We start from the raw sequence: 57,531 nt of genomic DNA, 5'->3' as shown, positions 1-57,531 counted from the left end.
AGAAGAAAAAGCATAACAAGAGTGAAGATCATGGAGTTTATTAATCAATTAGCCCCGTTTGCAGTCAAACACGGCCAAGCAAGCGGGGTGTTACCGTCTCTGATTATCGCACAAGGGATATTGGAGAGCGCCCGCGGCACATCTGATCTTGCTGTTAACGCCAATAACCTGTTTGGGATTAAGCGTGGATCGGGTTGGGATGGCCCTGTTTATACGAAGCAATCACCCGAACACCTACCTAATGGTGAGATTATCTATCCCGTATCTGAATTTAGGAAATATGAATCATATGAGGGTGCTGTGATCGACCTATGCCACAAATACACGCATGGGACAGGGTGGGAGAGCTTTAATCGTTACGCCGTGGTCCTTAATCAATCGGACTATCGGAAGGCCACACAGGCGGTCAAGGATGCGGGATATGCAACAGACGTGAATTATCCCGCTAAACTAAACGACATAATCGAGAGGTATGGCCTAACGAAATATGATAAGGGGAGTGGAGGAATGAAGAAATCAATCATTGAACTGGATGCAGGGCACGGCGGCAAGGATCCAGGAACTGTCGGGAACGGATTACAAGAAAAAAACGTTGTTCTTGACCTTACTCTTAGGGTTGGCAAGCTATTAACCGCCATGGGCGCCGATGTTAGATATACGCGTACAACGGACGTATTTATCGACCTAAGTGAACGGGCGCGCATCGCAAATCAACACAACGCGGATCTGTTTGTAAGCTTGCATGGTAACTCTGGGACAAATGCACAAGGTGTGCCTGGATCGGGATTCGAGAGTTATATCCATGATTCAATTAAAGGTGGAAAAACCGTGTCTATTCAGGATGCTATCCACCAAAAGGTTGCAGCGGTTTTCTTAGCTGAAGGGTTGAGGGATAGAGGCCAGAAAAGACGAAACTTCGCGGTGCTGCGGGAAACAAAGATGCCTGCTGTCCTGTTGGAATATGGCTTTATTAATAATCCTGTTGATGCCGCATTCCTTAAAGACCAATCATTTCTAGATCGGCTTGCGCGAGCTACCGCCAACGGGATCGGTGAGGCGTTAGGATTGCAGCAGACCGAGGAGGATAAGGATGACATCACCGGACATTGGGCTGAGAAGGAGATCCGCAAGGTCATTGCCGATGGGAAGATGCGCGGTTATCCTGATGGCTCATTTAAGCCAGATGCACCATTAACTCGCGCAGAATTCGCAACACTAATCGCGAATGGGATTATTTAAGCACTCATTTGATATGGGTGCTTTTTTACCGATACTATTGATTGGATAATTATTCCATCGTATAATAGAACATGGCTAGTTTTATATTGGTAACCTCCACTTAATCCCCTTCGATCTCAATTGAGCGAAGGGGATTTTATTACTGTATGCATAATTTCAAAAAGGTGGAGGATAATATGAATACTCTCCCTGAGTCCAGAGTGGCTCACTTCCTCCTGACCAATGGAGCATAGCCCCACTGTCCTTTATCGGATGGTGGGGCTTTTTTATTTTTATTTACCCCCTTGAAACAGGAACTGATGTTCTGTTATTATAAATACAGGAACAAACGTTCTGGATGAAAGGGGTGTTGGAATGAAACTATCCTCTCGGCAACATATGATTTTGGATTTCATTAAAAGCGAAGTGAAGGAAAAGGGTTATCCACCCTCTGTTCGTGAGATCGGCCAAGCTGTCGGATTAGCGTCCAGCTCTACGGTTCACGGGCATTTATCTCGATTAGAAAAGAAGGGCCTACTTCGACGAGATCCGACAAAACCGAGGGCAATGGAGTTGCTTTGGAAAGATGCTTCTAATGAAAATATCTCATCAGTTCGTGTCCCGATACTTGGAAAGGTAACTGCTGGTGAACCTATTTTAGCCGTGGAAAACGTAGAAGACTATTTGGTTTTACCTGAAAGCATGGTTGGATCAGGCACCACATACATGCTGCGTATCCAAGGGAATAGCATGATTGAAGCTGGAATCCATGATGGAGACTATGTCATCGTGAGAAAACAGGCTATTGCGAACAATAGCGAGATCGTTGTCGCGATGAACGAAGAAGGCGAAGCCACAGTTAAAAGATTTTTTAAGGAAAAGAATCACTTTAGACTTCAACCAGAAAACTCATCCATGTCTCCGATCATCCTCAAAGAAGTTACAATCCTCGGGAAAGTTATCGGTGTATACCGATCAATGAAATGAACAGGGGTGGTTACTATGATCAAAGATCGAGGAAATATCAAATGGACAGCGATGATGCTGCCCGAGCACCGCGCGGCACTGCATGAGTTGGAGGTTAGTCAGGATGACGTTGACCCGCCATCTAAAAGCGAAGATGAACTAGGGGCGCTTGCGGAAAAGTTAGCCCAATCTATGCAAGATGAAGTCGTGGTGTCTATCAAGTATTGGCAAAACAAGAGGAATCATCAGGTTGTAGGGATCGTTAAAAGAATCGATTCAATTAATAAGGCGATTCTAGTTGACGCATCCATAGGCGATGCTTGGGATCGAAAGTGGATACCAGCCACTCATTTAGTAGATATTGAATTAAATTAAATGGAGGGATTTAACATGTCAAAACCATCAACTAAATCGAAACGACCAGTAAGAGATGAATTAGAATTAGAGGATCTTGCAAACACGATCACAGAGGCTCATCAATCTAAAGATGAGCTTGTACTTTCTGTTTGGCGAATGAGTGAAAAGATTCAGGGCCGAATAGTAAAATTAGATTCAAGTACTAAAAGGGTACATGTCCAAGGGTATGGTGATGTTAGGAAGATTCCTTTTATGGACATACTGAAAGCAGAAAGGCCAGAGTATTAACCTAATATAAAGGTGAACTCCAAGAGAGAGGCATAATGAATGCTTGACGGAAAAATGAAAAACGAACTCTCCAACATCGATCTATGCAATTGCAGGACAGAGATTAAAGGTCGATGGGTAATCGTGGATCCAGAGAAACAGGAGCGCGCTTATGTATGCCAGCGGTGTCAAAAGAGAGTGTATCCAAAGAATTAGCCTTCACCTAAATTGGTGGAGGCTTGTTTTCACTGATCCATTATTAGAAGTTCTAACCCTCCCCCATCTGCCATAGATTTAAACTATAAGACAATAAAAGTTTAAAACTTTAAAACCTTGGCGGGGATAACCCGTAAAATGGGGGTAATAAAATGGAAAATCAAGTAGGGGAGAAGGTATATCCGGTAAAAAAGAAGCGCGTTGATGCGAAGGTTCACGTCAATCCTCGTATCAGTCAGTCAAATCACGATAGATTGAAACGTATTGCAATTGCTTGTGATTTTACCAAAACAAGCATGGCAGCCGAATTTATTAATCTGTGCTTAAATAACCAAAATATAATTGAGTATTTCCTGCAAAAGTACAACAAGAACAAACACTTATCGTTTACCCCTACCTATATTAATGGAGAAATGGTTTATCGAGAGCATGGGGGGTGAATAGATTATTTTTGACCTAGGCTCTTACCGATCTTCCGATGAATTTTATAGCATTTCAAACATAAGCCCCAACTCTTATCTGTTGCTCCTGGTTTACCACATTCACGGCATTTGTACATACAATTCAGTCCCTTCAAAATACTTAGTAACCATTATTGGATGAGGGGAAGATTTTTATACTCGGTTGTTACTATATAATAGAATGTGAAGTTGGTTGATCATTTGGTGCTATAAATCGGGGTGTGACTTTTTGAAAAAGTAACAAAAAAGTAACGAGGATATAAAGGCGTGAGAATACTAGCGAAGAAAAATAGTATCTTCTATGTAGAATTAAGGTTAAACGATGCATTAAAAAAGGTGGGCGAAACCCTAAGAAACCATCTGGATTNAGGCGTGAGAATACTAGCGAAGAAAAATAGTATCTTCTATGTAGAATTAAGGTTAAACGATGCATTAAAAAAGGTGGGCGAAACCCTAAGAAACCATCTGGATTATGGGCGGCATGATGTAGTAACCGCCCCTGACCCTTGATGTATAAGGGTTTATGATTGATCAGGATGAAAATGTTCATGTTTTTGTTCATGCTTTAATCAAATTAGGTTTTCAGAGAGGTCTTTCATTAAGTTGCTAAACTTAGTGGAGGCCTCTTTTTCAATGTTCTTTGTTAAGTGAGCGTATATGTCCATGGTGGTATTAATGTCCGAATGACCTAACCTTTCTTGGATCTCCTTTATGTGTACGTTAGCTTCAATGAGTAACGATGTATGAGTGTGTCTGAATGAATGAGGGGTTACATGTTTCTGTATGGTGGTTCTGTCGAGGATCCGCTTCATCCTAGTTGCTATATGCTTAATGGTTTTTGGGTATCCATCATTCGTTGCAAAAATAAAGTCATCGTCATTATAAATTGGCTTGTTGGCTTTCTTTAATTCGTCTTGTTCCTCTTTGTGAATCCGTAACAGATCGGCAAGAACTGGGTCAATGGTAACTGTTCGTATTGAACCTTCTGTTTTTGGTGTAAGTAAAGTATATTCTTTCTTGTTGTTCGTTGGATTGTAGTAAGTTTTTATGATTCTCAATGTGAGTTCGACAAGGTCAACGTCAGTCCACTTTAGGGCGACCATTTCCCCTACCCTTATTCCAGTATAGGCAAGCACTGTAAAAGCCAACAGATCGCCTTCTAGGCCTTTATCTTTTGTCATAGTTAGAAATTCCTCTAGTTCTTCCTTCTCGAGAAACCTCTCATTGATGGAATGTTCCTTTTCAAGATCGGCAACAGTCCTTTTCCGTTTAGGTAGCTTAATATCTTTCGTCGGTACTTCTTTAATCAATTTATTTTCGCGTGCATACTCAAAAACCATGTTTGCGGAAGTGTGGATACTTGAAACATAGTTAGAACTGAATCTAGCGGCTAGCTCGTCAATTGTGTCCTGGTATTCCTTTTTTGTTATGGTCTGAATGGGTTTATGTCCAAACTCGTCTACAATGTGCTTTAAAGCGATTCGCCTAGCCCGAACGCTACTTTCTTTAACGTCAACGCTATAGTGTCTTTCCCACTCCTCATATATTGCCTCAAACGTAATTTTTGAAGGTTCGATAAATTCTTTATTATGAAATTTCCTTTCAAAGATAGCCGCGGCTAATTGCGCATCCTTCTTTGTTAGAAAGCCCGATTTACTAACTTGCTTGTCCCTTCCAGTGACAGGATCCTTTCCTGCATACGCACGATAGGCCCATTTTTTACCCCGTTTGTAGATGTATGCCATGGTATCACCTATTCAAAAAGTAATTTAAGCATGGATTTAATTTTTTCCTTATCATCGTTAGATAAGCGATCGCCTTTATAATAAAGATCAGTATCCATATGCAGCATATAAAATAGATCAAAGATATGGTTCGGTTGAAGTGCCAGAGTTTCAATCACACCATTTGAGTTAGGTATTTCCAAGTATTTAGGTAGTGTTGCAGTAATCTTAGCTTTGTTTTTTGACGGGCTATTAAACATGAGATCGAAGACATCACCGCCGTATAAATGGTAACTTGTATTCTCAAAAAACCACATATATAAATCATCAACACCAATTGACTTGCCAAGCCTTAAAAGTTTATTTTTTGAAGGTTCATTAACTTCTTTATTTTCAATCCTTTGTATTTCCTCCGTAGACAAGCCGCTTTCATAGCTTACTTCCTCAATGGTTTTGCCCGCCTTTTCCCTCAGTTCCTTTATATAGTCACCAAACCCTTTTCCTGCATTTTCTTTTCTATTTTTTAAGTAGCCAGCCTTTCTCATTAAATCAGAATAATCAACACCTAACCCATCAGATAGTTTTTTGATTGTGTCCGGAATTACCTTTCCAGCTTTTCCGTTCTCAATCATTGATATATAAGGTTGTGTTAAGTCCACTTTATCGCCCAGTTGATTCATTGTAAGTCTTTTATTTCGCCTCAATCTCCTTAATTCCTTACCAAATTCGTTTGGATTAAATCCCATGACTCGAGCCTCCCTAATTGTCTTGTATTGATAATATAACACAAAACACAAGAGAGTATAAATGATTTATAAAATTTATATTGACTTAATCTAAAGAAGTGGTAATATAAATATAAACCATTTATATATTTTATAATCCAGTTATGAGAGGGGAGGAATTTGGTTAACATCACATTGAAAAATAGAGAAAAAGTATTGTTGTTGATTGCGAAGGAGGGGGTCAATCTAAGTCAGTTCGCCAAGGAAATTGGAATATCAAATAGTTACTTGTCTGTTTTATTGAACGGTAGGCGCAACCCATCCATTAATACAGCTAGCAAGTTAGCTGAGAGGTTAGGTGTGGATATTGAATCCATTTTCTCGTTACGTGTTGACGAATCACTGAAGGAGGTGAATTAAATGCTGAATGTTCAGATCAATGAAAAGTACGTTAATGATCTGTTGGAAAAGGCGATCAATGAGCGATTGGAGAAATTGGCCAGAGAGAAATACTTTCTTACTTACAATGAATTGGCTGAATATCTCAATATCAGCAGGCCGATCATCGAGGATAGATTAATCAAAAACGGAATGAAATATTATCGGGTTGGATCGAAGTATCTTTTCAAGAAAAGTGAAATTGATGCCTTTCTTGATGATATGACAGAAAGCATGAGTGCAACGAACAATGATATTAAGTTTTTCACAAGGTTGAAAGGGAATGTTGAAGGAAGGTGATGCAATGAGCATGAAAATTGAAAACTGGAACGGCCATCCGATCCGTTTCATTGAGAGAGAATCTAACGAATGGTGGGCAATCGCTAAAGATGTAGGGGTTGCTCTAGGTTATAGGGACGCTCATAACTTGACTCGAAACCTAGATGCTGATGAAAAGGATACTCATATTGTGAGTACCTCCAGAGGAAAGCAAGGCATGACGGTTATTTCCGAATTTGGAATATATGAAGCTGTTCTAAAAAGTGAAAAGAAATCAAAAGAAGTAACGGACTTCAAGAAATGGGTAAAGGAAGTTATTAGGGAGTTACGCAGATCCGCAGGATTAGAGGGATTTCAGATTTTTCGAACGATGGACAAGGATTTCCAAAAAGAATCTATGAACAAGTTGCGCCACTCATTGCATGAGCCGACTAAGATCAGTTATGTAAAAGCAAATACTATCGCCAATAAGGCGGTTTCAACCAAGTATGGCTATAAAAAGATGGTCAAGAAAGGCGATATGACGCCGCCCATGCTTGTCGATCGACAGGCAATCCTAGCTGACACCGTAGATTTAATGGCCGCGGCAGATAAATTCAATCTTGACTTATCTGTCAGTAAAACGATTTATGCAAAGTACGCTAATTAAATTAAAAAGGAGAGAGGGAATAGTGAAAAACCTTAATGAAATAAACAGTGAATCAAACACCATTTCTTTCACATTAGAAACGATTGACGGCGGGATTCATTTCTTCAGTGAATTGATTCAAGATTTGGAACAACATCCAGAGGTGGCGGCTTTATTGGTCAAGAATGGCCTTATACAACGAAAATTAAGTGCGATTTACAGCATTTTAGATCATGAATTGTCTAGGATCAAAGGAGCGCAAGAGGTTATTTCAAAGTTATCGGAAACAGGAGGAACGCTGAATGAGTCTGAGTAGTCGCAAAGGTAGGCAAATAAAAATGGCGTAAGAATTCGCAGTTCTTACACCTAGAAACATCTTCATTAAACCATCGGGGATCCGTTTGCAGACGGGTTCCCTTCTCGAATATAAATCGAAAGGATATTTCAATTTGATTACTACAAGTTTATCACAAAACACAACGAAAAACAATCAAAGCACTGATGATGAACGAATGTTAAGAGCCGCTATCGGTTATGCGGAACTATTGAACTGGCATGTATTCCCTGTTCATAGCGTGATAAATGGCAAGTGTACTTGTAGAAATGTCAATTGTTCAAATGTAGGTAAGCACCCTGTCACACGTAATGGATTAAACGATGCCACAATCGATATTTCTATTATTAACGACTGGTGGACCAATTATACATAGGCGAACATTGGAATTCGGACAGGTAATATTTCTGGCTTTTTCGTTTTAGATGTTGATACGAAAGGAACGCCCAATGGGATCGAGTCCATAACTGAGCTAACAAGCATCTATGGAGCATTGCCCGATACTGTACAAGCTATCACTGGATCGGGAGGGTATCACTTCCTTTTCAAATACCAGGATGGGATCGGGAACAAGTCTAACTTTAAACCTGGACTGGATATTAGAGGGGATGGCGGTTACATAGTGGCTTCTCCATCTTTGCACAGTGTAGGCAAGCGCTATGAATGGGAGTTATCCAGTAGACCGATTGAAAATAAAATAGCGGAAGCCCCAAGCTGGTTGATGGATATGATTAGAGATCCAATTCACACAATGGGAGACACCCGACAACCAAGACCATCCTCACACTGGCATGATCTGATGCAGGGGATAAGGGAAGGCAATGGACGCAACCCTGCCGCCGCTTCAATAGCTGGTCATCTGTTTAGAAAGTACGTTGATCCTATTTTGATATATGAAATCATGGTCCTTTGGAATGAAAGGAACAGTCCTCCAATGGATATTAAGGAATTAAATAAAATTGTTGATAGTATTGCAAAAAAAGAGATTGGAAGGAGGGGAGGATGATGGAGGGGATACCAAGTAACGTCATTGAATTGGCGAAAAAGCAAAGCGAATTAAAAGGTGATGACTGGCGTTCCAAACTTGAATATGGAGAAACCAGAAATAAAGGACAGTACCTATTAAAAAACGGACGTAATGTTGAATTAATTTTATCTAATATATTTACAGACTCATTGGCTTTTGATTCTTTCACAAAAACGGAAGTTATAAAAACCGATTTGCCTTGGCGGAAAAGAATGTATCCTCATAAAAAATATGAACCATGGTTAGGATCGGATGACAACAGACTTCAACATTGGTTTGAGACAACCTGGAATATTAACACGACAGGTATCATCCAAAACGCATTTATAGAAACTACTAGGCGCAATTCTTTCCATCCTATTAAAGATTATCTTGAAAGCCAACAATGGGATGGTATCCATAGAATAGATAGGCTTTTTATAGATTACTTAGGCGCGGAAGATAGCCCTTATATGCGTTCTGTAACTCGTAAATGGTTAACAGCCGCGGTAACGAGGGTATATAAGCCCGGATGTAAGTTTGACTATATGCCTGTCATAGTAGGGCCACAGGGGGCAGGGAAGAGCACCATTATAGCTAAAATTGCGGGGGAATGGTTTTCAGATTCATTGCGGAACTTTGACAGTAAAGAAGCTGGTGAACACCTACAAAGCGCTTGGATTTTTGAGATTGGCGAATTAGCCGCAATGAAAAGGAATGAAGTCGAAGAAATTAAAGCCTTTATTTCGAAGACTGATGATGCTTATCGAATGGCTTATGAGCGTACAGTCTCCACATTTCCGCGTCAATGTGTATTCATCGGTACCACGAATACAAAGGATTTTTTGAGGGATCAAACTGGAAATAGAAGGTTTTGGCCGATTGAGGTGGATCCAAGTAAAAGAAAATTTACCCCATTTGTTGATTTAACAACGGAGATCATCGGGCAAATATGGGCAGAAGCTATGCGATATTACAAACAAGGTGAAACCCTCCATCTTGACCCCGATCTAGAGGAAGTAGCTAGGCAATCACAACAAGATCATATGGTTCAAGATCCTAGAATCGGAATGATCCAACAGTATCTTGAAACCCCATTACCTTCTAATTGGGATGATATGCAGATATGGGAGCGAAAAAGATATTTACAAAACCCCACAGGAGACTTACAACGTGAAAGGGTGTGTGCCGCGGAAATTTGGGCTGAATGTCTCGATAGGAACTATAAGGATATGGGAGTTTGGGATAGTCGAGAAATATATGACATTGTGCGAAATATAGGCGGCTGGAAAGAACGAAAACCGAACAGGACCACTTTTAAACACTATGGGAAACAGACCACTTTCGTGAGGACGGTATGAGGACAGAACCATGCTATTTGATTTTACTTTAGGACAGCATGCTCTCAGTGATAGGACTGTATGGACGGTAAAAAGGACAGTGTTTTATATCTTGCTGTCCGTGGATAACCCCAGTGTATGAAGGGTTATAAGCTCTTAGGACAGTAAGGACAGTATATATATCTAATAATATAAAAGTAGTAATAATAGGGGTATAGCAGCCTATATACGGGATATATAGGCAGAGTAGTGTTTTAGTGGCATTTAGTGTCCTTGCTGTCCTAGTGTCCATTCATGCAATGAAACTATGAAAACACCAATCAAGAAGTGTGGAGATTATGAAAACAATAAAATTCAAGAGATATCAAACCGAATTAGTGAATGGCTCAAAAGGAACGATTAGTATCCCTGATGGTGAGGATTTACGATCCATGATCCAAAACAGAGGGTTTCCAAAGGACGGTTGTTCTGAAACCCTCATTCGATCCAGTGCCATCGTGAAGTTTGAACACGTTGGATATGAAGAACGGCTAATTAATGAGGATGAGGAACTGTTGCCTGTAACCGCGTCACAGAATCAATAAAAGGAGTGGTGAATATGAACAAAGTTATAGATTTCATTCAACACAAGGAAAACAAACAGAAAGGTGAAGTTCCTGATCGTTATTATGAATTGTTAGAAAAAGCGATTCTCCATGGATTGGTTGGTTCGGAGCGAGAGGAATTTGTTGACCTTCAAAATGAGAGGGATAAACTGGCGAAGGAGTCCCTAGAAATGTCTTTATCCACTTTGAAAAGAGCGGAAAAAAAGTTTAGGGAGAATCAAAAACAAGTTGATGAATTACTTTCTTTAGTTAAGGAGCTAAGGCAATAAACTCAACCCGACAAATCAGACACCGTAAAAAAGAGTAGATCATTCTAATTTTGAGGTGGTCTTTTAAGGTGAGGGGGTATCAATTTGAACCCCCTTAAATTGAGGGGAACTGATGAACAACAGGCGTACAATTGCACACCCCTAAAACCGCTATATATCAACGTTTAAATCTTGTTTATGTCATGATGAAATCATATAATAAAAGTGGGAACAGGTGTTCTTTAAAGAGGAGGGGAGGGCATTAAAATATGGAGTGGAATGGCATGAATTAAGCAATATCTCACAGGCTGGGAAACTAGCGGATCGGCTCGAAGAATATCGCGAGGAATATATCCAAAGTCTGTATGATGACATTCGCCTTTTCTCCTATCCAATGGGTGATTATCTAACCGCAGAACGACAGGAAAGCCCTGATACAGCGTTTCAGGCAATGGAGATCATAAGCAAGAAGGAAGCCTATGATAAACGCATCGAGAAGTTGAAAAGGCAATACAGCCAATGGCAGGACGTTCTGAATCAATTTCATATGGATGATGCGGCAACATTACGTGGCTACTTTGAGGAAGGGGAACATTCGTTCCGCATAGAGCCTTTAATGCCAAAGGTAGCGGAGATATTGGACAAACAACATAAGGCGATGGAGAAGCAACTGGACAAACAGGCGGAAAGAAAGGCTTTTTTGGAGAGTATTCGTAAATCAATTCCGGTATATCGTTGAGGTTATAGATGCTAGTCAGACAATCCATGCATCCTACTAAATTGAGTGGGAAAGCATTTAAATTAAACAGGGGTGAGTAGATTGAAGTTAACAGAACGTATTCAATTAGAGAAGGAAAAGAGCGCGGAAGAATTGACGGAATTGTTAGAGGCAAACAAAGAGGACGAGTCTCTTTTGAAAGACTTGAAAAGTGAATATGAATTGGCGATCGTTGAATCAGACGAAAACAAAATCAATGAATTGGAATCGGAAATAAATAGTTGCACCCGTAGGATAACCAGACGGAGGGTTAGAATTAATCATTTCACTAGCGAAAGTGATCCTGTAATACAAAAGATGATTGTCGATGAATTAAAGAAATCTAGGCTTGTTGCGTATGAAGCAGAACAAAGGGCGGCGAAGCAAATTAAAACGATTAAAGAATCCCGCGCTAAACTTTTGAAGCAAATCAAAGAATTGAATAAGGACTATAAAATTTCGTCTAGATATAGAGGTTATATCAATTCGTGGGTTAAACAGTTAAATGAAGAATCGAGAAATGAATTAGGTATAGATAAGTTAGGCGTTTCGGTAGTTCCGCCTATTGCAAAAGAAATGCAGGATCTCACAATTGATAGAGTGCATATCTTTGGTAGGTTCGGTGAATAGGGTTGAAGAAACGGAAGTACATCTATGGTCTAGCTATGCCCTTCGATGACGCATATCATAAGTTCGATGGATCGGCTAACACGCTTATTTTCGAAAGAACAAATAAAGCTTCGGTAACATTGTGGACTGAAGTTGTCGCTACCATTGATCATGACTATGACAAGACGATCGGGAATTCAAATGACAATCTCAAATTAGTTATTCATGATCGTGGGCTGTTCTTTCGATTAGAACCCAATAGCCGTCAAGGTTATGAAGCATATGGAAAGGTGAGCAGGGGAGAGTTGGACCGATGCAGTGTGACGTATCTTAGATTGATGTCGAATGATGTGGAGCAACAAGAACGATCGAATGAACTTGCCAAGTCATTGGGATGGGATGAGAGTATCATTGTTAAAAAACATGATGATGTGCTGGTAGAAGAAATTTGTCTAACTAAGTATCCAGCGAATGAAAATACATTCTGTACGACGAATAGACAGGATCCGAGATTGAAGGGGGTTGTTTTCTAATGGAACTAAAAAAGAATGCACGAATACTTATGGATCAGTTAGATGTATCTATGAGGGAGATTGATCGGCTAAAGGATATCCCGACAGTAGAAGCGGGAAAGGAGTTTGATTATCATGTTTCCATTGTTAATCAGCTTCGGTATAGGGCGGAGGTATATAAGGCTAGCATGGAAAATCTCGAAGCCTTAAATAAAGAATTGGAAAGAGTATAGCCCCCCTATGGGTAAAGGTTGGAAGGGGAAATCTCCAAGACCGCCGCCCCCCTTCGTTTTCTACGCGGATGGATTTTATAATAACCCCCCCACCCCTTGACGGAAAGGAGTGAAAACAATATGAGCGGTAAAAACGTGACAGAAAAAGAAAAGCGCATCGACAAGGAAAAGAAAAGACTTAAATCGATCACATCCGAATTATCTAAAGAGAAGCAAGAGGTCGCAGATGGCCTAATCGATGAAATAGCTTTCATGCGTGCCACTCTCGAGAACCTGAAAGCGGAAATAAACGAGAATGGCGAAGTGGATATTATGCCGCAGGGTGAATATTCGATTAGGCGACAAAGTCCCGAGTTGCAAAGTTATAATACGATGATCCAAAGATACACAACGGCGTGTAAAACTTTATTTGATTTGCTTCCAGATGAAGTAGTTGTTGAAAGCAGTGATGACTTCGAAAATTTTTAAAACAACAACTTTTATATCCCATATTTTAAACAGGGGGGTCAATCGGGACCCTCTTTTTTTCTTCTTGATTCAAAAGGGCAAGTTTATTGTGTCTGTGCCAAGAAGGAGTTGTCGGACATCTTAAAGGCGTTGTTCCTTCGCGTGGATCGGCAAGCCATTACTACAACGAATGTATGAGGACCGTCCATATTTGGACTATCTAATAACAGGCAACTTACTCGGATCATGATGACAACGCAGATATGCTCACACCTATATATGGTGGTATTCAGTGGTGGCCAAGTTGTCCCTAGCTCACAAAAACAAGTATATGCAATAATTTGAAGCCACAGGACATCCGCAGAGCGATACTACAAGCGAGCGAGGGTAATATTAAGGGCACGGGACAAACCTTGCTATACACAGCCACAGGATGCGGAGGAATGAACATCGTTCGTGTTTTCCCTTGCCCCTATCCGATACGCCGACAACCGTTGTGCCTAACAGTGTTACAGTGTTCCCGACAAAGAGACTCTAGGGGAGAGGTCTTACTCAAGATGAAGGGGGAGAGGAGGGCAGAAATGCGAATGATTGAGCGACTAGAGTAAATTACATTCGTGTTGCAAATGAGATTCGTTAGATCATCCGAGCCGATATTACGGTTGGGCGATTCCCGAATTTACGGATTCGTCTAATTCAACCGCCCAAAAAATGGGTTGGTCAATTTGACCTTTCGCCAATTGTGGCGACCAATACGGTTTTTCCGTATCAGTGTAATTGGTTAATTGAACGAGTGTAAATATGCGGTGGTATTGGCTCAATTATGAGCACATACTAAATCAAATTGAGTTTGGTTCCAAGAATGCCTATACGCCTGTGCGAGATGGTGCTATAAGGGCGTGCGTTTTAGTACAGGGTGAACAACCCACAGAATAACGGTGGTTGAAAGGTGTCGCTAATTCGCAACCCCTTTTCCATCATGAAAGCAGAGTCAAATTTGCCCCTCCTTACAATCGCATACGGGATAACAGAAATGGGATCGAGTCCTATAGGCGATGAAATAGGACTCCTCATTTTGGGGGAGACCTCAGAACCAACTCGTAATAAAGGGACTCCACCTTTTGGAGGAGTCGGCTAATTTGCCGAGTCAATACTTTGGTTGCGGTAATATGCCGAACCCGAATTTGGGTGGGGGTGTACATTATGTCACGGGGTGTAATCAGATTGAGTACGCAAGTTGCTGACGCATCATATTTGAGCAGACATATAGCAACAGTTCAAATATCTAAAAGATGGAGAGGTCAACGCACATTTGCGTCCACCCCAAAATTGGGGCGCCTCTATACGCATAACCGAGGTCAGTCCAAATTTGAGCTAATCTAATTCGCGTTAGGTGAGAAGCGTTCATCAAAAAGGTGAATACCTTAAGCGGATCTAACATAAGGACCGCACGAAAGTGTGCTGTCAGCGAATTACGTGCACCTAGTGGAGGTGAGCCCAAATATGAGCCGACCTCAATCCAAATATGGATTCGGCAGGCGATTGAAGCATGTTAAGGAAAACGACCTTGTCCATGGTGAATGGGAACGGTGGTGTCATAAGGAGTTGGGTATAACGCCAGCTTATGCAAATAGACACATTAAGGTATTTGAGGAATTTGGTGAATCAAATCAATACACGAGTATCGGTTTGGGGCAGCTCTACCAAATAGCAACCATGCCCGAAGAAGAGCGGGACAAGCCGCATGTAGAGGTGAGCCGCATTATCGGCTGTCCTATTTCGCGTTATATGGGTAGTTGTCGATGATCGAGCGAGCAAACGCGTTTAAACGGCTCACACAACATGACAAAGGAGGAGAAAGGCAAGCAATAATTAAGAAACAATATTCTGGTTGAAGATGTTTTGCTATTGACTTGTAAAAACCGTGGAATTCTTCTTAATATGTAGGAAAAGTTAATATTTAGCTAAATATCTCCAGTAAATTGCACTTTTGTAGTTTGTTATAATAGTGGTAAATAAATTAGTTTTTGTTAGGAGATCTTTTCATTGAGCGATTTTTGGAAAGAATTGTTTGCTCGAATGCCGGATTGGCTATTAAACACCGCTGCTTTAGTTATTATAGCGGCTGTCATCATTATGCTATTTTGGTTTATTCTCGCAGCTAGGAAGTTTTCAGAAACAATGGGTAATGAAAACCGTGTAATCCAACTGCAAGATGACTTAATAATCGAAAGAAAACAAAGCCAAATAAATGAGGATATTTCATCCCAAGCCGTAACAACCTTGCAGAATATGAAGAATTATATTTCGGCGTTAAATGATATAAGATTTTCATTCACGTATGAAGACCCTAATATATATACTTATAAAGTCACCAGTCTAATCCAGCGGTTAATTGATGGTTTGGCTGCGGATGTGAAGCTAAGTCCTGGAGAGCGTCATCGGTGTGGGGTGTGGCTGGAGAATAACGGAATTCTTAAACTAAGATATGCTAGCTCTGGATTTCCAGAAAATTATATTGGAGTGCGGGAATTAAGCATCGAACACTCATTAGCTGGGAAGTCATTTCGACGAAAACAAACGGTTAAGTATACTGATGTTACGGAAGAGGAAGACTGGGAGAAAAACCCCGCTTCATCAAGTGATTATACCGCTTTAATTTGTATACCTATGGCTGGCTGGGGTGTTTTGACAATAGATGCTTTGAAACCAATGAGGGATGAGGTTTCAATAATAGGTGAATTGTATGGGGCACTGATTGAAAGTGCTGTTATTGAATTTTTAATAAATGATTCAATGGCAAATGAGGCTGCCGCCTCTAAAGAAGTTATTAGTGAAGAGGAGTGAAATACATGCTAACCTATGAACAAGCTCCCTTAAAACGTATAGCCGCTAGGCAAGCCCTAGAAAAAGGATTAATTACAAGAGCGAGGTATAATCAAATCTTGGATGAGTTAGACAGGATTGAAAGAGAGAATAAAAAATCTAATGACAAATGGATCCGAAAGGCAAAAGATAAAATTGAGGAATTAATGGTTTAGTTCATGTAGCAGAACTATATACCTACAAAAGACTGACGGTGAAGTGGATCCCAGTTGTGTAAAAGCAAAACTAAACCAAGATAAAAAATAATAGTGGTGTATAGCTTCGGCTTACACTTAAGGGGACTGGGTGCGTCTGGTCCTCTTTTAATTTTGTTTATATCTCAATTAAACTAGTCTTCAGAGGGCGGTTGAAATATCGGATGTCCTTTTTTTATTAAGCACGGATTTTTTTGACCGAACTCTAACGCATGACTGAATTTATTAGGAAGAAAGCGGCAGGAAAATATCCCCTTTTGTTGAAGTGATATAGATGGAAGCGAGGTGGAATATAAAATGAAGGAGTTTCAAGAGAAACTAAGAGAGTTATCTACACAACCTTATACACAGCTAGATGACATAATTAGCAAAATGGAAGCTATGCAAGAAAAATATTCGGAGGAATTAAAAGAAGCAAGGAAAGGTAACAGCACTAATAAAGTATATTACTTGGAAGGCCTGGTAGATGGAATTACTTTCATGACTCAGCCATTGAGAAAATACAATGATGGCATAAAAGAAGAATTAAATAAATAGAAACTGTTATCAAATAAAGCATTCTTTCCGGAGTGCTTTATTATTTGTTCATGTTTTGTTCATGTTTATGTTCAAAAACAGTCTTTTTTAATAGTTGATCAAATTCAAAAACATTGATGTATAGCGGTTTGTGTCATCTGTTTAACGTTGTTTTATGTGATGCTAAATGGGCGGCATGATGTAGTAACCGTCCTAAAACCTTATAGTATCAAGGTTAAATGGTCACGGGATCTCCCCGTGACCATTTTTTGACCATATTTATGAGGGTGAATTGCAAGAAAAGTCACAGAAAGGTAACATAATTTATTGTGAATGTCTATAATCAATGGTTTGAGGGTGCTTTCCTATAAGGTGGAAATCTTAGGACTCATCATAAACTTGGGCAGTAGGCATTACATCGTGACTCAATTTGTTCAGGAGGCTCCTTATCTGAGCCGCCTGTGTTGAGATCTACTTAACTTTAACTTTTCTAACCTTTTCAATAATTAGCCCGTGCGTTTGAATTCCTCTAATTAGCATAGGAATTGTGGTCCTACCTGTAATGATATGCCTATGTCCATTGGAAATCTGAGTCATTATACGGAAACGATGGAAATGATTTGGACCTTGCCCATTGATTGCTGGGCCAGTTGTTCCGGAATAAGCGTGTCTGTGATTATCAGTAGTATTAGTTATTCCTTGGAAGGTATGCCGATGGGTTCCTCTAGGAATTCGTATTAAAAGATCAGTAACGTTGCTAAATAGATGTCTATGGCCGTCTGCGATCAAGGTTAAACCTTGCATCCTGTGTTGTACTCGACTAAAAGTTTGGGACTTCCTTGCTTTTTCCCCCAATTTTATATACCACCTTTCAAATTGTTACTACACAGTAAATGCATTCGCGGAACCAATTGAAAGGGGCATATGTCCTATGTTAGTTTAATCAATTTTTAAGAGCGAGTGTAAAATGGTAATATGGTTAACTGCATTATAGGGTGTAGAGGTGGTAGTGAATGGATGAGAGGAGACGGTATGAGCATCAATGAGTTAATAAAAACCTACATGCGCCTGTACGAATGCGCGTATTGCTCATGTATCTTCGGCGTAAAGGATTGCGATGAGATGGATTAGGACGCCATTGTATGCCCGCGCCGTCAAGCTTGAAGGACAAGTCTTATGGGGGTTATGTAGCGACGGACGATGTAGATGTCGTTGGTCACTAAAATGATAAAAGGTTGGGAGAAGCAGGCCGTTGCGAATGGAGGTTAACAACGGCTGCTTCAGCCAAGAAGAAGTTGAAAGGTGACAATGAAAATCATTATCATCCTTATTGTAACAGAAGTCGGTTAAAAATAATAGGGCAAAACAAAAAACAAGGGCTGATTCGCCCTTGTTTAAGTTAGACTAAGTAAGTCGCCTTTTTATCAATTCCGTATCAAATGCGCGTATCGCTTCATCCCCTCTTTTTAGGGTATCGAGCAAAGCGTCTTTGTCTCCGTTATTTATAAACAATTCCCATGCAGCAGACAAGTCTTCATGAAATGGAAACTCTATTATTACGTAACTCCGTTCAATCATGTCAAGAATTAAATTCTTTTCTATCAACATGGAGTGTATCGCTAGATACGCTTTAAGATCAATTTCCTTTCCTCCCGTTATCCTTATATCTTCGGCGGTTGTTTTCAATTGCGAAATGAGTGGAGCGACTGTATCGATTAAATTTAGAGCGTAGGGATCGCGGAGTATCTCCGTGATGTGGGGCCTTAGCATTATGAACACCTCCTGAAGTTATAGTCGAATCGTATCACTTAGTTATAGATCATGGTGGTGACAGTGTTGTGACAAAAGTAATGGGGGGACAATGGTGGATGTGTGATTGTTTGAATGGTCACAAAAAAAGTAACGAGGACATGAAAACGAGAGAATGACCTATGTTATAATGCTAGAGTGAGTGTATGGTTTGACCAATTAAATATTTTTGCAAATAGGTGCCTTGTCGTTTGACGAGGTTAAAAGGGAAGTCGGTGTGAGTCCGACGCGGTCCCGCCACTGTAAATCGGGGATACCTCGCAATCCACTGTTTCTTTTGGAAATGGGAAGGAGAGGAAGTCGATTACCCATAAGCCAGGAAACCTGCCTAAGTTGCTTGCCAACGAAATCCTTCGCGGAAAAGGATCGGTATAAATGTAGATTATTATTTTTGTTGTGTATAAATCTAAATTTTGCTGCATGCCTTGTTCCCGTGATGGAAGCAAGGCTTTTTTCGTTGAAAGAATGTATTACATATGAAAGGGAGAGAGAAGGTAAATGAAAAAGTTTTTAGCAAGTTTGTTAATTACGGCAATAACGCTGACTGTCAGCGCTTGCGGACAAGGAGAGCAAGCGCCTCGTGACAACGTGTCTCAAAATGAATCACAACAGGAGGAAAATGGATCTGGAGTAGAAAAAGCTGGGCAGGCAACTGTATATCCGATTACGGTAAAAGATGCAACGGGAACAGAGCATACTTTTGAGAAGGCGCCAGAACGAATCGTGTCTACTTCGCCATCTGAAACGGAAGTGATGTTTGCCTTGGGTCTCGGCGATAAACTCGTTGGTGTATCAGACTTTGATAATTATCCAGAGGAAGCGTTGGAAAAACCAAAGGTTGGCGGAGTATCCAAGCCAAATGAGGAGGCGATTATTTCGGCAAATCCGGATCTTGTGATCGGTGGTATTTCGATGAAGGATGATGTGGCCAAAGGGCTACGTGATCTTGACATCCCGCTTTATAAAACAGAACCCAAAAAGGTCAGTGATGTGTTGGACAACATCATTCGCTTCGGGGTGATTACAGATACGCAAGAAAAAGCGGAAGAGCTTGTCGCGCAAATGAGTCAAGATATTCAGTTCGTGACGGACAAAGCCGAGGAACTTCAGGATGCTGATAAAAAGAAAGTATACATTGAATTTTCTCCAGGTTGGACGGTCGGTAGAGGGGAGTTTATGGATGAACTGATTACGATCGCCGGCGGCTTGAATATTGCGAGGAATCTCGAAGGTTGGAATGCGATTAATGAAGAGAAAATCATCCAGGATAACCCGGATGTCATTTTATTTACGTCCGGTCGCTTTGACGATCAGTCAGGCGCTACAATCGATGAGTTAATCCGCTCAAGAGGCGGATGGGAGAAGATCAGCGCTTTACAGGAAGATCGTTTAATCGCTGTGGATGGAGATGTTGTATCGCGTCCGGGGCCGCGCATCACAGAAGCGCTTAAAATAATAGCTGAAGCTATTTACCCTGAATTATATAAGCAATGAAACGACGATTAGCGCTTTGGGGAGGAGTGGGTATAGCGCTCCTCCTTATTTCAATCGTTGTCAGTGTTTCGCTTGGCGCGGCTAACCTTCCGCTTTCGGAAGTGTGGGGGGTGCTGTTGCGTCAGCTCCCCTATATCAAACGCTTCGTAGTCGCTGATTGGGCAGACTCAACCGAACAAATTATTTTAAAAGTTCGTCTGCCGCGGGTGATTCTTGCGCTTCTTGTTGGCGCCTGTCTATCACTGGCGGGCGCTGGTTTTCAAGGGGTGCTTAGAAATCCTTTGGCCGATCCTTATACATTAGGCGTCTCATCAGGGGCGGCGGTCGGAGCTGCTTTTATTATTTTATTTGGTTTACATACGACTTTGTTCGGGACTTGGACGATTCCGATCGTTGCTTTCATAACAGGGTTAATTAGCCTCTTGATCGTGCTTCGATTAGCCAACGTTCATGGAACTTTTCGGCTGGAGACGATTATTTTATCTGGCGTGGTCGTATCCGCTTTCCTTGGCTCGCTTGTTTCTTTGATGGTATCGATGTCAGATCAAGTCGTCAATGAGATTATCTTCTGGCTGATGGGGAGTTTGGCGTTTCGTGGCTGGTCTTTTATTTTCGTTCTTTCGCCATATTTAGGAGTGGGCTTTGTCGTGTTAGTTTATTATAGCAGGGCGCTAAATTTATTTGCCCTTGGTGAAAGGCAAGCTGCCCACTTGGGTGTGAATATTGAGCGGACTCGGTTCGTCGTGTTGATTGTGTCCACATTGATTACAGCAGCGGCTGTGTCGATTGTCGGTACGATTGGCTTTGTCGGGCTTGTCGCGCCGCATTTAGTTAGACTGATGGTTGGACCTGATTACCGCATGCTTATTCCGTTGTCTGGGATTTTTGGGGCCATTTATGTGTTATGGGCCGACACACTGGCTCGTAATGTGTTGAGTCCGACTGAAATTCCACTTGGCGTCGTGACCTCATTTCTAGGCGCGCCCTTTTTTGCGTACTTACTTCGGAGAAATAAACAGGTGACGAAGGGGGGGAGTGGATCATGATTCAAGCAGAAAATGTAAGTATGGCTTATGGCGACCAACAGGTCCTTGATCAAATTAGCTTTTCCGCGCGGCAGGGCGAGTGTCTTGGGATCATCGGTCCTAATGGAAGTGGGAAATCGACCTTGCTCAAGCTACTTTCCGGTGTTCAGGCGCAGACGACAGGGAGGATTACGCTAAATGGAAAACCAGTGGAGCATTATACTCGCAAGCAATTAGCTAAGTTGCTTTCAGTGCTCCAGCAAGAAGCGTTGTCGCCTGTTGGTTTTACGGTTCGAGAAGTCGTTCAAATGGGCAGATACCCTTTTCAAAACTGGCTCGGTCAGGAAAGAGAGGACTGTGAATCGCTCATTGATTCGATCCTACAAAAAATGGGGTTAACCGAGTTGAGCGATCGCCATCTTGAGCAATTAAGCGGCGGAGAACGCCAGCGTGTTGCCCTTGGAAAAACAATGGCGCAACAGCCGAAGTTGCTCATGCTTGACGAACCGACGACCTATCTGGACATTGGTCATCAGATTCACTTGATGGATCGGATTCGTGAGTGGCAACAACAAGAACAAATGACGGTGATCGCAGTGTTGCATGATCTTAATCTTGCGGCTATGTATTGTGATCGGTTGCTCTTGCTGCATAAGGGTCAAGTGATTAAGATCGCCACGCCTGAGCAAGTTATTCGAGCGCCGTTAATTGAACAGGTGTATGGCACAATCCCTGTTGTAATCGATCATCCTGTTTATCATGTGCCGCAAATTATTTTACAAGGAAATGGGATTGGTCAGGATTCAGGTCATCCCCAGAGCAGGAAGGAGGTTGTCCAACGATGAAGAGTGAACCGAGTGAAGCGGCAACAATTATGTTTCAGGGGACTGCGTCGGATGTTGGAAAAAGTTTGTTGGTCGCAGCCCTTTGTCGCGTATTAACGCGGGATGGATTGAGGGTTGCTCCATTTAAGTCGCAAAATATGTCGTCCAATTCTTATTTGACGCGGGACCACAAGGAGATCGGACCTGCTCAAGGGATGCAGGCGGAGGCATGTGGAATTTCGGCAACAACCGATATGAATCCGATCCTTTTAAAACCGTCGATGGATATGAGCTCCCAGGTGATTGTTCATGGGAAACCATTTAAGGAATTAAGCGCGCGAGCATATAGAGAAGAGTATCTTCCTAAAGCGGAAACGATTGTAAAGGATGCCTTGGGGCGGCTGCGAACCGCGTATGATGTTGTTGTTATTGAAGGCGCGGGAAGTCCGACGGAAATTAATCTAAAGGACAGAGATATTGTGAATATGCGACTTGCCCATTGGGCGGACGCCCCTGTTATTTTAGTCGCGGATATTGATCGCGGCGGCGTGTTTGCCTCGATTGTGGGTACGTTGGAATTGGTGGAACCGCGCGAACGTGACCGAATCAAGGGGATTGTGATTAATAAGTTTCGCGGAGATGTTAGCTTGCTTCAACCGGGCATTGACTGGCTGGAAGAGCGGATTGGCAAGCCAGTGCTTGGCGTCGTTCCTTATCTGCCTGATTTGCATCAGTTGCGCCATGAGGTATCGCGAGAAGCATCTTTTAATCGTCTGGCTGAGCATTTCGCCAACCATGTCGACATGAAAATGATCTATTCAATATTAAAAGGGGGAAAGAGAGATGGATAAGCCGAACAAGGAACGGGGATTGACTCTTGTCTATACGGGTGATGGCAAAGGAAAAACAACAGCTGCGTTAGGTCTGGCGCTCCGCGCGTATGGTCGGGGGATGCGGGTATTAATCATCCAATTCATTAAATCGCCAGAACGTACATATGGAGAGAAGATCGTGTTCGACAAGTTAGGCGTTGAAATGGTCCAAAGGGGGATTGGCTTTACGTGGACAAAGACGCCTGAAGAACATCGTCAGGCTTTGAAAGAAGCGTGGGCATTTACAAAAGAGAAGATCATGGCGGGAGAACATGATCTCGTTATTTTAGATGAGATTAATAATGCGCTTGCGATTAATCAATTCCCGATTGACGATGTATTACCTTTGTCTGAAGTGATTGAACTGATAAAAAAGCGGCCGCAAGGTATGCATCTTATCATAACAGGACGCGATGCTCATCCACAAATCATTGAAGCGGCCGATCTCGTTTCAGAAGTAAAAGCTCAAAAGCACTATTATGACGACGGGATTCCCGCGGTGATGGGGATTGAGCTTTAAAAATGATATAAAAAGGCGGTTTGATTCATGAGGATTGTTTCAATTTGCCCGAGTAACACGGAATTGCTTGGGTTTATGGGATTAGCGGCAAACATTATTGGCGTGGACAACTATTCTGATTGGCCGAATGAAATCAAAGATCTGCCGCGATTGGGCTCTGATTTAGACATTGACATGGATGCGGTTGCGGCCCTTCAGCCCGATTTAGTTGTGGCTTCTTTAACTGTGCCTGGGATGGAAAAGAATATCACCCGTTTAGAGGAGCGGGGGTTGCCTTTTATTACACTGAATCCAAACAGTCTTGAAGATATAGGAAATAACTTGTTGAAGGTTGGGGAGGCGACCAACCAGCAAGCATTAGCAGAGGCGGCCCATCGTAAATATACTCAATTTTTAGAGGCGTTTTCAACGCGTTCACGCGGCTTGACTGCTCGACCTTCGTTGTACTGGGAGTGGTGGCCAAAACCTGTCTTTACACCTGGGGGGAAGAATTGGCTAACGGAAATAAGCGCATTAGCTGGAGGGTGTAATGTGTTCGCTGAAGATGAGCGGGCAAGTGTGAAAACAGATTGGGAAGATGTAAGGAAGCGGAAACCAGAATATATTATGATGGTCTGGGTTGGGGTGAAGGAACAATTGATGAAGCCAGAAACTCTTGAAAAGCGCCCAGACTGGCGGGAATTAGACGCGATAAAAGAAAAACGAGTATTTGTGATGGAAGAGTCGCTTTATTGTCGGCCTTCCCCAAGGTTGTTGCTGGGACTGCAAAAGTTGGGGGCTTTGCTTCACCCTGATCATTTCCCAGCTTACGATGCGAAGGAAGCGGAGGAATGGCTATGTCAGCGCGTAGAATAATTGTTGCTGGCACAGGAAGCGGCGTTGGAAAGACAACGGTAACGATTGGATTAATGGCCGCTTATAAAGCTCTTGGATACACGGTTCAGGGATTTAAATGCGGTCCGGATTATATTGATCCTACCTATCAAACGGCGGTAACTGGGCGCTTGGCTCGTAATTTGGATAGTTGGATGTTTGGAGCAGCTGGTGTTCAAGAGGTTTTTTCTAAGGGGGTTGAAGGCGCGGAAATTGCTATTATTGAAGGGGTCATGGGCCTATTTGACGGAAAAGATCCGCTTTCTAATACAGGAAGCGCCGCGGAAATTGCGATGATAACCCATACCCCAATCTTGCTAGTTGTTGATTGCGGCGGAATGGCTAGAAGCGCGGCGGCAGTCATAAAAGGGTTCCAGACGCTCTCGCCAGACATTCATATCTGTGGAGTTGTGGCAAATCAGGTCGGCAGTAAAGGTCATTACGAGCTGATACGTCAAGCGGTTGAAAAGGAATGTGGAATTCCGATTATTGGTTATTTGCTAAGAGATGACACATTGCATATGCCTGAGCGTCATCTTGGACTTATTCCTGCCATTGAACGCGGAGATTTGAGGGAGTTTTTTGATAGGCTTTCGCGAACGATTAAAGGATCATTTGATTTACAGCGGCTCTATGAGGTGATGAGCGCGGATCCAGTTGAAGGAGCGAACGTGTTATTTCCAGCGACTAAGCTGAAAAAGAGGGCGCGGATCGCGGTGGCAAGAGATGCTGCCTTTCATTCCTATTATCCTGAAAACTTGGAGTTATTGGAGCATTTCGGAGCTGACATTGTTTATTTTTCCCCGCTAAAAGGAGAAGTGGTTCCTGAGGAGGCTCATAGTTTATATATTGGCGGTGGATTGTCAGAGGAATGTTTAGCTGCTCTCTCTGAGCAAAGCGATGCGCGTGAGTCTGTGCGTGAGGCGATTGCGAGCGGGATGCCAGTTTTGGCTGAGGGTGGTGGATTTGCTTTTTTAACACAATCAATTGAAACGGTTAGTGGTGAAGTATATCCACTCGTCGGGATTGCGCCTGGGAAGGTGAAGATGCAACCAAGACTAACAGCGCTTGGCTACCGTGAAATTTTCGGCGTGGAGGGAAACTTTTTGCTCGGTCTCAATGATCAAGCGAAAGGACATGAATTTCACTATTTTACTTTCGAACCAACCTTTGAATTAAATCCTTGTTATGTAACAAAAGGAATGCGAGGTAAGAAGGAAGAGGGGATTTTGCAAGCTAATCTCGTTGCTGGGTTTACCCAAATTCACTTTGCCTCAAATCCAAATTTGGCTGAACGATGGGTAGATTGTTGTGTTCAGTATAAAGAAAAATTGCTTGGCCTATGAGAAAGAGTTTCTCAAGCTGACACAAATGAGGACAAGAAATATCAAAAAAGATTCCTGCTTTGTTCATCCTCATCACATTGTTTTCAAATTAAAAAAACATCATTATACGATAAGCTAACTGGCATTGTCAACCGCAAATTTGCAATAATTTAGATTATATGATAATATATAGTTAGAATGTATTTGAAAGAGTATTTGATCATCGTGCGCAACTTCTTCCAGACAGAACTTGAGCGCGATTTTTTAATTTGAAAATATTTAGCCATTAAATTTCGGAAAATAATAATGTCAAAATAAATACCTAATTACCTAAATATCTTATATAAGGAGAGTGGGTTAGTGAACTTAATTAATGAAGAAATAACACATAAGGTTTTTGGTGAAGGTAATATTGTGGATCAGGATGGATCTATCATTACCGTTGATTTTAATGAGGACATTAAAAAATTCGTCTATCCTGATGTTTTTGCGGAATTTATCACACTAAATGACCGCGATACCGCGAAAGCTTTGGAAAAGGTCATTGCAAAAAGGGAATTGAAAGAAGAAGCGCTTGAAAGGAAACGTGAAGAAGAAAAAGAGCGCCTGGAACTTGAACGTCAACGTAGAGAATTACTGAAAAACCATCGGATTCATGAGAGCTCACAGATAGTGTTCTGGTTAGATGAAGAAGAACAACAATATGTGTTTACCGATTGGCAAGTATCTACTGGCGTAGTTCAGAGCGGTAAAAATAAAGGTCAACCAAACAGGGCGGCTCGTTTGCGTCCAAACAGCGCGGGTCTTCTGACTATAAGAGAACTGGATCAACCAGAAACAGAAAGACAAATTATCGGCCTCTACATGGTAGATGAAACATTTTCTGGCAGTCTTAGCGAGGATGGATTGGTCCCGTCTCATGAAGAGTTTAGAATCCAGCTAACAGATCAAGAAGCGGAAAAAATGTTGTTCTGGAACTATTATATCAATAGCAACTATCCTCACCGAACGACGTGGAATTCCGGTAAGTTTCGTTATTTCGATAATATTTGGACTGCTCAAATTTTGAAAGATATTATTGCGTTAAAAACGGATGAAGAGGAAATCCAAAAGATTGAAAAGTTTTTGGAATACTTCTGTCAGGTGAATGCGCTTGACATGGATAACATCCCAGAAGCAAATGGAGCTTTGAAGCAATAAGTTAGATGGAAATAAGAAAGATCAAGTAAACTTGAAACGTTTGAAAAAAAGGTTCAAGTCCTATGTCATCTTTTTGCTTAGGAAGTGATTAAGGCCATTCACTGAGTTGAGTAGCTTAATGAATGGCCTTTTTTAGTTTGCCTCTTTGTCTTTTAATAATTGCGGGATCTATTTCTTTTTGCAGAATACTAGCTAAGTTAGGGAGATGATTCGTTATGACAGATTTTAATAAAAGAGCATTTACGGCGATTGGAAAAATTGGGGCTCAGACTGCAACTGATCATGTGCAGCTGATGACGCTGTTTGAGCTATTAGTAGAAAAAGGGGTTTTGTCCAGAGAAGAATTTGATAAAAAGTTTATGGAGATATATCAGACGGAAAGTCGAAAAATTCAAGAGTTTTTTCTCAAAGACGAAAGCGAATAAAGCCCCCATTGGATCCTTTTATAATTTGTCCGCTAGAAAGTGGAAGGCGCTGTTTTCAGGTGAAGCGCCTTCTATTTTTATGCTTTGTGATGACTCTTGACAAGCTGTATAAAGAGCAGTATATTCTAATTTGAGTGGATTGGAAATTTAAAGATATATTTTTGAGATGTAATGTGAAATTTTTCACAAAAGAACTTTTACACATTGTTTATAGTATAAAGAAAGCGATTTAATTAGCTGGTTAAAGAGTGATATGGAATCGATTCGCGTCCTCGGATAAAAGGGGTGAACAATATTTGATATTTTGACAATCTGTTTATTGTCAAAATGGTGAATTCTTTAGAAAATGATCGTAATTACAATATTTATGGGGTATTATAAAGGTGAAGAAAGAGATAGAACATCATGGTTAAAATTCAGTATTGGATTAGCGGCAACAAGTTCTTCATATTACTGTTATTATAATATTATGTGAAAAGATTCACATAATATTATAATAACAGTAAGTATAGTGCAAATGCATTTCTTTTTCCTAGTGGGGTAATACCCTACTCGCTTCCTTCTTCTTAAAGGTTTAAATGGAGAGAGAGTGGTGTCTTTCTCCACTAGGGAAAAGAATCGACACAATTAATTTTACATCCATTTCCTTCAAATAAAGCTTGAGTGAAGCGGGGTGAACTAGTAGGTAATACAAGTGTGGGTGGGTAGAATCGTATTTTTTTAAAAAGTTATTTTCCTTTATATCTTTATTCTTCTTTTAAATCTATTGGTTATAAGTTTTGGATTATTGGAATGATTTATCAAACGAACATCACGTGAAGACACCATGGAGAGATAAATAATTAGAAAATTCTCTAGGAGGTCCATCATGGGATCAACAATGAAAGTAAAAAATCGCTGGCTTATCGCTTTGTGCGCGGTGGGGCTTCATATTTCAATTGGCTCAGTTTACGCCTGGAGTAACTTTACCGATCCACTTTTAGAAATTGGACAAGGTCAGGGTTGGACAAACGCCAATGTACAGTTAACATTTAGTATCGCAATTTTATTCTTAGGTTTATCTGCAGCATTCTTAGGTCACTTTGTAGAGAAACATGGCCCTCGGAAAACAGGGTTGATTGCGGCTACTTTTTTCGGGATCGGTATATTCACAACGGGCTTTGCGGTTAAAATGGAATCTTTAACGATGATTTATCTGACGTATGGTGTATTGGGTGGAATAGGGCTTGGCACGGGATATATTGCGCCAGTTTCCACTCTTGTCAAATGGTTCCCTGATCGGAGAGGGTTGGCGACTGGACTTGCGATTATGGGTTTTGGATTCGCGGCCGCTGTCGCTTCGCCAATCATGGATTATTTAAACGGAACTGTAGGTGTCGCAAATACATTTTTCATTTTAGGGGCTTCATATTTTGTCGTCATGTTTTTATCTTCATTATATCTGGAAAAGCCGCCAGAAGGCTGGGCGCCAGCTTCGTTTGAAGCGGATGCGGGTTCTGGAGAGAAGGTTTCAAAACAACCTGAAGACTTATCCCAACTTACAGCGAATGAAGCGATTAAAACAAAACGTTTCTATTATATGTGGTTTATGTTATTTATTAATATTACGTGCGGTATTGCGGTTACTTCCGCAGCCAAAGTTTTAGCTGTAGATGATTTTGGAATGGCGGTAGCTGTGGCTGCCACGTTTGTAGGGGCGATGGGTGTCATGAACGGCGGAGGGCGTATTGGTTGGGCTACCGCATCCGATTACCTCGGCCGAATGAACACTTGGACTATCTTTTTTGTACTACAAATTTTCTTATTCTTCCTCTTGCCAAAAGTGAGCGGTGTTATGGCATTCGTTATCATTTCAGCAGTGATTTATTCCTGTTACGGCGGAGGTTTCGCGGCGATACCGGCCTTTATCGGTGACGTTTTCGGAACTAAACAACTCGGAGCGATCCACGGTTATATCCTGACAGCTTGGTCCGCGGGTGGGCTTGCTGGTCCATTGTTTGCGGCCTATATGAAAGACGTGACAGGGAGTTATGCGAACAGTTTGATCTATTTCTCAGGCCTTATGGTCGTTGCATTCTTCGTATCGATATTAATGCGTATGGAAATGAATAAGCTTCGCAGACAAAATGAGTTAAAAAAGAAAAGCGCTGAAAATAGCTTTGAAGGCGCGAAAGCGATCTAATTTTCAAGGGGAATGTAATAAAGGTGTAAGGGTTGTCTGGAAGGTCAGTGAAAAGTGACTTTCTAAGACGCCCTTTTTTTATTGATTAATTAAGAGAGGTTCTTGCCGTGGGCGTGATTGTATAAGTATACTTCAGGCGTTTTTCGGCAAAATACAAATAGGTTTGTTACTGAAGGGCATTACAAAAAACTAAACAACTAATTATTTGGAGGAATGTAAATGAGTTCACAAAAAGTGAAGAACCGCTGGCTTATTGCTTTATCAGCAGTGGGGCTTCATATTTCGATTGGTTCGGTGTATGCCTGGAGTAACTTTACCGATCCGCTTTTAGAAATTGGACAAGGTCAGGGTTGGACAAACGCCAATGTACAGTTAACATTCAGTATCGCAATTCTGTTCTTAGGTTTATCCGCCGCATTCTTAGGTCACTTTGTAGAGAGACACGGCCCTCGGAAAACAGGGTTGATTGCGGCTGCTTTTTTCGGGATCGGTATATTCACAACGGGTTTTGCGGTTAAAATGGAATCTTTAATGATGATTTATTTGACGTATGGTGTATTAGGTGGAATAGGGCTTGGCACGGGATATATTGCGCCAGTTTCTACTCTAATTAAATGGTTCCCTGACCGAAGGGGTTTGGCGACTGGGCTTGCGATCATGGGCTTTGGATTCGCGGCCGCTATATCTTCACCAATTATGAACTATTTGATTGTTACGGTAGGCGTAGCGAATACATTCTTTATTTTAGGAGCCGCATACTTTGTGGTCATGCTTTCAGCTTCATTATATCTGGAGAGACCGCCAGAAGGTTGGAGCCCAGCTTCATTTGAGGCGGATGCGGGTTCTGGGGAAAAGGTTTCAAAACAACCTGAAGACTTATCCCAACTTACAGCGAATGAGGCGATTAAAACAAGACGCTTCTATTATATGTGGTTGATGTTATTTATTAATGTTACGTGCGGTATTGCCGTTACTTCCGCAGCCAAAGTTTTAGCTGTAGATGATTTTGGAATGGCGGTAGCCGCGGCTGCCACGTTTGTAGGGGCGATGGGTGTCATGAATGGCGGAGGGCGTATTGGTTGGGCTACCGCATCCGATTACCTCGGCCGAATGAACACTTGGACTATCTTTTTTGTACTGCAAATTTTCTTATTCTTCCTCATGCCAAAAGTAACGAGTGTAACATCGTTTGTCATCATTGCTGCAGTGATTTATTCCTGTTACGGCGGAGGTTTCGCGGCGATACCGGCCTTTATCGGTGACGTTTTCGGAACTAAACAACTCGGCGCGATCCACGGATATATCCTGACAGCTTGGTCAGCGGGTGGGCTTGTCGGTCCATTGTTTGCCGCGTATATGAGAGACGTGACGGGGAGCTATGCGAACAGTTTGATCTACTTTTCAGGCTTTATGGTGGTTGCGCTTATCGTCTCGATATTAATGCGCATGGAGCTAAATAGGCTTCGTAGACAAAATGAATTAGACAAACAAAAAAATGACAGGAATCTTGAGGGGGTAAAAGCGGGTTAGTATAAAGGAGGGAATAAAGAAGTCCGATTAGGGCTTCTTTTTTAATTAAAATAGGTATAAGATAAGAGATAGGGGAGGGGAGTGGAGATATGGAGCAAACTCAGTCTGTAGAGCTTGACCAAGAATTATTGAAAATTGTGACCTTTCAAGTAAATGACGAGGAGTATGGAACAAATATTTCTTTAGTAAATTCAATCGAAAAAATAATGGAGATTACGAGGGTTCCTAATGTTAGCGAATACATAGTTGGGGTTATGAATTTGCGCGGCAATGTGATTCCGATTGTAGACTTACGGAAGAGATTTGGTCTGCCTGCTAAGGAATTTGATGATGAAACCCGTATTATCGTTTTGCAGTTAAAAGAAATCGAGGTAGGTATTGTTGTCGACAGTTGCAGCAGTGTAGTCGATATTAATAAGGGAGACATCGAGCCGCCTCCGACGGTTTCGGGTGATGTTGATACCTCCTTTATCTTAGGGGCCGTTAAAATAGATCGCCGTTTGATTATTTTGCTGGACATGGAAGAAACAATAAAAAATGTGTGATAAAATAAAGTCGGCTGCCTGAAGGGGGGGAAGGTCGGCTGGTTAAAAATAACGCAAGACTAGTCATAATCAAAATCAAAAACATTTGTTTGTTGTATAAAATAGTATGATTGGTCTATAATAGTATTACAATGATTTGATGGCCCGTAGCCAAGCGGTAAGGCAACGGACTTTGACTCCGTCATGCCCTGGTTCGAATCCAGGCGGGCCAGCCAATTCTCCTTTAAAAATCCTTTCTTAAAAAAATCCCAATTTACTTACTGCGAAATAACTTGATCATTATTAATATGATATTGACTTTCTTGACATATGGATAGACTTTGATAAAATTAATTCGTTAAAGATAGGTTAACGTATAATTTTAAGACTTCAAAATATGTCGGGGAAAACCAACGCCGAATTTTCCTTCGTGGGGAATTCGGTTTTATGTTTTTGGGACATAAGAGAATACTATTGACATACATACAGCAAAAACAAGGAGGAAATGACTGTGGAAAGACCGAATGAAATTGTGCTTGTGCTTGATTTTGGCGGCCAATACAATCAATTAATCGCTCGACGTGTGAGGGACCTTGGAGTGTATAGTGAGCTGCTTCCTTATAGTACTCCCTTGGAAAAGATTAAAGAACTGCAACCGAAGGGGATTATTCTTTCGGGAGGTCCAGCTAGTGTGGACGCCGAGGATTCTTTTATTGCGGACAAAGGAATATATGAACTAGGAATTCCAGTGCTAGGGATTTGTTATGGAATGCAATTAATGGCTTATCAACTGGAAGGTAAGGTTGAGCGCGCCAATAAGCGCGAATATGGTAAAGCCGTGATCCAAGTTTCAAAAGAAAATCCTTTGTTTAGCAATTTAGATGAAACACAAAATGTTTGGATGAGTCACAGCGACTTGGTGACAGAGCCGCCGTCGGGTTTTGGAGTAGACGCCAGTAGTGAACACTGCGCAGTTGCAGCGATGAGTTCTAAAGAGAAAAACTTATATGCTGTTCAATTTCACCCTGAAGTTCAGCATACGGAATACGGTAATGAGATTTTGAAAAATTTCCTTTATCAGATTTGCGAATGTGAGGGTAAATGGTCAATGGAAAACTTCATTGAACAACAAATACGTGAGATTAGAGAGCTTGTAGGGGACAAGCAAGTGCTTTGCGCTTTAAGCGGAGGCGTTGATTCCTCTGTTGTCGCTGTTTTAATCCATAAAGCGATTGGAGACCAGTTAACCTGTATGTTTATCGATCACGGTTTGCTGCGCAAAGGTGAAGCGGAAAGCGTAATGGAGACTTTTAGCGAAGGTTTCCATATGAAGGTTTTAAAAATTGACGCTCAGGAACGTTTCCTTAGCAAACTGAAAGGTGTTTCCGACCCTGAACAAAAGCGTAAGATCATTGGAAATGAATTCATTTATTTATTTGAAGAAGAGTCAAAAAGCTTAGAGGGAATGGATTTTCTTGCTCAAGGAACGCTCTACACGGATATTGTTGAGAGCGGCACGGCCACATCGCAAACGATAAAGTCGCATCATAATGTCGGTGGATTGCCCGAAGATATGGAATTTGAACTGATCGAACCGCTAAACACGTTATTTAAAGACGAGGTTCGTAAAGTGGGTGAAGAGCTCGGGTTGCCGAGTGAAATCGTATGGAGGCAACCTTTCCCAGGACCGGGTTTAGGGATTCGGATTATCGGTGAGATTACAGAGGACAAGCTTAAAATTGTGCGTGATTCCGATTATATTTTGCGAGATGAAATCCAGAAAGCTGGCTTGGACCGTGAGATTTGGCAATACTTTACCGCCTTGCCTGACATGAAAAGTGTAGGGGTAATGGGAGACATGCGAACTTACTCTTACACGGTCGGCATTCGCGCGGTCACTTCCATTGATGGAATGACGGCGGATTGGGCTAGAATCCCTTACGATGTGCTTGAGAAGATTTCAGTCCGTATTGTCAATGAAGTTGAAAATGTAAATCGGGTCGTTTACGACATTACTTCTAAGCCGCCAGCTACGATCGAGTGGGAATAAAAGACGAGACTAGATTCCGTATTGATTTTATTGTCGAATCTTGTTAGGATAGCCATGTTGATGACAAAAATGACGCTAAACTTAATACTAAGCATTTCGTATAATCTCAAGGATAGGGCTTGAAAGTTTCTACCGAGCTGCCGTAAATGGCTCGACTACGGGATGGTTTAATTGGGTATGTTTCTTTTTGTACTCATTAAAACTATTTTTTGGTAAATGATAAGGCCTAAGTAGGGATTTTTAAAACTACTTAGGCTTTTTTATTTTCCTAACCAAAAGGAGATTGGTTGTATGCTTAATCAACAGACTTCAGTGAGGACAGAAATTATTGCGGGAATTACAACTTTCGTGACCATGGCCTATATTCTGTTCGTGAACCCGTCTACACTTGCCACTACGGGAATGGATCCGAACGCGGTCTTTATTGCGACGTGCCTCGGGGCGGGAATTGTATCGATTATGATGGGGCTCATTGTGAAAGCGCCGATTGGGTTGGCTCCAGGGATGGGGTTGAATGCTTATTTTGCGGTTGTTGCCGCCCCGAATGGACTTATGACATGGCAAACGGCATTGGCTGCGGTATTTATTTCAGGTATCATTTTTCTTATTTTAACAGTGACGGGTTTCCGTCAGGCGTTGGTGGAAGCAGTACCGAAAAGTCTTCAATATGCGATTACCGTCGGAATCGGATTGTTCATTGCATTGCTTGGATTTAAACTCTCGGGATTGATCGCGCTTCAGGCAGCTCCGATCCCGCCAACGATCGAATCACTTCAAGGTGGGGCCCCTGTTACCTTACTGCCATTTGAATGGAATCTGCATTTGGCGAGTTTTGAATATTTTTATGGTAATTCGGGTTTACTTGCTTTTATTGGCTTATTGATTACGAGTATTCTTATGGTCCGTGGAATTAAAGGATCGATATTAATTGGGATTGTGATTTCTACCCTTATTGGAATTCCGATGGGTGTGACGGATCTTTCCTCCCTGCAAGGAGCCAGCTGGTTTCCTGATTTTTCGAATACGAACTTCTTAGCATTAGACTTTAAAGGCGTACTTGGAATTGGAATTCTTGAAGTTATTTTCGTTTTTACGTTTGTGGAACTATTTGACACGTTCGGCACGATGGTCGCCACGATGGATCGGGCGGGAATCTTAAAACAACCCGATGGGAAGAAACGTTTGTCAAAAGCGATGATGGTTGATGCGTCCGGCGTTTCGATTGGGGCTTTATTAGGCACTAGTACGATCACAGCCTTTGTTGAAAGTTCATCTGGGATTGAGGCTGGCGGTCGTCGCGGCTTAACGGCGATAACCATTGGGGTTTTGTTTATCTTGGCCTTGTTTATCGCTCCTTTAGCAGGGATCGTTCCGAGCGCGGCAACGGCGTCTGCGTTGATCATTGTCGGCGTGTTGATGATGCAAAATGTAGTGAATATAAAATTTGACGACATGTTGGAAGCTATTCCCGCATTTTTAACGATCGTGTTAATGCCGTTATCGCAAAGCATTGCGAATGGGATTTCAGCGGGAATTATTTTCTATGTCATTTTAGGATCACTGCGCGGTAAGAAAGTTCATATTATTATGTGGATCTTAGCCGTTGTCGTCGTGGCTCGCTATCTATTTATTGGCGGGGAGATATAAAAAGAGATAAAAGACAAAAAGGGCGTAAGAATGCCCTTTTTTAGGTTCTAAATGGAAGGTTCATGTAGGAAACAATTCTAAAAGCGAACATTCATATGGATAAACGAAAAATGATACGTATTTCTGATTGTTTTTCTCATAAAAATATGTTTAACTAGTAGTGAATTAATCGCGCATAGGAGGAGCAAACATGCCAATCAAAGTTGGAGTCATTATGGGAAGTACATCGGATTGGGAAACCATGAAAGAAGCTTGTTTAGTGTTAGACGAGTTGGAAGTACCGTATGAGAAGAAAGTTGTATCTGCCCACAGGACCCCTGATTATATGTTTGAATATGCAGAAAAGGCGAAAGAAAGAGGATTGGAAGTCATCATTGCCGGGGCTGGCGGCGCTGCCCACCTACCAGGAATGGTGGCGTCAAAGACGGAATTGCCGGTGATCGGGGTACCGATCAAATCATCGAACTTAAATGGATTGGACTCCTTATTGTCTATCGTTCAAATGCCAGGCGGTGTTCCCGTAGCGACGGTTTCCATCGGAAGGGCCGGGGCCGTGAATGCCGGGTTATTGGCTGCGCAAATTTTGGGGATTAAATATTCGGATATACAAGAGCGATTTATGGCTCGAAGAGAAGAGATGAAAATGCGTGTGCTTGAAGGAGAGGGGAGTGTCTTACCATGAAGGTAATCCAACCTGGATCGACCATCGGAATTTTGGGTGGCGGGCAGTTGGGCCGAATGATGGTCCTGGCGGGAAGGAACATGGGGTATCGTTTTATGACGTTGGATCCAACCCCCGATTCTCCTTGTGGACAAGTCGCGGATCAGCAAATCATCGCCGATTTTTCTGACATACGGGCGGCGGAGGAACTGGCTCAATCGAGCGCGGTAGTCACGTATGAATTTGAGAATGTTCATGCCGATGTCGCCCAACAGTTAGAGCAAAATTCGTATGTTCCGCAAGGCAGCGAATTGTTACGGATTACGCAACACCGCATTCGCGAAAAAACGACCTTAGCCTCTTTTGGCATTCCAGTGGCCCCTTTTGAAGTCATAAAATCCGAGTCAGATTTACATAATGCAGTGAAAAAACTCGGTACTCCCTGCGTGATGAAGACGGCGACAGGCGGCTATGACGGAAAAGGACAATGGGTTATTCGATCGGAGGCGGAGATTCCGCAAGCTTTTGCTGAATTAAGTCGGGCGGGAACAGTGTTAATTGTAGAAGAATTTATCCCATTTACGAAGGAACTGTCCGTGATTGCCGCGAGAAATTCGCAAGGGGAAGTAAAAGCGTTCCCAGTTGGGGAAAATATACATGTCGATAATATTTTACATCAAACGATTATACCCGCGCGAATTGACAGCGAACTCCATGAAAAGGCGGAACAGATCGCGTTGCAAATTGCGGAATCGTTTGAGGTCGTTGGACTCGTTGCGGTTGAAATGTTTCTAACCGAACAAGGCGAACTAATCGTAAATGAGCTGGCTCCAAGACCGCACAATTCCGGTCACTATACAATGGAAGCATGTCTTACTTCTCAGTTCGAACAACATGTGCGAGCGATATGTGGATTGCCGTTAGGTAGCGTGGAAATGATGTCGGCGGTTGTGATGATTAACATTCTTGGAGAACACCTTTCCGATGTAATGGACAAGCTTGCGGACTTACCGGCGACAGCCAAACTTCATTTGTATGGGAAAGAAAAGAGTCAACCCAAGCGCAAAATGGGACATATTAATTTTCTTGCGCCGACGGTTGAAGAAGCTTTAGAACAAATTGAACGGTTGAAAATATGGAGTCTGACGGAGGAATAAAAATAAAATGATCGAACGTTACAGTCGGCCTGAAATGTCAGCTGTGTGGACTGAGGAGAATAAATATAAAGCCTGGTTGGAAGTCGAGATTTTAGCTTGTGAAGCTTGGGCTGAGCTCGGTCACATTCCAAAAGAAGATGTGAAAACAATCCGAGAGAAGGCGTCTTTTAGCGTGGATCGCATCTATGAAATTGAAGCGGAAACGCGCCATGATGTTGTCGCTTTTACGCGAGCTGTATCAGAAACGTTAGGTGAAGAAAAGAAGTGGGTTCATTATGGATTAACCTCTACTGACGTCGTCGATACAGCCTTGTCGTATTTACTGCTGCAAGCGAATCAAATTTTGCGCAAAGATTTACAACGTTTTATTGATATTTTAACAAGTAAAGCGAAGGAACATAGGTATACCGTGATGATGGGAAGAACCCATGGCGTTCACGCGGAACCGACCACTTTTGGTTTGAAAATCGCTTTGTGGCTTGAAGAAATGAAGAGAAACTTAGATCGGTTTGAACAAGCAAGTCAAGGCGTCGCGTTTGGAAAAATGTCTGGAGCGGTCGGGACGTACGCAAATATCGAGCCTTTTGTAGAGGAGTATGTCTGCGAAAAACTAGGGCTTCAAGCAGCCCCGATTTCTACACAGACGTTACAGCGTGATCGCCATGCGGAATATATGAGTACGCTCGCATTGATTGCGACATCGCTCGAGAAGTTTGCCACTGAAATTCGCGGTTTGCAAAAGAGTGAGACGCGTGAAGTGGAAGAAGCGTTCGCAGTCGGTCAAACAGGATCTTCGGCGATGCCGCATAAACGCAATCCGATTGGCAGTGAAAATATTTCCGGATTGGCTCGCGTGATTCGAGGTTACATGCTCACCTCTTATGAGAACATTCCATTATGGCATGAGCGAGATATTTCTCACTCTTCCGCGGAACGGGTCATCTTACCAGACGCAACGATTTTGTTAAATTATATGTTGAATCGGTTTGGCAACATCGTCAAGAATTTAACGGTGTATCCTGAAAATATGCAAGATAATATGGAAAGAACATATGGTCTGATTTACTCGCAACGTGTTTTATTAAAATTAATTGATAAAGGATTAAGCCGCGAGAAAGCTTATGATACGGTGCAACCGAAAGCGATGCAAGCGTGGGAAGAACGTCGTTCCTTCCGTCAAATTCTTGAGGAAGATGCTGATGTTGTAGCGTATCTAACGAAAGAGGAATTAGACGATTGCTTTGATTATAACTGGCATCTCAAACATGTAGACACGATCTTTTCCCGATTAGGGCTATCCTAAGAGAAGAATCGGTTACGCTGGAACGCAGTCTTTTCACGAATAGAATCCATTTTTAAGACGCTTAGGAGGAGAAACTTATGTTTAAAGCCATTGTATACGTAACACTGAGAGAAAGTGTGATCGATCCTGCAGGCAGCGCCGTAAAAACCTCGCTGCATAGTCTTGGTCATGATGAAGTCGGCGATGTCCGAATCGGTAAATATATTGAATTGGAAATCAATTTAAAAGACCGTCAGGCCGCCGAAGAGCGCGCGCAAGAAATGTGTCAGAAATTACTTGCTAATCCGGCGATCGAGGACTATCGCTACGAACTTCAGGAGGTATAGCAGATGAATGTCGCTGTGATTGTATTTCCAGGTTCTAATGGCAGTTTAGAAATGGACAAGGCTGTTCAGGATTGTTTAGAGCATAAAGTGGACTATGTGCGGCATACGGAAACGGATCTTTCTAACTATGATGTCATCCTCTTGCCAGGCGGCGCTACCTTTGGAGATTATTTGCGTCCGGGGGCGATGGCGAGCGTCACGCCGATCATGGCGGAAGTAAAGCAGGCGGCGGCCGAAGGGAAGTTGGTTCTTGGAGTTAGCAATGGCTTTCAAGTTCTGACAGAAGCGGGCTTACTGCCGGGCGCCTTTTTGCAAAATGAAAAGCCGAAATTTCGAACTGAATCGATAACGGTTAAAGTCGATAACAATGAAACACCGTTTACCTTAGATTTTGTGAAAGAGGAATCTATTCAACTACCGATTGCGCACGGTTTTGGAAATTACTATTGTGAAGAGGAAACATTGCGCCGGTTGGAACAAAATCAGCAGATTGTATTCCGTTACGAAGGACAGAATCCGAATGGCTCTGTTGCCGCAATAGCTGGAATCGTGAATGAGGCGGGCAATGTATTAGGAATGATGCCTCATCCGGAAAGAGCGACGCAGGACTGGTTGGGCTCGGTTGACGGAAGACGCGTGTTTACTTCAATTCTTAAGTACTGGAGGGACAAGAACGGTGCAGCATAAAGAACCTACTCCACAACAGGTCGCCGAACAGAAACTTTATCGCGAGATGGGTTTGACAGATGAAGAATATGAAAAAACAATCGAAATTCTTGGTCGTCAACCTAACTATACTGAAACAGGGATCTTTAGCGCAATGTGGTCTGAGCATTGCAGTTACAAACATTCCAAGCCCGTTCTAAGTAAATTCCCAACGGATGGTCCGCAAGTTTTACAAGGGCCCGGCGAAGGCGCCGGCATTGTTGATATCGGGGATAATCAAGCGGTTGTGTTTAAGATGGAGAGTCATAATCGACCGTCTGCTGTTGAACCGTATGAGGGAGCTGCGACAGGGGTTGGCGGTATTTTGCGCGACGTTTTTTCGATGGGGGCTCGACCGATCGCGCTCGTCAACTCGCTTCGATTTGGAGATTTGAATTCGGAAAGAACAAAGTATTTATTTGAAGGCGCGGTCGCTGGGATTGCGGGCTATGGGAATAGCATTGGTGTTCCTACTGTAGCCGGGGAAGTCGTATTCGACCCGATTTACCAAGAAAACCCACTCGTAAATGCGATGTGCGTCGGCTTGATTGATCATGATCAGATTCAAAAAGGGGTAGCGAAAGGGATCGGTAACCCGGTTATTTACGCGGGCGCGGCGACAGGACGCGATGGAATCCACGGGGCCACATTTTCATCTGAACAATTAAGCGAGGAAGCAATCGCAAAAGTACCGGCAGTTCAAGCAGGGGATCCATTTTTGGAAAGCATGTTGCTTGAAGCAACACTTGAATTGATTAATTCGGGATATGTGGTCGGCATTCAAGATATGGGAGCAGCCGGTCTAACGAGCTCGAGCGCGGAAATGGCGAGCAAGGCTGGAAACGGTGTGGAGTTAAATCTCGATTGGGTTCCGCAACGCGAAAAAGATATGTCAGCATATGAAATGATGCTATCCGAATCACAAGAAAGAATGCTCGTTGTCGCTAAAGAGGGGACCGAGAATGAAGTTAACAAGATCTTTGAAAAGTGGGGTCTAGAAGCCGCTGTCATCGGTAGAGTCACGGATGATAACATGCTTCGCGTCCTTCACCAAGGAGAAGTGAAGGCGGAAATACCTGCTGATAAATTAGCGGATGACGCGCCGGTCTATCACATGTCTTCAACAACGCCTGCTTATTATGAAGAATTCGGCAAGCTCGATCCAACTCAAATCGAAGAGGCCACGGATTACAACCAAACGTTGCGTGATCTGTTAGCGTCCCCGAACATCGCCAGCAAAGAATGGGCATACAGTCAATTTGATTCGACCGCTCGTTCAGATACAGCGGTAGGACCGGGCTCAGATGCAGGCGTCGTCGTCATTCATGGCACGAGAAAAGCGATCGCCATGTCTGCTGACTGTAACGGGGGCTACGTCTATCTGGATCCTTACCATGGCGGCGCGATCGCGGTTGCGGAATCGACTCGAAACGTGGTGTGTTCGGGTGCGACACCGCTTGCGATTACAGATAACTTGAATTTTGGGAACCCGCAAAAGCCAGAAATATTTTGGCAATTGGAACAATCGGCAGCTGGAATTGGCGCGGCTTGTCGGGCATTAAACGCGCCTGTGATTAGCGGAAACGTCAGTTTATATAACGAAAATGAAGGCGTAGCGATCTATCCGACCCCAACGATTGGGGCTGTCGGTTTAATTCAAGATATCGATCATATTACAACACAGTCTTTTAAGGCTGAGGGTGATACGATCTTGTTGCTTGGCGAAACGAAGGCGGAAATCGGCGGTTCTGAATATCAGAAGCTACGGATCGGACGAATCGAAGGTCGCCCGCCGCAAATTGACCTTGACCTTGAAAACAAAACGCAACAAGTGACGCTTGCCGCGATTCGAGCAGGTCTTGTTCAATCCGCGCACGATTGTTCTGAAGGCGGTCTTGCTGTGGCAATTGCGGAAAGTTGCATCAGCGGCGGGATGGGAGCGGAAGTTAATTTGGACACTGACTTGCGCGCGGATCTTGCTTTATTCAGTGAGTCCCAATCGAGAATCATCTTATCTGTAAAAGCGGAACATGTTGAAGCAGTGAAGCAGATCGCTGCCGAGCATGGCGCGCCGTGCGTTGAACTTGGCGTTGTCCGCTCAGAACAATTGGAAATAAAAGTAAATGGAACCGCCGTTATCGATCAGCCACTATCGGAAGCTGAAGCGGCATGGAAGGATGCGATCCCATGTCTAATGAAGTAATCTGGGATAAATTAAATGAAGAGTGCGGAATTTTCGGGGTGTATGGACACCCCGATGCTCCGCAGTTATCTTACTACGGGATTCATTCCTTGCAGCACCGTGGTCAAGAATCAGCCGGCATTTGCGCCGCCGACGGAAAGCAGTTTAAGTATCACCGCGGGATGGGGCTTGTTACGGAAGCATTTGGCAACAATGAATTAGAGCAAATAGATGGTCACTTAGCAATCGGACATGTCCGCTATACAACGGCGGGTAATCGGAAGTTAGAAGATGCCCAGCCGCTTATATTTAAATACAGCGCGGGGAATTTGGCGTTGGCTCATAACGGGAACATTGTGAATGCGAAGCAAATTAAACATCAATTGGAACGGCAAGGTTCGATCTTCCAAACGACCAGCGATACGGAAGTGATCGCCCATCTAATCGCTCGTTCAGGTTATGAACGAATCGAAGATGCCGCCCGTGAATCGTTGCGGATGATTAAAGGCGCCTATGCTTTATTGATTATGACGGAAAATAAATTGATAGCGGCGCTCGATCCGAATGGATTGCGACCGTTATCGATTGGGACCATCGGAGATGGGTACGTTCTATCTTCTGAAACGTGCGCATTTGATGTGATTGGGGCCGAATATTTACGTGAAGTGCAACCAGGTGAGTTAGTGATCATCGATGAGCATGGCATTCATTCCGAGCGCATCTCTGGACCGACGCCGCGGGCGATTTGTTCATTTGAATATATTTACTTTGCTAGACCTGATAGTGATATTGATCAAATCAATGTGCATCAAGCAAGAAAGCAATTAGGCAGACAGCTTGCGTTGGAAGCGCCCGTAGAGGCCGATGTTGTCACTGGTGTGCCGGACTCTAGTATTTCCGCGGCGATCGGCTATGCGGAAGCAACCGGGATTCCTTATGAACTAGGGTTAATTAAAAATCGTTATGTCGGCAGAACCTTTATTCAACCCAGTCAAGAGTTGCGGGCCCAAGGTGTGCGGATGAAATTAAGTGTTGTGCGGAAAGTGGTAGAGGGAAAACGCGTTGTGATGATCGATGATTCCATCGTTCGCGGTACGACTTGCAATCGAATTGTACGGATGTTGCGCGAGGCCGGGGCGAAAGAGGTTCACGTCAGAATCAGCTCACCGCCAGTTAAGAATCCATGCTTCTATGGAATCGATACTTCGGATCGGGAAGGGTTGATCGCGGCGCAAAAGACACTTGACCAAATGTGTGAGTATATCGGCGCGGACAGCCTCGCGTTCCTATCTGTCGAGGGACTTGTTGAGGGAATCGGTCGCGATGATCTCAATCCGAATCGTGGACACTGTTTAGCTTGCTTTACAGGGCAATACCCGACAGAGATATATGAAGACGCGGATGATCAGTACGCAAGTTTAGTTTAATAACGGGAGGTTCTTACTGATGAGTGAAGCCTATCGCAATGCGGGCGTTGATATAGATGCAGGAAATGAAGCGGTCGAACGTATGAAAAAACATGTGCAGAAAACGATGCGACCGGAAGTGTTGACAAATTTGGGCGGATTTGGCGCTCTATTTCAATTGAACACAAAAAATATGCAAGAACCAGTGCTTGTTTCTGGAACAGACGGGGTTGGAACGAAATTAATGATCGCTTTCGCGATGGACAAGCATGACACGATCGGGATCGATGCGGTTGCAATGTGTGTCAACGATGTGATCGTGCAGGGAGCTGAACCGTTATTCTTCTTGGATTATTTGGCATGCGGCAAGGTGAAACCAGAAAAGATTGAGGCGATTGTAAAGGGAATTGCAGCAGGTTGCGAATTATCTGGTTGCGCCTTGATCGGTGGTGAAACAGCGGAGATGCCTGGCATGTATGCTGAAGATGAATATGATATTGCTGGATTTACCGTAGGTATTGTCGACAGGCAAGATGTGATTGACGGCTCTTCTATTTCAGAAGGGGACGTATTGATTGGACTCGCTTCAAGCGGTGTCCATAGCAATGGTTTTTCACTAGTCCGCAAGACGCTGTTAGAAGACGCGGGCATGTCGCTGCATGAAGAAGTAGACACCTTAGGAGAAACGTTAGGCGCGACCTTACTGACGCCAACCCGAATCTATGTCAAACCTTTGCTAGAATTGATGAAAGAGCATCGACTAAAAGGGTTGATCCATGTAACAGGTGGCGGGTTTTACGATAATATTCCGCGTATCTTGCCGAAAGGATTACAGGCGAACGTGGAACAAGGCTCTTGGCCTACTTTACCCATATTTGATCTCATTCAAGAAAAAGGTCGAATTCCAGATCGCGATATGTACCGCACTTTCAATATGGGGATCGGCATGATCGTTGTTGTAAAAAAAGAAGAGGCGGAAGCCGTGTTAGAGAAACTCGCTTCTTTAGGAGAACAAGCGTATCAAATTGGTCAGATCACGGCGGGGCAGTCTGGCGTTGAGCTGGTTGGGGGCAATTAGCAATGAAGATTGCTGTTTTTGCCTCAGGATCTGGATCTAATTTTGGGGCCATTGTTCAGGCTTTAAAAACAGGTCAATTAAAGGGTGTGGAAATTTCCCTGCTTGTCTGTGACCGCCCAGATGCTTATGTGATTAAAAGAGCTGAACAGGAAGGGATTCCTGTTTTTTCTTTTCAATCGAAAGAATACGCTGGGAAGGCAGCCTATGAACAGGCTATTTTGCGTCACTTGCGAGAACGTGAAGTTGAACTGATTGTGTTAGCCGGTTATATGCGATTGATCGGGGAAGCATTGTTAGCTGAATATGAAGGAAAAATGATAAATTTACATCCGTCCTTATTGCCCGCTTTTCCAGGGAAGGATGCGATTGAACAGGCGTTTGATTATGGGGTTAAAATTACAGGGGTGACAGTCCATTATGTCGATGCGGGGATGGACACGGGACCGATCATTGAGCAGCGAACCGTCGTTGTAGAAGCGGAAGATACGCTAGACACGTTAGCTCAAAAAATTCATCAGCAAGAACACCAACTGTTACCCGAAGTGATCGAAAAAGTCGCCGCTGGAAAAGTGGAAATGGTCGGGAGGAAGGTGAAGATGAGATGAAACGAGCGCTCATAAGTGTGTCGGATAAAACAGGAGTCGTCGAGTTCGCGAAAGGGTTAGTTGAATTAGGCATTGAAGTTATTTCTACCGGCGGGACAGCCCAGCTGTTAGAAGAAGCAGATGTGCCTGTCACAGGCATCTCAGAGGTGACTGATTTCCCTGAGATATTGGATGGACGCGTGAAAACGCTGCATCCGAATATTCATGGCGGGCTGCTTGCTGTTCGTGATCGCCCTGAACATCAACGCCAATTGGAGGAACATCAGATTCAGCCGATTGATTTTGTTGTTGTAAATTTGTATCCCTTTAAGGAGACCATTAGCAAAGCGGATGTCACCTATGAAGACGCAATCGAAAATATTGATATTGGTGGTCCTACGATGCTTCGGGCTGCCGCGAAAAACCACGCGTTTGTAACGGTGGTTGTTGATGCCGACGATTATGCGGGCGTGTTGGAAGAGCTGAAAGTGGGCGAGGTTCGTTTTGAAACGCGTCGTCGATTAGCGGCGAAAGTGTTCCAACATACAGCTGCTTACGATTCTTTAATCGCTCAATATTTAACGGAACAAGCGGGCGACGTATGGCCAGCTCAATATACGGTTACATTTGAGAAGACGCAGGACCTACGCTATGGCGAAAATCCGCATCAACAAGCAGCCTTCTATCGACAACCCTTAGCGAGACAGGGATCTTTGGCTGCCGCGAAACAGCTGCATGGAAAGGAATTGTCTTATAATAACATCAATGATGCGAACGCCGCTTTGCAAATGGCTCAAGAATTTTTAGAACCGACTGTGATTGCAGTTAAACATACGAATCCATGTGGAATAGGCATTGGAAAAACAATCTTAGACGCTTTCCAAAAGGCGTATGAAGCGGACCCAATTTCTATTTTTGGCGGGATTGTCGCAGCGAATCGGACGATTGACCGGGAAACCGCGTTGCAAATGAAAGAAATCTTTCTAGAAATTATTATGGCGCCCGACTTTGACGAAGATGCGCTGGAAATCCTGCAAGCAAAAAAGAACCTTCGTTTGTTGAAGCTTGGTCAATCTGCGGCGATCGATCAACCGCCACACCGACTTTTATCTGTTCAGGGCGGCTTGCTCGTTCAGGAAGAAGACGTGAAACAACTGAGCGAAGCGGATCTGCAAGTTGCGACAGATCGACAACCGACACCAGAAGAGATGAAGCAATTGCTATTCGCCTGGAAAGTGGTTAAACATGTGAAGTCGAATGCGATTGTGTTAGCAAGGGACGACCAAACGGTCGGTATTGGGGCCGGGCAAATGAATCGTGTCGGCGCGGCAAAAATTGCGATCGAACAAGCGGGCCAAAAGGCAAAAGGCTCAGTGTTGGCTTCAGACGCCTTCCTTCCCATGTCAGATACAGTGCAGGAGGCGGTTAAAGCAGGTGTGTCCGCGATCATTCAACCGGGCGGTTCAATTCGTGATCAGGAATCGATTGAGGAAGCGAATAAGCATGGCATTGCGATGGTATTTACCGGATTCCGACATTTCAAACATTAAGAAGGAGAGTGCATTATGAAGGTCTTAGTTGTAGGCGGAGGTGGCCGCGAGCATACGATTGTGTGGAAATTAGCTCAGAGCTCAAAAGTTGAGAAGATCTATTGCGCTCCGGGTAATGCGGGGATCGCGGAACTTGCGGAATGTTTGCCGATTAATGTGATGGAAATTGAGAAGCTCGTTGAATTTGCCGTCTCTGAAAAAATTGATCTGACGTTTGTTGGGCCTGAAGATCCGCTACTGGCCGGGATTGTAGATCAATTCCAAGCAAAGGGGCTTACTATCTTTGGTCCGAATGCTCGAGCGGCTTTGATCGAAGGAAGCAAGTCTTTTGCGAAAGAATTGATGGAGAAATATGAGATTCCTACAGCCCATTACGCTACGTTTACTGATTATGAACAAGCGCTCCAGTATGTTCGAAAGGAAGGGGCCCCGATCGTCATCAAAGCGGACGGATTGGCCGCTGGGAAGGGCGTAACGGTTGCGATGACGCTCGAAGAAGCGGAAACCGCATTGCGCGAGGCGATGCAAGATGAAGTGTTTGGCGCCGCGGGGGCAAAAGTTGTCATTGAACAATTTTTACAGGGGGAAGAGATGACATTGCTTTCTTTTGTAGATGGTGAAGTGGTTAAGCCGATGGTGCTTTCTCAAGACCATAAACCTGCGTTTGATGGCGATAAAGGACCAAATACAGGAGGAATGGGCAGTTATTCTCCAGTGCCGCAGATGCCGCAGGAGCTGATTGATCAGATCGTGGACGAGATTGTCGCGCCAACCGCGAAAGCGATGGTACAGGAAGGGCGATCTTTTCAGGGCATTTTATACACGGGATTAATTCAAACCGAAGAGGGTCCGAAGGTGATCGAATACAACGCTCGTTTTGGCGATCCCGAGACACAAGTCGTTTTGCCGCGTCTGGATACGGACCTAATCGACATTTTCGTGGCCGGAATTTCGGGTGAATTGGATTCGCTAGATATTCAATGGAAAGAGGATGCCGCTGTGTGTGTGGTAATGGCATCGGGTGGATATCCGGATACATATGAGGCTGGAAAAGAGATTACAGGCTTGGAGCAGGCAGCGGATAAAGAAGCAATTGTGTTTCACGCTGGAACCGCGTTGCAAGACAATGCAGTGGTAACCAACGGAGGCCGCGTGCTTGGCGTAACCTCCATTGGACCGACTGTGCAAGAGGCGCAACAACGGGTATATCAAGCGGTTTCCGAAATTAAATTTGAAGGCGCTCATTACCGATCAGATATCGCTGATAAGGCATTGCGCCAAATGAAGTAGACACATTTATTGATGATAATAGGGCTCCTCGCGTTCTTCTCGTCTAGAAGAGGCGCTTAGAGCTCTTCTCATCTCTGTGTCTTCTGCTTGTCTCGAGCGACTAGCTGTTTGCTGCTTTGAATCTTGCGTGCTTAATCCAAATAGGGCAAGACCAGGGCAAAAACGGGTCGCCCCTTCTGCGGCTTTAACAGCGGAAAAGAATGCAATCATTTTTGGGAATTTTCGTCTCGGGTTGGAAACGGTTCGGGAAACTGCCCAAGCTAAGCCAAATAAACCTATTGTGATTCGGAAAATGGCGTCAATGGTACCTACATTCCTTTTCATAGCATCCTCCAGTGAATTGAGATCGATAACGTTCTTATTGTTTGTTTCGGTACAGAAACCATACTCAAATCGAACTGGTTTATTTTTCAAAAAATAAAGAGGACCGCGGGAAAACCACGAACCTCTTTTAACTTAACCGATCATCTTTAAGCCAACTGCCCCGCAAATAATGCAAGTTAGAAATAAAATACGCAGAAAACTAGCGGGTTCTTTAAAAAAGAAGATCCCCATCAAAACCGCCCCTGTCGCTCCCAGCCCTGTCCAGATGGCATAAGCTGTCCCAAGCGGGATTTCTTTCATCGCTAAAGCTAGGAAAATGAAGCCGAATGAAAAGGTGAGGACAAGAATGAGCAACCATTGCAGACTTTTTCTTTTTAGAAACATATTGATACTTGCTACCCCAAATATTTCACCCAAGCTTGCAATGGCAAGATAAATCCAAGCCAATTAACTTCCTTCCCTTCCTGTTAGCGCTTGTTTCTCCTCTTGTTCCGAGCTGCCTGTCGTCAATTGAATCCCAACAACGCCAATTATGATCAGCCCGATAAAGGATGCTTTCCCATACGTAAACTCAGCGCCGAGTAATGTAAAGTCAATGATTGCAATCGCCGCCGCCCCAAAACCTGTAAATACTGCATAGACGGTACCCGAAGGGAGCAAAGCGCAAGCTTTAATAATAAAGTAAAAACTAAAAATAATCGTAATGACCGTTCCTGACCACATAAGGAAGTTTGTTGAATATTTTAAACCCAGCACCCAAAAGATTTCTACAAATGCCGCTAAAAAAACATATAGCCAACCCACCTTAAATCCCTCCATAGATGCTAGCTCTTTACCTTGTTATACCATTCATATCTTATAGTTGAAGGCATGAAATGTCCAGTTTTGAGAAGAATCAAACCCTTAAAAAATTAAAGGAATATATTCGGAAATAGTGTATACTAATTCTATTATGGGGCTTGTCTGAGCGCATCGTTTTAGTAGATTTAAAAGCAAATGCGCAGGTTTTCAAGCAGAAAATCCGTTTTTAATTGAGGCGTAAATGATAAAAGATTAGAGGTGGACGTGATATGAAGCGGCGTATTTTTCTTTTATTGCTTATGTTATCTTTCGTTTTTGTTTCGGCGTGCGGAAAAAGCGGCCAAGACATCGAATTAGAGCTAGAACAAGAGCAACCGATTCCTACTGAACCAGAGCCTGAGGAAGTGTTTAAGTATGAAGCGCCATTAACAGGATTGGGGACCAATCAGAAATTGCCGAATAGAGCTGTGATGGTGATGATGAATAATGCGCCTGAAGCGCGGCCGCAGTCGGGATTAGATCAAGCCGATGTCGTTTATGAAGTGTTAGCTGAGGGGTCTATTACGCGGTTTGTAGGAATTTATCATAGTGGACAACCCAAAATTATTGGTCCGGTTCGAAGTATCCGCCCTTATTACATCGATATTGGCAGCGGGTACGATGCGATTATGGTTCATGCGGGAGGGAGTCCGGATGCGCTCGCGACTATGAAACATAAGAGAATAGCGCATTTGGATGAAATCTATAACGCGGGAGGCTCTTTTTGGAGGGAAAGTTTTCGTAAAGCGCCACATAACTTGTATACTGATCTCGATCACATCTGGAAAGGGGCAAATGCGCTCGGTTTTAGAAAGGAAGCGGCTGTTCCATATTTTTCCTTTAAGGATTCAACTGAAGAAGCAAGCGGCGTATCCGCGGAAAAAATCGATCTAAACTATTCGGGCGGCTATCGGGTCGCTTATGAATACGATGAACAAACGCAGCGCTATAAAAGATTTACATCTGGCAAGCCGCACACGGATTTGACGACGGGCGATCAATTGGCGGTGACCAATTTATTAGTGATCACGGCGAAGCATCGCATCTTAGATAGTGAGGGAAGAAGAGCAATCGATGTGTACGGTCCAGGCGTGGGGTATCTTTTCCAACATGGCAAAGCGCAAGAGATCACGTGGGAACACAAAAATGGAATGATTCGGGCCTATATTAATGGAAATGAAGCGCAAATGTATCCAGGCAACACATGGGTAAACATTATGCCGTCAGCCGCCAATCAGGCAGAAGCTATTCAATTTAGCGAATAGTGCGGCGTTCCTCGTCTGAAAGCGATCTCAAAGTTGCAAATGGGGTCAAAATGAAATACAATGATGCTATCATGCTTTATCGCGTCAAAATTTTAACGTGACAAATTATTGAACTTTTTCTACATCCTAAAACTATATCCGTATTGAAATAGAGTCGGGGTGATGACATGCAATTAGATAAACTAAGAGGGAAAGAACTCGATCAGCTTTTCCAAGCGATTCTTTCTCTGACATCCATTGAAGAATGCTACGTATTTTTTGATGATTTATGTACGGTAAATGAAATGAAGTCGATGTCGCAAAGGCTTGAAGTAGCTAGAATGTTGAATGAAGGATTTACTTATAACCAAATCGAAGATGAAACGGGAGCGAGCACAGCCACCATTTCTAGAGTGAAACGTTGTTTAAACTATGGGAATGACGGATATCAACTGGCGCTTGATCGGGTTCATTCTGAACAAACAGGGTAAAACCCGCAGCCTCTTATCTACATGGTGGATAAGAGGCTTTTTTTTGTTTAGACAATTAAATTTCGATATAATAGACCCAGCTTAGCTAGGAGGATCATGCCTATGATTGAATATAAAGAGTGGCGTCACGTTTTCAAATTAGACCCAGATAAAAACATTAACGATGAAGATCTTGAGAGAATATGTGAATCAGGCACAGATGCCGTGATTGTGGGGGGGACATTGAGAGTTTCCTTTGACAATACGATCGACCTTTTAGCGAGGATCCGGCGTTTTTCCGTTCCTTGTATTTTAGAAGTTTCTAATGTGGAGGCGGTAGTCCCTGGGTTTGATTTTTATTTTGTGCCGCTCGTGTTGAATGCTGGTAATGAATACGCCACCTTACACCATCATACAGAAGGGTTAAAACAGTACGGATCTCTCGTAAAGTGGTCCGAAGTCGCGGTAGAAGGCTATATCATCTTTAATCCTCAATCTGAAGTGGCGAAACTGACGGGGGCGAAAATTCCCAAAGATGTTGAAGATGTAAAGGCATTGGCTCGCTTAGCTGATCAAATGTTAAAATTACCGATTGTTTACATAGAATACAGCGGCGCTTATGGAGACCCGTCATGGGTCCAATCTGTAAGGTCGGTAATTGAGCAGGCGCATCTGTTTTACGGGGGCGGGATTAAAGATGGGAGTCAAGCAGCGGAAATGGCCAAGTGGGCCGATACAGTCATCGTTGGCAATATCATTTATGAAGATATTGAGCAGGCCTTAAAAACCGTTCATAGTGTAAAAAGTTTGACGTAAATGACATTCTTTCTAGTATGTACTTAAATCAGTCTTTTTGTTAAAATAAAAAGGGAACTAACGTTCGCTTACAGTGACTAGAATCTTGAAAAGAAGGGGTTAGGATGAGCTTTGCAGGCATGCAAGATGTCTTAAAGGGTTTGAATCCGCAACAACGAGAAGCGGTTGAAACGACCGAGGGTCCTTTATTGATCGTAGCGGGAGCGGGAAGCGGAAAGACGCGGGCCCTCACCCAACGGATTGGTTATTTGTTACAAGAGGGTGTTGCCCCTTGGAGTATTCTTGCGATTACATTTACGAATAAAGCGGCGCGAGAAATGCGCGATAGAGTGAGAGAGCTTGCTGGGATAAAAGCCGAAGATATATGGATTTCTACTTTTCACGCGATGTGCGTAAGGATTTTACGACGGGATATTGAGCGTCTCGGATATAATCGAAATTTTTCCATTCTTGATTCAGGGGACCAACTTTCTGTCGTGAAGCAATGTCAAAGAGAGCTCAACATCGATCCGAAAATGTATGATCCGAAAGCAGTCTTAGCTTCGGTTAGTTCAGCAAAGAATGAATTAAAAGACCCGAAGCAATACGGAAATCTGATTGGCAATCCATTTCAGGATACAGTCCATCAAGTGTACGAACTATATCAGAAAAAATTAAAAAGTAATAGCGCGTTGGATTTTGATGACTTAATTATGGTTACGATCCAACTCTTTCAACAAGCGCCAGAGGTGTTGGAGTTTTATCAGCGGAAATTTCGATATATACACGTCGATGAATATCAGGATACGAACCGAGCCCAGTATTTACTTGTAAAGATGTTAGCGGATCGCCACCGCAATATTTGCGTCGTTGGGGACTCGGATCAATCGATTTATCGTTGGCGCGGAGCAGATATCACGAACATTTTAAACTTTGAAGAGGACTATCCGAGTGTGAAGGTCGTCAAACTGGAACAGAATTACCGTTCAACGAAACGAATTTTACAAGCGGCTAACCATGTAATTCAACATAATCTAAACCGTAAACCGAAAAATCTTTGGAGTGATAATGAAGAGGGAGATAAAATCTTCATCTATGAGGCGGATTCTGCCCATTCTGAAGCTTATTTTATTACGGAAAAAATTAAACAAGCATTGAATGACCAGCGAACATACCGCGATCACGCTATTTTATATCGAACAAATGCGCAATCCCGTGTGATTGAGGAAGTGTTTCTCAAATCAAACATCCCTTATGAAATTGTTGGGGGAACGAAGTTCTACGATCGAAAGGAAGTTAAAGATGTCCTTGCTTACTTGCGGTTGATCGCCAATCCGGATGATGACATTAGTTTGCAACGGATCATTAACGTTCCAAAGCGCGGCATTGGACAAGCGACCGTGGAACGGATTATGGCTTACGCGGCCCGCCGCGAAATCTCGATGTATCAAGCTATATTTAATGTGGAAGAGATCGGGCTGAGGGGTAGGGCGGCAACAAACGCGCGTGACTTCGCTGAAATGATACGTGACTTAGAACAAATGAACGAATACTTAAGTGTAACTGAACTGACAGAAGAGTTATTGAAGCGGGCGGAATACCGTGAAATGTATCAAGCGGAAGGGACACTGGAAGCGACGGCGCGTCTGGAAAATATCGATGAGTTTTTGTCTGTCACGCTAGATTTTGAGAATAAAAACGAGGATAAAAGTTTAATTTCTTTTTTAACGGAATTAGCGCTGGTCGCCGATATCGACTCGGTTGACGATGAAGATGAAGACAACAAGGTGTTGATGATGACGCTCCATAGCGCCAAAGGACTTGAATTTCCTGTTGTATTTTTGATCGGGATGGAGGAAGGCGTGTTCCCGCATTCGCGCGCGTTGCTTGAAGACGAAGAGGAGCTGGAAGAGGAACGCAGGCTGGCTTATGTTGGAATTACGCGAGCGGAGCAAGAACTATACCTGACGTATGCCCAGATGCGGACGTTATTTGGCAGGACAGCGACAAATCCGCCTTCTCGCTTTTTGAAAGAAATTCCTGAGGACCTGGTAGAAAAGGATGAACCGATTTCGGTGTGGGAACCCGCTCGACCGGCAGCGGTTACTCCTACCCAAACGCATCGTCCAACCCATCTCGTATCAAGTCAGCAACAAGGCGCGAATGTGAGCGCGGATTGGCATGTGGGGGATAAAGTGGAACATCGCAAATGGGGGACAGGGACGGTCGTCAGCGTGAAAGGGGAAGACGATGGGTTAGAATTAGATATCGCGTTTGCCTCGCAAGGAATTAAAAAACTGCTCGCTAAATTTGCTCCCATTAAAAAAGTGTAAGGAGAAGATAGATGGATTTACAGGCGGCTCAAATTCGGATTGAACAATTAAAAGAATGGATCGCAAAACATGATTTTCTTTACTATGTAAAAGACAATCCGCAAATTAGCGATCAGGAATACGACCAACTGATGCAAGAGCTGATTCAATTAGAAGGCAACTTTCCCGAGCTGTTGACCGTTGATTCTCCAACGCAACGCGTCGGCGGCGAACCGCTCCCTTTCTTTGAAAAAGTGGAACACAGTTCGCCGATGCTAAGTTTAGGGAATGCTTTTAATGTGGATGATTTAAGGGATTTTGATCGTCGCGTCAAACAACATGTTGGCGAACATTCGGTGAAGTATGTGTGCGAACTAAAGATTGATGGATTGGCTGTTTCATTGCGTTACGAAGCAGGTATGTTCGTTCAAGGAGCGACACGGGGCGATGGCTCGATTGGCGAAGATATTACTTTAAATTTGCGGACGATTCGCTCCCTTCCCCTCAAATTGACCGAACCGCGAACGATTGAAGTTCGAGGGGAAGCATTTATGCCAAAGCCGGCCTTTGAAAAAATTAATCGATTGCGCGCGGAGCAAGGTGAGGCGCTGTTTGCTAATCCGCGTAATGTCGCTGCGGGATCGTTGCGTCAATTAGATCCGAAGCTGGCGGCGGCAAGAGAATTGGATATCTTTTTGTATGGAGTGGGGTCGCTGGAAGGAGAGCATGTCGACTCACATAGCGAAGCGTTGGATTACTTAGAAACGCTTGGTTTTAAAGTCAATCCGAAGCGTCGCTTGTTTGCGTCGATGGAAGAAGTGATTGAATTTGTTGAAGCCTGGACGTTAAAACGAAGCGAATTGCCGTATGAGATCGATGGTTTAGTCGTGAAAGTGGACAGTTTCGCCCAACAACAGGAGCTAGGTTCAACCGCGCGTAGTCCGCGCTGGGCGGTGGCCTATAAGTTTCCCGCGGAAGAAGCGGTAACGGTGCTTGAGGATATTGAAGTGAGTGTAGGCAGGACAGGTGTTGTGACGCCAACAGCGATCTTGCAAGCGGTCAGCTTGGCGGGCACAACCGTGCAACGAGCTTCATTGCATAACGAAGATATCATTCGCGAGAAGGGACTCATGCTCGGCGACCAGGTCATCGTTAAAAAAGCGGGCGACATCATTCCCGAAATTGTGGCGGTGCTAGCTGAGCGCCGAACAGGGGCGGAACAGCCCTTTTCGATGCCGACGGAGTGCCCGGAATGCGATAGCGCGCTCGTTCGCCTGGAAGACGAAGTCGCTTTGCGTTGTATTAATCCGTCTTGCCCCGCCCATATTCGGGAAGGGATGATTCATTTTGTGTCCCGCAATGCGATGAACATCGATGGGTTAGGGGAGAGGTTGATCACGCAACTGTTCAATCATAAGTTAGTCAATGGGGTCGCAGACCTTTATTTTCTCAACCGCGATGAATTGTTGCGACTGGAACGAATGGGAGAAAAATCAGTCGAAAATCTGTTGAATGGGATTGAGGCGAGCAAGCAAAACTCGTTAGAAAGACTCGTTTTTGGCCTCGGAATTCGACTTGTCGGAGTGAAAGCCGCTCGAACATTGAGCCAGCATCTTTTAACGATGGATCAGCTTATGAATGTAACAGAGGAAGAACTTGTCGCCATTGATGAGATTGGGCCGAAAATGGCGCAAAGTGTCGTTACATACTTCCAAAATGAGCAAGTAAGGGAAACGATTGAACGGCTGCGATCAGCGGGTGTGAACTTAGAGTACACAGGGCCTAGAGTTGAACAAATTCAAGCAGACTCTCCGTTTGGCGGGAAAACAGTCGTCATCACGGGGACGTTAGAGCAAATGACGCGCAAAGAGGCGCAAACGGCGATTGAAGAGCGTGGCGGGAAAGTTTCAGGCAGTGTCAGTTCCCGGACCGATTTCGTCGTCGCTGGCGAAAGCGCCGGTTCTAAATTAAGACGAGCCGAGGAGCTAAATGTCACTGTGCTCAACGAGGAACAGTTTTTATCGATGTTATAAATGATGCCGAGGGCCGAACAAACGATGGCATCGTTACTCCCTCCTATGGCGCAATCTGTTAACAAAACTGGATAAATAAAATTGACAAGGGCATTAACAATTAACTTATCTTTTTAAGATGATGTTCGATGTTAATGCCTTGTTTTGTTAAGATATGAAGATTAGCAATGTATGTATTTTCAGATATAAATTTAATGACTTTTTGTTAAAATAGGAGATTAAAATGAAATCAATTGGAATAGGATTAAGTATCCTGTTATGCACATCTATAGCGTCTTTTTTACTTCAAGACTGGGGTATTATTTATCGAATTGGCGGAGGTGTAGGTGGCTTATTTTTATTTGCGGCTGGGCTATTATCAGGCGCGTTTATCAGTGGGGATAGAAATAGAGCCAATTTTTCAAATGAATCAAACGAGGAAACGAGAAGACGGCATGCTTTATTTAGAAAATTATTTCTTATTGGTATCCCTAACCTAGTTGTTGCAATTATAGTTTATATATTACTGTAGTAGAACTAGAAGCCTTGGTTTTCTCGCGACATCTTTTTTCAAAATGGCACAGTTTGACATCCTGCTTTTTTGAACAATTTTTGACAATTTGAAGTCCCGCGATAGACACATGAGCGCGAAACGTTAGTTAATTATGCTCGTTTTTCATAAATTGATAACCGCGCTCTTCAAACATCAAACACCAACGTTTGGGAGTGTTCATCTACTCGTCATCACTTTCCAAATCCGCAATTAAATCTTTTATATCTCTAAATTCCTATACTCGCCCCGCTTTAATATCTTCATCTGCTCTTTACCACCCCTCTGTTCAAAACCATCCTTATCCTTTTGCGTTGCGTAAGAAAGGCATGTTCGGCATGATTCCGAATAAAATGATAACAGCGTTGAAAAAAAGCATGCGTCACGCTTTATCGCGTTTGGCGATCGTGAGTACGATGAGGGGGGATTTTATTTGGTAACGCCGTTTCGTCCTGAACCGTTTACCGATTTTACAAACGAACAACAACAATTGGAATACAAACAAGCGTTGCTCCATGTTCAACAGCAACTTGGCAAGGATTATGAGTTGATTATTGATGGAGAGAGAATCAGAACGGAAAATAAGATTGTCTCGATCAACCCGGCGAACACAGATCAAGTGATAGGCGTTGTCGCAAAAGCGGATGTGGCTCTTGCTGAAAAAGCGATCCAAACAGCGGCAAAGACGTTTGAAAGTTGGAAGTCCGTTGCGCCTGAACAACGGGCGCGCTATTTGTTTAAAGCGGCGGCGATTTTAAGAAGGCGAAAACATGAATTTTCCGCGTGGTTGACAGTTGAAGCGGGGAAAAGTTGGCCGGAAGCGGACGCGGATACAGCGGAAGCGATTGATTTTATGGAATACTACGCCAGGCAAATGTTGCGTCTAGCGGAACGTCAACCGTTGACACGGCTTGCGGGTGAAGACAATGAGCTCTACTATATTCCGCTAGGCGTTGGAATTGTCATACCGCCATGGAATTTTCCGTTAGCGATTATGGTTGGGATGACGACTGCCGCCCTAGTAGCAGGGAATACGGTCGTGCTGAAGCCAGCAAGCGCCACACCGATCATTGCCGCAAAGTTTATGGAAGTTTTGGAGGAGGCGGGTGTGCCCGCGGGAGTGGTTAACTACTTGCCTGGGCAAGGTTCGGAAATTGGTGACTACTTAGTGGACCATCCGTTAACACGATTTATCAGTTTTACGGGGTCACGGGAAGTTGGATTGCGGATCCATGAACGAGCGGCCAAGGTCCAGTCAGGACAAAAGTGGATGAAACGTTTTATCGCTGAAATGGGTGGAAAAGATGCGATCGTTGTAGATAAAGAGGCTGATTTGGAGTTAGCGGCGCAAGGCATTGTTACGTCTGCGTTTGGATTTTCTGGTCAAAAGTGCTCGGCATGTTCGCGGGCAATCATCCATCAGGATGTGTACGATCAAGTTTTGGATAGGGTGACGGCATTGACTGAACAACTAAC

The 57,531-nt window shown here is 43.3% G+C and carries 62 protein-coding genes, 1 tRNA gene, 2 pseudogenes and 2 riboswitches (2 of these 67 cut by a window edge); of the genes and pseudogenes, 57 read left to right on the top strand and 8 right to left on the bottom strand.

Going from position 1 to position 57,531, the window contains the following annotated elements; translation table 11 throughout:
- From BEP19_RS17330 to BEP19_RS17305, 6 genes are all read left to right on the top strand, one after another.
- Positions 1-44, top strand: partial view of a hypothetical protein gene (locus BEP19_RS17330; protein WP_120191202.1) — the final stretch only. 226 nt of this gene lie to the left of the window's left edge; the window shows 44 of its 270 coding nt (coding positions 227-270); its start codon lies beyond the left edge, outside the window; the stop codon is at positions 42-44.
- Entirely contained in the window at positions 31-1,239 is a 1,209-nt protein-coding gene (locus BEP19_RS17325; RefSeq protein WP_120191201.1) for an N-acetylmuramoyl-L-alanine amidase, read from the top strand. The genes BEP19_RS17330 and BEP19_RS17325 overlap by 14 nt, the downstream gene beginning before the upstream one ends.
- 354 nt (positions 1,240-1,593) lie before the next feature.
- Positions 1,594-2,205 (top strand): transcriptional repressor LexA, encoded by a 612-nt coding sequence (lexA, locus tag BEP19_RS17320; RefSeq protein ID WP_120191200.1) that lies wholly within the window; start codon positions 1,594-1,596, stop codon positions 2,203-2,205.
- 15 nt (positions 2,206-2,220) lie between these two features.
- Positions 2,221-2,559, top strand: coding sequence for a YolD-like family protein (locus tag BEP19_RS17315; RefSeq protein ID WP_120191199.1), 339 nt, complete (start codon positions 2,221-2,223; stop codon positions 2,557-2,559).
- Positions 2,560-2,574: 15 nt separating this feature from the next.
- Positions 2,575-2,829 carry a YolD-like family protein gene (locus BEP19_RS17310; protein ID WP_120191198.1) on the top strand — a complete coding sequence of 85 codons (255 nt, stop codon included), beginning with the start codon at positions 2,575-2,577 and terminating at the stop codon, positions 2,827-2,829.
- A gap of 347 nt (positions 2,830-3,176) precedes the next feature.
- Positions 3,177-3,464 (top strand): hypothetical protein, encoded by a 288-nt coding sequence (locus tag BEP19_RS17305; RefSeq protein ID WP_120191197.1) that lies wholly within the window; start codon positions 3,177-3,179, stop codon positions 3,462-3,464.
- Between the two features lie 590 nt (positions 3,465-4,054).
- On the opposite strand, the gene BEP19_RS17295 is transcribed toward BEP19_RS17305, so the two are convergent.
- Positions 4,055-5,230 carry a site-specific integrase gene (locus tag BEP19_RS17295; protein ID WP_120191195.1) on the bottom strand — a complete coding sequence of 392 codons (1,176 nt, stop codon included), beginning with the start codon at positions 5,228-5,230 and terminating at the stop codon, positions 4,055-4,057.
- 8 nt (positions 5,231-5,238) lie between these two features.
- Positions 5,239-5,955, bottom strand: a complete 717-nt coding sequence (locus BEP19_RS17290) for a helix-turn-helix domain-containing protein (RefSeq protein WP_120191194.1) — start codon at positions 5,953-5,955, stop codon at positions 5,239-5,241.
- 159 nt (positions 5,956-6,114) lie between these two features.
- On the opposite strand from BEP19_RS17290, the gene BEP19_RS17285 reads away from it, so the two are divergent.
- The 14 genes and pseudogenes from BEP19_RS17285 (at position 6,115) to BEP19_RS17225 (ending at position 13,391) form a co-directional block, all read left to right on the top strand.
- Positions 6,115-6,354: a helix-turn-helix domain-containing protein gene (locus BEP19_RS17285; protein ID WP_120191193.1), complete on the top strand. Its 240-nt coding sequence runs from the start codon at positions 6,115-6,117 to the stop codon at positions 6,352-6,354.
- Positions 6,355-6,672 (top strand): helix-turn-helix domain-containing protein, encoded by a 318-nt coding sequence (locus tag BEP19_RS17280; RefSeq protein WP_120191192.1) that lies wholly within the window; start codon positions 6,355-6,357, stop codon positions 6,670-6,672.
- 4 nt (positions 6,673-6,676) lie between these two features.
- Positions 6,677-7,300: a BRO-N domain-containing protein gene (locus BEP19_RS17275; protein ID WP_211329384.1), complete on the top strand. Its 624-nt coding sequence runs from the start codon at positions 6,677-6,679 to the stop codon at positions 7,298-7,300.
- Between the two features lie 22 nt (positions 7,301-7,322).
- Positions 7,323-7,595, top strand: coding sequence for a hypothetical protein (locus BEP19_RS17270; RefSeq protein WP_120191191.1), 273 nt, complete (start codon positions 7,323-7,325; stop codon positions 7,593-7,595).
- Positions 7,596-7,791: 196 nt separating this feature from the next.
- Positions 7,792-8,319 (top strand): annotated as a pseudogene (locus tag BEP19_RS18070) (bifunctional DNA primase/polymerase); the annotation flags it as partial.
- Between the two features lie 15 nt (positions 8,320-8,334).
- Positions 8,335-8,619, top strand: coding sequence for a primase alpha helix C-terminal domain-containing protein (locus BEP19_RS18065; protein WP_342767432.1), 285 nt, complete (start codon positions 8,335-8,337; stop codon positions 8,617-8,619).
- Positions 8,616-9,980, top strand: a complete 1,365-nt coding sequence (locus BEP19_RS17260) for a virulence-associated E family protein (protein WP_120191190.1) — start codon at positions 8,616-8,618, stop codon at positions 9,978-9,980. The genes BEP19_RS18065 and BEP19_RS17260 overlap by 4 nt, the downstream gene beginning before the upstream one ends.
- Before the next feature lie 317 nt (positions 9,981-10,297).
- Positions 10,298-10,543, top strand: a complete 246-nt coding sequence (locus BEP19_RS17255) for a hypothetical protein (RefSeq protein WP_120191189.1) — start codon at positions 10,298-10,300, stop codon at positions 10,541-10,543.
- A gap of 14 nt (positions 10,544-10,557) precedes the next feature.
- Complete coding sequence (locus tag BEP19_RS17250) at positions 10,558-10,833, top strand: hypothetical protein (protein ID WP_120191188.1); 276 nt, start codon at positions 10,558-10,560, stop codon at positions 10,831-10,833.
- 214 nt (positions 10,834-11,047) lie between these two features.
- Positions 11,048-11,551, top strand: a complete 504-nt coding sequence (locus tag BEP19_RS17245; protein ID WP_120191187.1) for a hypothetical protein — start codon at positions 11,048-11,050, stop codon at positions 11,549-11,551.
- 81 nt (positions 11,552-11,632) lie between these two features.
- A complete protein-coding gene (locus tag BEP19_RS17240; RefSeq protein WP_120191186.1) occupies positions 11,633-12,199 on the top strand; it encodes a hypothetical protein in 567 nt (188 codons plus the stop codon).
- A 2-nt stretch (positions 12,200-12,201) separates the two neighbouring features.
- On the top strand, positions 12,202-12,711 hold the full coding sequence (locus BEP19_RS17235) for an HK97 family phage prohead protease (protein ID WP_120191185.1): 510 nt from the start codon (positions 12,202-12,204) through the stop codon (positions 12,709-12,711).
- Positions 12,711-12,923, top strand: coding sequence for a hypothetical protein (locus BEP19_RS17230; RefSeq protein ID WP_120191184.1), 213 nt, complete (start codon positions 12,711-12,713; stop codon positions 12,921-12,923). The genes BEP19_RS17235 and BEP19_RS17230 overlap by 1 nt, the downstream gene beginning before the upstream one ends.
- A 120-nt stretch (positions 12,924-13,043) precedes the next feature.
- Entirely contained in the window at positions 13,044-13,391 is a 348-nt protein-coding gene (locus tag BEP19_RS17225) for a hypothetical protein (RefSeq protein ID WP_120191183.1), read from the top strand.
- Between the two features lie 635 nt (positions 13,392-14,026).
- Here the strand turns inward: BEP19_RS17225 and BEP19_RS17800 are convergent.
- Positions 14,027-14,191: a hypothetical protein gene (locus BEP19_RS17800; protein WP_170145421.1), complete on the bottom strand. Its 165-nt coding sequence runs from the start codon at positions 14,189-14,191 to the stop codon at positions 14,027-14,029.
- Positions 14,192-14,873: 682 nt separating this feature from the next.
- On the opposite strand from BEP19_RS17800, the gene BEP19_RS17220 reads away from it, so the two are divergent.
- The 4 genes from BEP19_RS17220 (at position 14,874) to BEP19_RS17205 (ending at position 16,987) form a co-directional block, all read left to right on the top strand.
- Positions 14,874-15,176, top strand: coding sequence for a DUF3102 domain-containing protein (locus BEP19_RS17220; RefSeq protein WP_120191182.1), 303 nt, complete (start codon positions 14,874-14,876; stop codon positions 15,174-15,176).
- 240 nt (positions 15,177-15,416) lie between these two features.
- Positions 15,417-16,217 carry a GAF domain-containing protein gene (locus BEP19_RS17215; protein ID WP_120191181.1) on the top strand — a complete coding sequence of 267 codons (801 nt, stop codon included), beginning with the start codon at positions 15,417-15,419 and terminating at the stop codon, positions 16,215-16,217.
- 5 nt (positions 16,218-16,222) lie between these two features.
- On the top strand, positions 16,223-16,411 hold the full coding sequence (locus tag BEP19_RS17210; RefSeq protein ID WP_120191180.1) for a hypothetical protein: 189 nt from the start codon (positions 16,223-16,225) through the stop codon (positions 16,409-16,411).
- Between the two features lie 336 nt (positions 16,412-16,747).
- Positions 16,748-16,987: a hypothetical protein gene (locus tag BEP19_RS17205; RefSeq protein WP_120191179.1), complete on the top strand. Its 240-nt coding sequence runs from the start codon at positions 16,748-16,750 to the stop codon at positions 16,985-16,987.
- A gap of 450 nt (positions 16,988-17,437) precedes the next feature.
- On the opposite strand, the gene BEP19_RS18310 is transcribed toward BEP19_RS17205, so the two are convergent.
- Positions 17,438-17,770 (bottom strand): YmaF family protein, encoded by a 333-nt coding sequence (locus BEP19_RS18310; protein WP_425452802.1) that lies wholly within the window; start codon positions 17,768-17,770, stop codon positions 17,438-17,440.
- A gap of 600 nt (positions 17,771-18,370) precedes the next feature.
- Positions 18,371-18,736 (bottom strand): hypothetical protein, encoded by a 366-nt coding sequence (locus tag BEP19_RS17195; RefSeq protein ID WP_120191177.1) that lies wholly within the window; start codon positions 18,734-18,736, stop codon positions 18,371-18,373.
- 199 nt (positions 18,737-18,935) lie between these two features.
- Positions 18,936-19,121, top strand: a riboswitch (cobalamin riboswitch).
- A gap of 152 nt (positions 19,122-19,273) precedes the next feature.
- On the opposite strand from BEP19_RS17195, the gene BEP19_RS17190 reads away from it, so the two are divergent.
- The 26 genes and pseudogenes from BEP19_RS17190 (at position 19,274) to purD (ending at position 47,508) form a co-directional block, all read left to right on the top strand.
- Positions 19,274-20,269, top strand: coding sequence for an ABC transporter substrate-binding protein (locus BEP19_RS17190; protein ID WP_120191176.1), 996 nt, complete (start codon positions 19,274-19,276; stop codon positions 20,267-20,269).
- Positions 20,266-21,315 carry a FecCD family ABC transporter permease gene (locus tag BEP19_RS17185; RefSeq protein ID WP_120191175.1) on the top strand — a complete coding sequence of 350 codons (1,050 nt, stop codon included), beginning with the start codon at positions 20,266-20,268 and terminating at the stop codon, positions 21,313-21,315. The genes BEP19_RS17190 and BEP19_RS17185 overlap by 4 nt, the downstream gene beginning before the upstream one ends.
- Positions 21,312-22,139 carry a heme ABC transporter ATP-binding protein gene (locus BEP19_RS17180; RefSeq protein ID WP_120191174.1) on the top strand — a complete coding sequence of 276 codons (828 nt, stop codon included), beginning with the start codon at positions 21,312-21,314 and terminating at the stop codon, positions 22,137-22,139. Before BEP19_RS17185 ends, BEP19_RS17180 begins: the two co-directional genes overlap by 4 nt.
- Positions 22,136-22,846 (top strand): annotated as a pseudogene (locus BEP19_RS17175) (cobyric acid synthase); the annotation flags it as partial. The gene BEP19_RS17180 and the pseudogene BEP19_RS17175, both read left to right, overlap by 4 nt.
- A 115-nt stretch (positions 22,847-22,961) precedes the next feature.
- Positions 22,962-23,510: a cob(I)yrinic acid a,c-diamide adenosyltransferase gene (gene cobO, locus BEP19_RS17170; RefSeq protein ID WP_120191172.1), complete on the top strand. Its 549-nt coding sequence runs from the start codon at positions 22,962-22,964 to the stop codon at positions 23,508-23,510.
- 27 nt (positions 23,511-23,537) lie between these two features.
- Positions 23,538-24,365: a cobalamin-binding protein gene (locus tag BEP19_RS17165; RefSeq protein WP_120191171.1), complete on the top strand. Its 828-nt coding sequence runs from the start codon at positions 23,538-23,540 to the stop codon at positions 24,363-24,365.
- The gene (locus BEP19_RS17160) at positions 24,347-25,729 is read left to right on the top strand and encodes a cobyrinic acid a,c-diamide synthase CobB (RefSeq protein WP_120191170.1); all 1,383 of its coding nucleotides are present in this window, start codon (positions 24,347-24,349) and stop codon (positions 25,727-25,729) included. The genes BEP19_RS17165 and BEP19_RS17160 overlap by 19 nt, the downstream gene beginning before the upstream one ends.
- Positions 25,730-26,068: 339 nt before the next feature.
- The gene (locus tag BEP19_RS17155; RefSeq protein ID WP_120191169.1) at positions 26,069-26,908 is read left to right on the top strand and encodes a malate synthase; all 840 of its coding nucleotides are present in this window, start codon (positions 26,069-26,071) and stop codon (positions 26,906-26,908) included.
- Between the two features lie 215 nt (positions 26,909-27,123).
- A complete protein-coding gene (locus BEP19_RS17150) occupies positions 27,124-27,333 on the top strand; it encodes a hypothetical protein (protein WP_120191168.1) in 210 nt (69 codons plus the stop codon).
- An 868-nt stretch (positions 27,334-28,201) separates the two neighbouring features.
- A complete protein-coding gene (locus tag BEP19_RS17145) occupies positions 28,202-29,515 on the top strand; it encodes an L-lactate MFS transporter (protein WP_245983671.1) in 1,314 nt (437 codons plus the stop codon).
- Between the two features lie 234 nt (positions 29,516-29,749).
- Positions 29,750-31,045, top strand: coding sequence for an L-lactate MFS transporter (locus tag BEP19_RS17140; protein WP_120191214.1), 1,296 nt, complete (start codon positions 29,750-29,752; stop codon positions 31,043-31,045).
- 89 nt (positions 31,046-31,134) lie between these two features.
- Positions 31,135-31,590, top strand: a complete 456-nt coding sequence (locus BEP19_RS17135; RefSeq protein ID WP_120191167.1) for a chemotaxis protein CheW — start codon at positions 31,135-31,137, stop codon at positions 31,588-31,590.
- 140 nt (positions 31,591-31,730) lie between these two features.
- Positions 31,731-31,805 (top strand) — tRNA-Gln (locus BEP19_RS17130).
- Positions 31,806-32,080: 275 nt separating this feature from the next.
- Positions 32,081-33,619: a glutamine-hydrolyzing GMP synthase gene (gene guaA / locus BEP19_RS17125; protein ID WP_120191166.1), complete on the top strand. Its 1,539-nt coding sequence runs from the start codon at positions 32,081-32,083 to the stop codon at positions 33,617-33,619.
- Positions 33,620-33,695: 76 nt separating this feature from the next.
- Positions 33,696-33,797: riboswitch (purine riboswitch) on the top strand.
- A 113-nt stretch (positions 33,798-33,910) separates the two neighbouring features.
- Complete coding sequence (locus tag BEP19_RS17120) at positions 33,911-35,266, top strand: NCS2 family permease (protein ID WP_120191165.1); 1,356 nt, start codon at positions 33,911-33,913, stop codon at positions 35,264-35,266.
- A 190-nt stretch (positions 35,267-35,456) separates the two neighbouring features.
- A complete protein-coding gene (gene purE / locus BEP19_RS17115; protein ID WP_120191164.1) occupies positions 35,457-35,948 on the top strand; it encodes a 5-(carboxyamino)imidazole ribonucleotide mutase in 492 nt (163 codons plus the stop codon).
- Positions 35,945-37,084: a 5-(carboxyamino)imidazole ribonucleotide synthase gene (gene purK, locus BEP19_RS17110; protein WP_120191163.1), complete on the top strand. Its 1,140-nt coding sequence runs from the start codon at positions 35,945-35,947 to the stop codon at positions 37,082-37,084. The genes purE and purK overlap by 4 nt, the downstream gene beginning before the upstream one ends.
- 7 nt (positions 37,085-37,091) lie before the next feature.
- Positions 37,092-38,387 carry an adenylosuccinate lyase gene (gene purB, locus BEP19_RS17105; protein ID WP_120191162.1) on the top strand — a complete coding sequence of 432 codons (1,296 nt, stop codon included), beginning with the start codon at positions 37,092-37,094 and terminating at the stop codon, positions 38,385-38,387.
- A gap of 77 nt (positions 38,388-38,464) precedes the next feature.
- Complete coding sequence (purS, locus tag BEP19_RS17100; RefSeq protein ID WP_120191161.1) at positions 38,465-38,713, top strand: phosphoribosylformylglycinamidine synthase subunit PurS; 249 nt, start codon at positions 38,465-38,467, stop codon at positions 38,711-38,713.
- A 3-nt stretch (positions 38,714-38,716) separates the two neighbouring features.
- Entirely contained in the window at positions 38,717-39,400 is a 684-nt protein-coding gene (gene purQ / locus BEP19_RS17095; protein WP_120191160.1) for a phosphoribosylformylglycinamidine synthase subunit PurQ, read from the top strand.
- A gap of 46 nt (positions 39,401-39,446) precedes the next feature.
- Positions 39,447-41,621, top strand: coding sequence for a phosphoribosylformylglycinamidine synthase subunit PurL (gene purL, locus BEP19_RS17090; RefSeq protein ID WP_120191213.1), 2,175 nt, complete (start codon positions 39,447-39,449; stop codon positions 41,619-41,621).
- Complete coding sequence (purF, locus tag BEP19_RS17085) at positions 41,606-43,027, top strand: amidophosphoribosyltransferase (RefSeq protein WP_120191159.1); 1,422 nt, start codon at positions 41,606-41,608, stop codon at positions 43,025-43,027. The genes purL and purF overlap by 16 nt, the downstream gene beginning before the upstream one ends.
- Positions 43,028-43,046: 19 nt before the next feature.
- Positions 43,047-44,084, top strand: a complete 1,038-nt coding sequence (purM, locus tag BEP19_RS17080) for a phosphoribosylformylglycinamidine cyclo-ligase (RefSeq protein ID WP_120191158.1) — start codon at positions 43,047-43,049, stop codon at positions 44,082-44,084.
- 2 nt (positions 44,085-44,086) lie between these two features.
- Positions 44,087-44,689 carry a phosphoribosylglycinamide formyltransferase gene (gene purN, locus BEP19_RS17075; RefSeq protein ID WP_120191157.1) on the top strand — a complete coding sequence of 201 codons (603 nt, stop codon included), beginning with the start codon at positions 44,087-44,089 and terminating at the stop codon, positions 44,687-44,689.
- Positions 44,686-46,218 (top strand): bifunctional phosphoribosylaminoimidazolecarboxamide formyltransferase/IMP cyclohydrolase, encoded by a 1,533-nt coding sequence (gene purH / locus BEP19_RS17070; RefSeq protein ID WP_120191156.1) that lies wholly within the window; start codon positions 44,686-44,688, stop codon positions 46,216-46,218. Before purN ends, purH begins: the two co-directional genes overlap by 4 nt.
- Positions 46,219-46,233: 15 nt before the next feature.
- Positions 46,234-47,508, top strand: a complete 1,275-nt coding sequence (purD, locus tag BEP19_RS17065) for a phosphoribosylamine--glycine ligase (protein ID WP_120191155.1) — start codon at positions 46,234-46,236, stop codon at positions 47,506-47,508.
- Positions 47,509-47,514: 6 nt separating this feature from the next.
- On the opposite strand, the gene BEP19_RS17060 is transcribed toward purD, so the two are convergent.
- The 3 genes from BEP19_RS17060 to BEP19_RS17050 form a co-directional block, all read right to left on the bottom strand.
- Positions 47,515-47,832: a YgaP family membrane protein gene (locus BEP19_RS17060; RefSeq protein WP_120191154.1), complete on the bottom strand. Its 318-nt coding sequence runs from the start codon at positions 47,830-47,832 to the stop codon at positions 47,515-47,517.
- 132 nt (positions 47,833-47,964) lie between these two features.
- Positions 47,965-48,279: a DMT family transporter gene (locus BEP19_RS17055; protein WP_120191153.1), complete on the bottom strand. Its 315-nt coding sequence runs from the start codon at positions 48,277-48,279 to the stop codon at positions 47,965-47,967.
- A complete protein-coding gene (locus BEP19_RS17050) occupies positions 48,280-48,636 on the bottom strand; it encodes a DMT family transporter (RefSeq protein WP_120191152.1) in 357 nt (118 codons plus the stop codon). It abuts the gene before it with no gap.
- A gap of 266 nt (positions 48,637-48,902) precedes the next feature.
- Here BEP19_RS17050 and BEP19_RS17045 point away from each other — a divergent pair, with 266 nt between their 5' ends.
- From BEP19_RS17045 to pruA, 7 genes are all read left to right on the top strand, one after another.
- On the top strand, positions 48,903-49,937 hold the full coding sequence (locus BEP19_RS17045; RefSeq protein ID WP_120191151.1) for a DUF3048 domain-containing protein: 1,035 nt from the start codon (positions 48,903-48,905) through the stop codon (positions 49,935-49,937).
- Between the two features lie 167 nt (positions 49,938-50,104).
- Positions 50,105-50,407: a YerC/YecD family TrpR-related protein gene (locus BEP19_RS17040; RefSeq protein ID WP_120191150.1), complete on the top strand. Its 303-nt coding sequence runs from the start codon at positions 50,105-50,107 to the stop codon at positions 50,405-50,407.
- 102 nt (positions 50,408-50,509) lie between these two features.
- Positions 50,510-51,202 (top strand): heptaprenylglyceryl phosphate synthase, encoded by a 693-nt coding sequence (gene pcrB, locus BEP19_RS17035; protein ID WP_120191149.1) that lies wholly within the window; start codon positions 50,510-50,512, stop codon positions 51,200-51,202.
- Positions 51,203-51,306: 104 nt separating this feature from the next.
- Complete coding sequence (gene pcrA, locus BEP19_RS17030; protein WP_120191148.1) at positions 51,307-53,514, top strand: DNA helicase PcrA; 2,208 nt, start codon at positions 51,307-51,309, stop codon at positions 53,512-53,514.
- 11 nt (positions 53,515-53,525) lie between these two features.
- Positions 53,526-55,526, top strand: coding sequence for an NAD-dependent DNA ligase LigA (gene ligA, locus BEP19_RS17025; protein WP_120191147.1), 2,001 nt, complete (start codon positions 53,526-53,528; stop codon positions 55,524-55,526).
- 223 nt (positions 55,527-55,749) lie between these two features.
- A complete protein-coding gene (locus BEP19_RS17020) occupies positions 55,750-56,037 on the top strand; it encodes a DUF5316 domain-containing protein (RefSeq protein ID WP_120191146.1) in 288 nt (95 codons plus the stop codon).
- A 451-nt stretch (positions 56,038-56,488) separates the two neighbouring features.
- Positions 56,489-57,531: the 5' portion of an L-glutamate gamma-semialdehyde dehydrogenase gene (gene pruA / locus BEP19_RS17015; RefSeq protein ID WP_120191145.1), read on the top strand. Its footprint extends 505 nt past the window's final position; the window shows 1,043 of its 1,548 coding nt (coding positions 1-1,043); it begins with the start codon at positions 56,489-56,491; the stop codon falls past the right edge of the window.

The organism is Ammoniphilus oxalaticus (assembly GCF_003609605.1).
In the GTDB taxonomy this organism is placed as follows: domain Bacteria; phylum Bacillota; class Bacilli; order Aneurinibacillales; family RAOX-1; genus Ammoniphilus; species Ammoniphilus oxalaticus.
Note: the sequence above shows the minus strand (reverse complement) of the source record. Positions and strands in the feature narration are given on the sequence as shown.

Bases quoted from the DNA above. Each gene is read 5' to 3' on its own strand.
- purF (WP_120191159.1), top strand. From the start codon at position 41,606: ATGTCTAATGAAGTAATCTGGGATAAATTAAATGAAGAGTGCGGAATT.
- BEP19_RS17045 (WP_120191151.1), top strand. From the start codon at position 48,903: ATGAAGCGGCGTATTTTTCTTTTATTGCTTATGTTATCTTTCGTTTTT.
- BEP19_RS17225 (WP_120191183.1), top strand. From the start codon at position 13,044: ATGAGCGGTAAAAACGTGACAGAAAAAGAAAAGCGCATCGACAAGGAA.
- purL (WP_120191213.1), top strand. From the start codon at position 39,447: ATGGGTTTGACAGATGAAGAATATGAAAAAACAATCGAAATTCTTGGT.
- pcrA (WP_120191148.1), top strand. From the start codon at position 51,307: ATGAGCTTTGCAGGCATGCAAGATGTCTTAAAGGGTTTGAATCCGCAA.
- BEP19_RS17040 (WP_120191150.1), top strand. From the start codon at position 50,105: ATGCAATTAGATAAACTAAGAGGGAAAGAACTCGATCAGCTTTTCCAA.
- purN (WP_120191157.1), top strand. From the start codon at position 44,087: ATGAAGATTGCTGTTTTTGCCTCAGGATCTGGATCTAATTTTGGGGCC.
- BEP19_RS17255 (WP_120191189.1), top strand. From the start codon at position 10,298: ATGAAAACAATAAAATTCAAGAGATATCAAACCGAATTAGTGAATGGC.
- BEP19_RS17275 (WP_211329384.1), top strand. From the start codon at position 6,677: ATGAGCATGAAAATTGAAAACTGGAACGGCCATCCGATCCGTTTCATT.
- BEP19_RS17305 (WP_120191197.1), top strand. From the start codon at position 3,177: ATGGAAAATCAAGTAGGGGAGAAGGTATATCCGGTAAAAAAGAAGCGC.
- BEP19_RS17220 (WP_120191182.1), top strand. From the start codon at position 14,874: ATGAGCCGACCTCAATCCAAATATGGATTCGGCAGGCGATTGAAGCAT.
- BEP19_RS17325 (WP_120191201.1), top strand. From the start codon at position 31: ATGGAGTTTATTAATCAATTAGCCCCGTTTGCAGTCAAACACGGCCAA.
- BEP19_RS17315 (WP_120191199.1), top strand. From the start codon at position 2,221: ATGATCAAAGATCGAGGAAATATCAAATGGACAGCGATGATGCTGCCC.
- BEP19_RS17205 (WP_120191179.1), top strand. From the start codon at position 16,748: ATGAAGGAGTTTCAAGAGAAACTAAGAGAGTTATCTACACAACCTTAT.
- purM (WP_120191158.1), top strand. From the start codon at position 43,047: ATGAGTGAAGCCTATCGCAATGCGGGCGTTGATATAGATGCAGGAAAT.
- BEP19_RS17310 (WP_120191198.1), top strand. From the start codon at position 2,575: ATGTCAAAACCATCAACTAAATCGAAACGACCAGTAAGAGATGAATTA.
- pcrB (WP_120191149.1), top strand. From the start codon at position 50,510: ATGATTGAATATAAAGAGTGGCGTCACGTTTTCAAATTAGACCCAGAT.
- BEP19_RS17260 (WP_120191190.1), top strand. From the start codon at position 8,616: ATGATGGAGGGGATACCAAGTAACGTCATTGAATTGGCGAAAAAGCAA.
- BEP19_RS17020 (WP_120191146.1), top strand. From the start codon at position 55,750: ATGAAATCAATTGGAATAGGATTAAGTATCCTGTTATGCACATCTATA.
- BEP19_RS17150 (WP_120191168.1), top strand. From the start codon at position 27,124: ATGACAGATTTTAATAAAAGAGCATTTACGGCGATTGGAAAAATTGGG.
- BEP19_RS17165 (WP_120191171.1), top strand. From the start codon at position 23,538: ATGAGGATTGTTTCAATTTGCCCGAGTAACACGGAATTGCTTGGGTTT.
- purS (WP_120191161.1), top strand. From the start codon at position 38,465: ATGTTTAAAGCCATTGTATACGTAACACTGAGAGAAAGTGTGATCGAT.
- BEP19_RS17135 (WP_120191167.1), top strand. From the start codon at position 31,135: ATGGAGCAAACTCAGTCTGTAGAGCTTGACCAAGAATTATTGAAAATT.
- BEP19_RS17180 (WP_120191174.1), top strand. From the start codon at position 21,312: ATGATTCAAGCAGAAAATGTAAGTATGGCTTATGGCGACCAACAGGTC.
- purQ (WP_120191160.1), top strand. From the start codon at position 38,717: ATGAATGTCGCTGTGATTGTATTTCCAGGTTCTAATGGCAGTTTAGAA.
- BEP19_RS17250 (WP_120191188.1), top strand. From the start codon at position 10,558: ATGAACAAAGTTATAGATTTCATTCAACACAAGGAAAACAAACAGAAA.
- ligA (WP_120191147.1), top strand. From the start codon at position 53,526: ATGGATTTACAGGCGGCTCAAATTCGGATTGAACAATTAAAAGAATGG.
- purH (WP_120191156.1), top strand. From the start codon at position 44,686: ATGAAACGAGCGCTCATAAGTGTGTCGGATAAAACAGGAGTCGTCGAG.
- BEP19_RS17280 (WP_120191192.1), top strand. From the start codon at position 6,355: ATGCTGAATGTTCAGATCAATGAAAAGTACGTTAATGATCTGTTGGAA.
- BEP19_RS17145 (WP_245983671.1), top strand. From the start codon at position 28,202: ATGGGATCAACAATGAAAGTAAAAAATCGCTGGCTTATCGCTTTGTGC.
- BEP19_RS17195 (WP_120191177.1), bottom strand. From the start codon at position 18,736: ATGCTAAGGCCCCACATCACGGAGATACTCCGCGATCCCTACGCTCTA.
- BEP19_RS17295 (WP_120191195.1), bottom strand. From the start codon at position 5,230: ATGGCATACATCTACAAACGGGGTAAAAAATGGGCCTATCGTGCGTAT.
- purE (WP_120191164.1), top strand. From the start codon at position 35,457: ATGCCAATCAAAGTTGGAGTCATTATGGGAAGTACATCGGATTGGGAA.
- BEP19_RS17290 (WP_120191194.1), bottom strand. From the start codon at position 5,955: ATGGGATTTAATCCAAACGAATTTGGTAAGGAATTAAGGAGATTGAGG.
- BEP19_RS17160 (WP_120191170.1), top strand. From the start codon at position 24,347: ATGTCAGCGCGTAGAATAATTGTTGCTGGCACAGGAAGCGGCGTTGGA.
- BEP19_RS18310 (WP_425452802.1), bottom strand. From the start codon at position 17,770: ATGCAAGGTTTAACCTTGATCGCAGACGGCCATAGACATCTATTTAGC.
- purD (WP_120191155.1), top strand. From the start codon at position 46,234: ATGAAGGTCTTAGTTGTAGGCGGAGGTGGCCGCGAGCATACGATTGTG.
- lexA (WP_120191200.1), top strand. From the start codon at position 1,594: ATGAAACTATCCTCTCGGCAACATATGATTTTGGATTTCATTAAAAGC.
- BEP19_RS17230 (WP_120191184.1), top strand. From the start codon at position 12,711: ATGGAACTAAAAAAGAATGCACGAATACTTATGGATCAGTTAGATGTA.
- BEP19_RS17185 (WP_120191175.1), top strand. From the start codon at position 20,266: ATGAAACGACGATTAGCGCTTTGGGGAGGAGTGGGTATAGCGCTCCTC.
- BEP19_RS17210 (WP_120191180.1), top strand. From the start codon at position 16,223: ATGCTAACCTATGAACAAGCTCCCTTAAAACGTATAGCCGCTAGGCAA.
- purK (WP_120191163.1), top strand. From the start codon at position 35,945: ATGAAGGTAATCCAACCTGGATCGACCATCGGAATTTTGGGTGGCGGG.
- BEP19_RS18065 (WP_342767432.1), top strand. From the start codon at position 8,335: ATGGATATGATTAGAGATCCAATTCACACAATGGGAGACACCCGACAA.
- cobO (WP_120191172.1), top strand. From the start codon at position 22,962: ATGGATAAGCCGAACAAGGAACGGGGATTGACTCTTGTCTATACGGGT.
- purB (WP_120191162.1), top strand. From the start codon at position 37,092: ATGATCGAACGTTACAGTCGGCCTGAAATGTCAGCTGTGTGGACTGAG.
- BEP19_RS17120 (WP_120191165.1), top strand. From the start codon at position 33,911: ATGCTTAATCAACAGACTTCAGTGAGGACAGAAATTATTGCGGGAATT.
- BEP19_RS17190 (WP_120191176.1), top strand. From the start codon at position 19,274: ATGAAAAAGTTTTTAGCAAGTTTGTTAATTACGGCAATAACGCTGACT.
- BEP19_RS17060 (WP_120191154.1), bottom strand. From the start codon at position 47,832: ATGAAAAGGAATGTAGGTACCATTGACGCCATTTTCCGAATCACAATA.